Consider the following 57,671-nt stretch of genomic DNA (forward strand, 5'->3'; position numbering starts at 1 on the left):
TTGTTCTAGACTGTTTTTTTCGTTTAGCTCGTATTGTTTCTTCTATAATTGAACCGACTATGAGACCGACTGAGATGATGATTTTTCCTATTAATAAAATCATACGAAATCACCTTTTAATATCATATTTGAGTTCTGAAACAAGTATTTATATTTGTGCTAATAATCTATAAGATTGCATTCTATCCTCATGCGTTATTGTATTTGTACTGACCATGATTTCATCACATTGATATTCAGTTCGAATTGCTTGAAGTCTTGATTGAACGGTTTCAACATCACCAATAATCATATTGTCTTTCATGTCATTAAGCATTTCTTTTTCACGATCACTTAACGCATCAAATGTTTGTACTTTTTCTTTTTTATCTTCACCTTGTGCTTTAGGTATTAAACTTTCTATAGCAAGTGCTTCCGCTTCTTGATTAGTCTCTGCACATATGACAGATACCGTTACAATCACTTTAGGTGTTTCTTGATTTCTTTGTTCAAAATGTTCACGGTAACGATCCACAATTGCACGACCATTTTGATCACTCATAAAAGCACCAAACACATATGGTATGCCATTTTTAGCAGCAAGTAAAGCACTTTTCTCACTTGTTCCTAATAACCACGGTGTTGGTGGTACATCAGGTTGTGGTAACACATTTACTTTATGATATTCGTGATCTACAGGAAATTGCCCTTCCAAGAACATCAATAATTCTTCTAACAGTTCTGGTAAAGCCCACACTTGTTTCAAAAACTGCGTCGATAACGCATTAGTTGCTTCAGCTGAGCCACCAGGTGCTCTTCCTATACCTAAATCTACTCTATTCGGAAATAAAGTAGCCAAAGTATTAAACTGTTCTGCAACTTTATACGGTCTATAATGTGGTAACAAGATGGCACCTGCACCAATTTTTATACGGTTTGTATGCGCACCAATATAAGAAAGTAATACCTCTGGCGCTGAACTTGCAAGGTTGGACAAACCGTGATGTTCAGTTAGCCAATATCTTTCATAACCTAAAGCCTCTCCTAATTGTGCTAATGCCAACGAATCTTTAAAAGCATCACTCGCTGTTTGACCAGGTGCTATCGGTGATTGATCAAGTATACTCAATTTCATACCGTTCATCCCTTTTGGTCCTCTCGTATTTCTTTAAGCACAAGACGGTACACCGCAACTTGATTGTCCTCATATAAATTTGTTAAAGACGTTGAATAATTATAGATTTCACCTTTAAACTTCTTATCTTTATCCGGAACTTCAACATCAAAACGCCCTCTATATAACAAAACTGCAATATCGTGATACGCTTCACTCGTTACATTAAATTCAATTGTTACTTTATATAAACCATCTACAGTTTCGTCTTCAAAAAATGTTAATGGAATTTTCATTTCATCTAAATATATATTTTCAACCAATTACGTCACCTTCAAAGTTTATATTTATTATCTAAGTTCAGTATAATATGTCGAAAGATATAATACATGCATTCTGTTTATAGTAAGTGAGCATTATGATGAGCTCAAGTATAATTGATATGTAACTTGTAGCCTTATTTTTCTAATGCTTTTTGGTACTCATATAACGCAATAACCGTTTCAAATTTAAGCTTATTGATATCGTGTATACCTTGTCTAATTTGTTTAATAGTAGTCGCTGCAATTCCGATATCTTTATTGATTCTATATGCGCTAATATCCTTGTTGTCTATTAACTTTTGTACCGTTGATATAACTTCTTGAATTGGTTCCATTTTCATTACTCCTTATATAATTTACTTATTTTCTAACATTTATTATTTACACTAATATTACCTTATTACCCAATTAATTTAAACATCAGTTATGTGCAGAACCGCCTTTAAAAAAATAACCTCCTACCTATTAAGTAGGAGATTTATTTAAAATTTTAAATCTTTTTCGTCTAACGTTTCTTCAATAAAGTCTAACGTATCTCTTATTGCTTCTAAATCAATATCAAATAATATTATTTTTCTTTCATCTTGAACATCTCGTTTTTTCTTAAAATACCCTAATGATTCAAGATTTTTTAAAGATGATGCAATTTCAGATGAAGAAGTGTTGTACATAAGTTTCCTCAGACGTCGCACATAAATTTTTGTAGCATTCATTTCATTTATATAAAACAACGTTATAATGTCTATTTTCTTTAACTTCTTCTTATCATGTATTTGATTCAAAACATCTTTTCTATGTAATTCATATTGTATAATGCCTTTCATACTAACCTCTCCTAACCTTTAAAAGCACTCAACTAAATATATTATTGAAACTCAAATACAATAAACATATTTTTCAATTCATTAGCTGCTATGGAATATACTAATAAATGAATACTCTATAATTTAAATATATGAGCCTTTTCTACACTAAGAAAAGGCTCATTATTTTTGGATTCAATAAACATCTATCCTCAGTCCTACACTAAATAAGAAGAATAAACTTACTTCATCTTCTCTATATTTAGAAATGACCAAATCTTAAACAATATTTAGTTCTTTATCGTTCAAACTTATACAAACATCACTTTTAACTAACCTTTTAAATTACATATCTTCTTTTTATTTAGTTACTTTTCTTCTCTTGAATAAGAGGAAGCTAGCACCAAATATACCTATTAAACTACCAATTAAACCTTTATCAACATTAGCTTCACCCGTATTCGGAAGCATTTGACTTTTATGATCTTTGTCACTATGCGTGTTCATATTTATTTTTCCAGAAGACATATTATTTCCATTATCATTATTTTGGTTATTCATATTTTCAGATTTAAGAGGAACCATCGTTTTATCTTTATTTCCTGGATTGTTAGCTTTAATTGGTTCCATTGGCTTCATTGGTTCCATTGGTTGCTCTGGTTGTTCCGGTTGTTCCGGTTGTACTGGCTCTTCTGGCTTCACAGGTTTGTTACCATTACCGTCACCTTTTTGCCAATCATATTTTAAAAGTTTTTTACCAGACCATGTAGTACCTTCTGGTGCAGTTGAATTGTTTGAAAAATAAAATTCATCCATACTTTGTTGTTGTTTAATATTATCTGCAAGTAAAACTGGGACTGCTACTGTATAACCATAACCTTGCTCTACATCCATAGAAACAGTAACTTTCCCTTTAGAGCAAACGACTTTTATGTTGTATTTATCCGCATCTTTAATTGTATTTACGAGCGTATAGTTATTTTTAGCAACACCATAGTGTAAATTTAATCCATACTTTTCAATTGCTTCACAGTTATAATATGCATCTGGATAATTTTCAGAAATGAATTCTACAGTATGTCTGCCTGACTCTTTAAATTGAGGCGTTGAATACATATGTAAAATATCACTTACTCCTTCTTTATATTCTTGAACTGGCGTAAGAGATTCTGTATATCCAGTATATGTACTTACTTTAAGATTTAATGTATTATTTGTTGATACAAAATTATCATTAATCAATAATCCAACTTCTCGAGAAGTGTTGTTTTCCCAAATTGGTGAAGTTGCTTTTGTAACAATATTTAAGTTTGCATTTATGTCAGTATGTGTATCAAAGTAATTATCAGCAGTAAATATTAATTTGTTGTTCTCATAATTAACATTTCCTAATAATTCCCCTTCTTTATCATAAACATCTAACATCTTTGATCCACTATACTTATTCATATAATCTGGTAGCGTTATTTCAAACTTATCTCCAGGCTTTGCATTAGGATTAAATGTCATATTTAAAGCTAGATTAATATTTGTATTGTAATCAATAGTACTTCCATTCTCAGGAGATAACATCTTAACACTAATGTCTTGAATAATTGATTGATTGTCTGTTTCTGCTGAAGTTACAGTCATTCTATCTGTATTTTCATTACGTTCATTATTTGAATCTGTATTTGCAGTTTCATTTGGTTGAGTGATATTTGATTCCATGTTTTCTTCTGTTGTATTTGAAGTTTGATTGCTGTTTGGCTGTATTTCTTCTGTTGTTGCTTCATTTACACTTTCTGATTCTGTATTTTTATCATCATTTTGCAAGCTTTCTTTATTTTCCGCTTCGTTAGTGTTAGTGTCTGTGTTTTCCGTCATGTTGTTTGCGTTATTTATAGGATTTTCTTCACTCATTGTACTTTCTTCGGTCATAACATTTTCAGTAGCTTGATCATTCTCAGCTGCTTGCGCTTCTTGATTGACCCCTAAAAATATTAGTACCCCTAATAATACTGATCCTGTGCCAATAGAGTACTTTCTAATACTAAACCTTTGTTTATTAATTTTCCTTTCCACCTTAACTTCCCCATCCTTTTATCAAAACGTAAAATATGAAGTTTGCTTTGTAAATGATGTAAATATACACAATAAACTTCAGAAAAATTATACAATACATTTTGTAAAATTTTCAAGTACTTTTTATATAATTTTATAAGAATTCGATATTTTATTTAATATTTACGTTACAGTTGTTTTATTTATAAATAATTGTATGAATAAAAAATGTTAACAATGTAAAAACAAATATTTCCGTATATTAATTTAGTTTTATTCAAAGAATCTTGCTTATACACTATTTATTTTTATCGCATTAATTTAGCTTTATTAATATAGTTCTTATATTATTTTCCTACTATCCTTAACTACAAAATCAACAGTATAAGATTATTTTTTTAGTTTTTTAAAATAGTTATTTTAAGTGGAATTAAAGAACACTCACAACTAATTGGACACTCTAGAATTATCGTTATTTGTCATCCATTCATTAAACGCTTACAATATAATATGAATCTAAATGTGGACTTGAAATGTGGTGGGATTATTGTTAGAAAGACATGTGAAATTAATGAGGCTATTACTTTTAAATCGTGATAGTTATTTAAACGGGACTGAAATAGCTGACTATTTGAATGTTTCAAATAGAACTGTAAGAAGCGATATTAAATATATTAATAGTGAAATTAAAGATGTTATTATCAGTATTAAAGGGCGTGGTTATCAATTAAATCACGAGTTGTATCAAACTGAAGAGATAGAATCCATATTGAATCAATATACGGAAAAGAACGGCCAAACACTCATCAAGATGGCTTATCAATTATTAATGTATAAACAATCTGTTACGCTTGAACAATTATCTGAAGACTATGCTTTAACGAAGAATGAACTTATCGATCATTTAAACCAAATTCAAGCTTGGTGTGAATCTTATGACGTTGCGATTAAACTTGTTAAAAGAAAAGGTATTACGGTAAGTGGCAATGAAATGGATATTCGCAACGCTATTCTTCATTTAAACCAACTCTCTACAAACAATGTTAAGGTAGAGGACTTCATTTTGAATGAAATCCCAAAAGCACATAGCGAATTAATGATGCATATTATGGAACAACATTTAGAGCATAACCATATTCAAACTTCAAAAGTACATATTAAACAGTTGCTCGTACACCTAATCATTATTTTCAAAAGAATCCACGATACAACAGAACAATGGGATATTAATCAAGAGGCATTGGCCATTTCCCGGGCAATTATAGAAGATATTAATAGACAACTTAAATACACTTTAAGTGATGAAACAGCTAAGCTATTTTCATTTTTTATTAGCTATTATTTTGATAAATATGATCTTGGCTTTAAGCAAATATTTATTCAAAGTTATATTGAACGTTTAATTTATCAAATGAACTCGAAAGTCGGTATTGATTTTATGCAAGATGCTGTACTTCGTGAAAATGTTTATTCACATTTTAGCAGAACATATTTGCGTATCGTTAAGAACGTTTATATTAACAATCCACTTACAGAGGATATTAAACAGCAATACCCGTTTGTGTTCAATGCATTATATGAAACGGTTCATTTATTGGAAGAAGATGCACAACTCAATTTAAGTGAAGACGAGATAGCCTTTTTAGCATTGCATTTTCAATCATCAATAGATCGTAATGTACAAGATCAATTTAATGTTGTCATTACTTGTTATTATGGACTGGGCATTTCTAGCTTGTTAGAAGCAAAAATTCAAAAGTTAAACCATAAAATTAATATTACGGATACGATTAAACTTGAAGACGTTTCAACTTACCCATTTTCTAATACGGATATACTCGTTACAACACACGAAATTGATATGAAACAGATACCAAGTAACGTGCAAGTTGTTCAAGTATCGCCTTTATTTCCAGAAGAAGATGCACATAAATTCCAAACCATTTTAAATCAAAAGCAAAACCCTATTTTAAACAACGATGCATTATTGCCTATCGACTTTCTATCGGTACCAATCGAAACAGACATACATTCTACTGTTGATATATTCCAACATGCGGAACGTTTGCTTAATCAACAACATGCAATATCAAGTGGGTATATTGAAAGTGCATTAGAAAGGGAGAAGTTCTCATCAACTTATATTGGAAACGGCATTGCTATTCCACATGGCGACCCTACTAAAGTCTTTAAGTCACATGTATTAATGTTTAGACTCCAACAAGAAATAGCATGGAAACAGCATAAAGTTCATTTAGTATTCTTCTTATCTATTGCAGACAAAGATAAACAAGTAATGAAGAAAATCATACACAGTATTGCTGCATTAACAGAACAAGATGTTAAACATTTACTAAAATTAGAAGATGAACCATTCAAACAATATATCATTGATCGTTTTAAAGAATAATTGCCACTACTAACGGCAATTATTCTTTTTTATGTTTCAGTGAATGCGTTTACAATTGAATTAAGAAGGAGCTGACGTTATGAAAATTTTAGCAATTACATCTTGTCCAAACGGGATTGCACATACTTATATGGCTCAAGAAAAATTAGAACAAGCCGCAAAAGAAATGGGCATAGATATTAAAGTAGAAACACAAGGTGGTGTCGGTGCAGAAAATGTTCTGACATCAAAAGAAATTAGAGAAGCGGACGGTATTATTATCGCTGCTGACAGACAAGTTGATTTATCAAGATTTGACGGGAAAAGATTAATTAACGAAAGTGTTAGAGAAGGTATTCACAACCCTAAATTATTAATTCAACGCATCATCGATCAAGATGCGCATATCCATCATGAAAAAGGTGGCAATAAACAAACAGATGATGACGAAGATCAAAAAAGCGGTCTACAAATGGTCTACCAACATTTAATGAATGGTGTTTCATTCATGGTGCCATTTATCGTAGTCGGTGGTTTATTAATGGCTATTGCTTTAACTTTAGGTGGGCATACAACACCTGAAGGGCTTAAAATTCCTGATGATTCATTCTGGAAATCTATTGAAAATATCGGTAGTTTAGCATTTAGCTTTATGGTCCCAATTCTAGCTGGTTACATTGCAGTTAGTATTGCTGATAAACCAGGTTTAGTACCAGGTATGATTGGTGGCGCAATTGCTGCTGATGGTAGCTTTTACGGAAGTGAAGCTGGTGCAGGATTCTTAGGTGGTATTGTTGCTGGTTTCTTAGCAGGTTATATTGCTAAATGGATTAAAAACATTAAAATTCCTAAAGCAATGGCACCGATTATGCCAATTATCATTATTCCTATTATTTCTTCAATTATTGTAGGACTTATTTTCATATTTGTTATCGGCGCACCGATTGCCAGTATTTTTGAAGGCTTAACAACATGGTTAAAAGGTATGCAAGGTACAAATAGTATTATCTTAGCGCTTATTATCGGAGCTATGATTGCATTCGATATGGGTGGTCCAGTAAACAAAGTTGCTTTCTTATTCGGATCAGCTTTAATTGCTGAAGGAAACTATGCCGTTATGGGTATGGTTGCAGTAGCTGTATGTACACCACCTATTGGTTTAGGTCTTGCTACTTTTATCAATAGACGTAAATTTAATAAAGGTGAAATTGAAATGGGTAAAGCATCATTTACAATGGGCTTATTCGGTATTACTGAAGGTGCTATTCCATTCGCCGCACAAGACCCATTACGTATTATTCCCGCAAATATGATTGGTGCAATGGTTGCAGCAGCTATTGCAGCTATAGGTGGCGTTGGCGATAGAGTTGCACATGGTGGTCCGATTGTAGCTGTACTTGGTGGTATCGATAAAATACTATGGTTCTTTATTGCTGTCATCATCGGAAGTAGTGTTACAATGCTTGTCACACTTTTATTAAAGAAAAAAGAAGCAACAGTTGCAACACCTGAAATGGAATCATCTAATAGCGGTATCACAACATCATTTATGGGATTAGATGAAGATGATAACGATCAAAAAGAAACAACCACTTCAAATGATGAAACTCAGAAAGAATCAGAACAAGTCTTTCACGAAAAGGTTATTACGATAGAAGACGCTGAGATGTCTCGAGATGACGCAATCGATAAACTGATTCACAATTTAAAACATCACAACTTTATAGACGATGAAAAAGCGTTAAAAGAAGCTGTATTGAAACGCGAATCAGAATCAACAACAGCAATTGGAATGAATGTAGCCATCCCACACGCTAAATCAAACGTTGTCAAACAACCTGTCGTAGCTGTTCTAAATAACAAACATGGTGTTGTATGGGAAAGTTTAGATGAAACACAACCTAAGATCATCTTCTTAATTGCTGTACCAAATGATAGTAGTGACACACACTTGAAGTTATTACAAAGACTGTCACGTACGCTTATGGACGATGATACAAGAGAAAAATTAATCAACGCTGAAAGTACAGAAGCTATTTATAACATTTTGAAAGAAATTTAATTTAAAAAGCCTGGAACGAATATGTTCCGGGCTTTTCTATGTCTTATAAGTCTAACTGCATTGCTCTATTTCGTGATACTTTTCACCTATCTTACGTGCCGCTTCTCTTCCACCCATAATATTTCTAGCGAAAGGTCCCAATTCTAAATCAGCTAATCCACCTGATACGAATAAATTCGGCAGCCATTCTAAATGTTTGCTAATTTCAGGATACCCACATTTATTGAGTGGTGCTTTATATTCATGAATTAAACGATTTAATATTGGTTGTGTTAATAAAGTATTATCAAATCCTGTTGCCAATAATATATGGTCATAATCCATATGTTTCCCATCAACTGTTATGATTTGATGATTGTTAATATAATCTAATTCATTGAGATGTATCGTAAGTCTGCCCTTTTTCACATATTTCTTTAATCTAATGAATAACTCTTGTGGCATCGAACCTTTATGACGTTCTTTTAAGACAATATTCATCTTCTCTTCTGGATCTATTACTTTTGAAAAGCTTGCCATATTTTTAGGTCCTAACCACCCTGGATCAGCATCAAAATCATGAATTTCTAACGGCTTGTTCGTCCATAAATGCACATGCTTTTCATCATCATGATAAATTAATTTTAACGCTAAATGTGCTGCTGATATCCCACTTCCAACAACATGTGAACTTTCATCAAATTGAATATTTGCATCTTCAAAAATATGTTGTACATCTGGTGCATTCTCATACATTTTTGGAACCTTTGGCTTATGGTTACAACCAGATGCGATAATGACATTCTGTGTATATATCATCTTCCCTGATTCCAATACAACACACCAATTATCTCGATATTTCTTTATATCTACTGCAGTATCTTTAACATGACATTCATGTAATCGGTAATATTCAACTTGTTCTGCTGTATGGTCCATAAACATATCTCTTTTCGGTCTCTTATACTTACCATAAATGCCACCTGCATAATCCATTTTCTTAAAATATTGTTTTAAATGAAAAGGATTTGGGTGAACATGGTGTACGATTGGAGATCTTAAATAAGGCATACTAATATTTTGCGTTCGATGATCAAATTGATGACAGAACACATCGTGCGGGTCAATAATTGTTAAGTCTTTATTTTTTAATCCTTTAATTTTTAATTCTAATGCTATCGTTATCGCGTGGATACCACCACCTACTATCGTCCACTTCATCTTATCACCTTTATTCTTTTTTTAAATCGTAATCAGTACGTTTTATATCATAACCGATTTTACCTATCGTTTGCAACTGAACATTTATACAAACTTGACATCGATTATTAAAAACTATACATTGAAAGTAATTAAATAGATGCACTAGGGGTGTTTTTTAACTGAGATGAGTATGAACTCGAACCCTTTGAACCTGAACTAGATCGTACTAGCGTAGGAAAGTGTTTGTGAAAAGAATTTATAGGGATGACTATGCCCTTTTTATAAATATCTTTGTTTTTACACAACTTTCTTACGAGAAGGTTGTGTATTTTTTTATTTAAAATTCTATATGGGAGTGTTACATATGACAAAGACAATTTTAGTAACAGGTAGTAGTAGAGGATTAGGCGCAACAATCGCACGTACATTAGCATCTGAAGGACATCAAGTCATCATTAATTATCATAATAGTAAAGCGTTAGCAGAACAGTTAGTTGCTGAAATCGGTGCAGAACAAGCGATTGCTATTCAAGCGGATGTGACAAGTCGTTCTGAAGTTGACCAGTTAATTGACGAAGGTACGATACATTTTGGAAAAATTGATGTCGTTGTCAACAATGCTTTAGTTAACTTTAAATTTGACCCAGTAAAACAAAAAGCATTCGTCGATCTTGCATGGGAAGACTATCAACAACAAATCGATGGCACATTAAAAGCAGCATTTAATATCGTGCAAAGTGTTGCACCACAATTCATAGAAAGAAAACAAGGTGCTGTCATTAGTATTGGTACGAACTTATTCCAAAATCCTGTCGTACCTTATCATGAATATACAACTGCGAAAGCTGGTTTAATAGGTTTCACGCGTAATATCGCTGCTGAATTAGGTCAATACGGCATTACAGCCAATGTTGTTTCAGGTGGCTTACTCAAAACGACCGATGCCAGCTCTGTAACAACACCTGAAGTATTCGACTTAATTGCTCAATCAACACCTCTTAAAAAAGTTACTTCACCACAAGATGTCGCAAATATGGTGAGCTTCCTTGCTTCTGATAAAGCAAGTGGTATAACTGGCCAAAATTATACTGTAGATGGCGGCTTAACAATGAACTAGAATTCCAAAAGAGAGATAAGGAGAATAGAAATGCGTAATTTAAGAAGTGATCAACTCAATATTGGTGTCTTATTATATGGCTGTGGCCATCATCAAGCTGCATGGCTTATGGAAGACTCCTCTATCGAACAGATTGGTGATATCTCTTATTATCAATCATTAGCACAACTATCAGAAAGAGGTTTATTAGATGCCGTGTTCTTTGCAGATAATCAATCTTTCCCTGCAAAGTCAGATAGTGAATTACCTGCATTCTGGTTAGATCCGATTGTGAACTTAACTGCTATATCACAAGTTACACAACATATTGGTTTAGTTTCAACAATCTCAAGTTCATTTTCAAACCCTTATACTGCTGCAAGGCAAATTTTAACACTCGACCATGCAACGAATGGTCGTGTTGGTTGGAACTTAGTAACATCTATGACAGATATAGAAGCTCAAAATCATAGTATGAAAGCTTTACCTCAGCATGATGATAGATATCATAAAGCACAAGAATTTGCTGAATTGATGGACAAACTATTTACATCTTGGCATAAAGAAGACTTCGTTCATGACCGTCATAACAATAAAGTGATTAATCATGAGCATGTGCGTGCTTTTCATCATTCTGGCGATTATTTCCAAGTAAATGGACCGTTATCGACACCAAGTAGCCCACAAGGGAAACCTGTCGCTATGCAAGCTGGTGCATCCAAACAAGGTATTGCATTAGCTGTCAAACATGCAGATGCAGTTTATTCAGTATCATGGAATTTGAAACAAGCGAAAGCTTATAGAAATAAACTAAATACGGCCATCAGCGAAAGTGATACACCTGAGAAATATATTAAAGTCTTCCCAGGATTAGTCACTTATGTTGGAGAAACACGTGAAGAAGCCCTTCTTAAAAAAGAAAAATTAGATAAAGCTTTACCAATTGAAAATGCCATCAAACAATTAAGTACGTTTGTTAGACAAGATTGTTCGAAATGGGCATTGGATGAACCTGTCCCAGAACTTCCACCTGTTGAAGCATTCGATGGTCCAGTAGGCAGATATGAAACAATTTTAGAAATTATAGAAGATACCAAACCTACAGTGAGAGAATTATTAGGATATCTCAATGCAGGTGGTGGGCATCTCACATTAATAGGAACACCTGAAGAAATAGTAGATGAAATGGAACTTTGGTTTAAGTATGGTGTTGCAGATGGCTTTAATTTAATGCCACCTACTTTACCACATAGTCTTGAAGATTTTGTAACATACATCGTTCCAGAATTACAACGACGTGGACTCTATAGAGAAGCTTATTCAAGTCAGACATTTAAAGAACTTTTAAATGTCCATTAAAAAATCAAATAAGATAAATAAATGACAACAACAACTGAAATAGAACTAAACAACGTAGACATGAAGACTAATTCTGCAGCTAAAGCTGGATAATTATCATATTCTTGCGCAATAACTGAACTGTTCACAGATGTTGGCATCGCTGAAGCAATAAATAATGTTTGTGCGATAATGCCATCTAACCCCATGCATTTTATGATGACAAATGCGATGGCTGGTCCAACAACTAATCTTATAAAGATATAAATATAAGAAGATGACCATTTAAAATTAAGTTTAATATTGGCAATTTGAGCACCGAGAAGAATTAAAGCAATCGCAATCATAGCATCAGACAAATAACTGACAGTCGTCCACATGAACTCAGGAATTGGAATATGATTATAATTTAAAATAATAGCAAGAACGAGTGCATATATAATAGGCATCTTAAAATAATTGAGTAATGCTTTAAGTTTACCTAATTGAACAGATTGAATTGCGAAGACACCATATGTAAACGTGAAGACATTTTGCAGTGTTAATACAATAACTTGTGCAGACATTGCGAGTGGATCACTTTTAAATACAATATCATTTAACGGCGCACCGTAGTTACCAGAGTTAAAGAAAAGTACACTGTTTGTTAAAGTCGTCTCTTTACCCTTATCTAAATTTTGCATTTTGGCGATAGCAAAAGCGACGATATATAAAGCAATTATGTATATAACGAAGAATACGATGATTAACAATAATAAATTGACTGCTAACTCAGCTTTGTAAAACTTCGCAAAAATAAATCCAGGCACAAACACATTGATATTTAATTTTGCGAGCGTACGTAAATCAAGTTTCACACGCTTTTGAAGCACATAACCTAACGCTGTCATTAGAAAAATCGGTACAACAACCGTTAGTAAAATATTGAGCATTTCAGACAAAAAGACACCCCCACGATGTATAAGATAAGTTTTTGATAGTAATATCATAACATTCTTAGAAAATTGTTGGGGTGTCTTTTTAATATTGCAAATAATCGTGTGCTGTATATGAGAGAATGATACAGGATTTGAATCATGTTAGGGCTGGGATGTGCGAGAGAATTAGGTTTTTGTGGAACTCGTGTGTTAATTAGGGATTTAACTCACGTGTTTTGTAATCTTGTGGGTTTACTACCTCTTTAACTCACATCTTCGGCGATCTCGTGTGTTTATTCCGACTTTAACTCACATGTTTTGCAATCTTGTGAGTTTACTACCTCTTTAACTCACATCTTCGGCAATCTCGTGAGTTTACTATCTCTTTAACTCACATCTTCGGCAATCTCGTGAGTTTACTACCTCTTTAACTCACATCTCAGCCATTATTCTCATTCCACTCATTACTCAATTTATAAAATATACATTATTGCTTCATGAACCTCTTTTCTACACCTCTTCATTTATATAAAAAAGAAGAATCTTGGACAAAAATTCATTTGTCCAAGATTCATTCACACTAGTAAATATAATGGTTTCATTATATTTGTATATGCTCGTAATTGAATTATATCATGTCTTCCAATTACTACCAACTACTTACACTCACTACATTAAAATACATCAAATTTTATCATTATACATATTTGAATTTTTAGTAAATTCAGTTTATTTTATTGAAAACCATTTTCATTTGTATTATGATTTTATTTAATATGTTTTTTTTAGACTTTATTTTAACCAACAAAGGAGCGTCAATCATGAGTGAAAATAGCAATCTTGTAACTTCTACACAAAATATAATTGAACAAGCTTTATATAAATTAGGGTACGATGAAGGTCTTTTTGAATTGATTAAAGAACCTGCTAGATTTTTAAGAGTTCGTATTCCAGTTAAAATGGACGATGGATCTGTAAAAACTTTTACAGGATATCGCTCACAACATAATAGTTCAGTGGGACCTACTAAAGGTGGCGTCCGCTTCCACCCTGATGTAGATGAAAATGAAGTAAAAGCATTATCTATGTGGATGACTTTAAAATGTGGTCTCGTTAACTTACCTTATGGTGGTGGTAAAGGTGCCATTCAATGTGACCCTCATAGCATGAGTCAAAATGAATTAGAAAGATTGTCACGTGGATATGTTAGAGCAATTGCTCAAATCGTTGGACCTACTAAAGATATCCCTGCACCAGATGTATATACGGATGCTCAAATCATGTCTTGGATGATGGATGAATATAGTATTATGCATAAAGTTAACGCGCCAAATTTCATTACAGGTAAACCAATCTCTTTAGGTGGTTCACTTGGTCGTGAACAAGCAACAGCATTAGGTGCTGTAATTACGATTGAAGAAGCGGCTAAACGTAAACATATTAATATCGAAGGTTCAAAAGTTGTTATTCAAGGATTTGGTAATGCCGGTAGCTTTATCGCTAAAATCCTCCATGATAAAGGTGCAAAAATTGTATGTATCTCAGAAAGTCGTGGTGCTTTATATGATCCAGAAGGTTTAGATATTGATCATTTATTAGAGCTTCGCAAAGAACACGGTAGAATCACACCTCTATTTGATAACATTATTCCGAACGAAGATATATTTGGAATTGATTGTGACATTTTAGTACCAGCAGCTTTAGCAAACCAAATTACCGCACAAAATGCAGGAGACATTAAAGCGAGTATAGTAGCAGAAGCGGCTAACGGTCCTACAACACAAGAAGCAACTCGTATTCTGACAGAAAATGATGTACTTTTAATTCCCGATGTACTTGCCAGTGCTGGGGGTGTAACTGTTTCATATTTTGAATGGGTACAGAACAATCAAGGACTTTATTGGTCCGAAGAAGAAGTGAATCAGTTATTAAGAACTAAGATTGTCGAAGCTTTTGACAAAGTATATGACATTTCACAAAAGAGAAAACTAGACATGAGATTATCAGCTTACGTTGTAGGTGTTAGACGTACAGCAGAAGCAACACGATTCAGAGGATGGGCTTAATAAATAGAGTATTAATGAAAATAGTGAAAGTCTTGGCTTTACTCGGTACTTAAGCCACGACTTTAGCCATCTCTTGGCTTTATTCAATACTTAAGCCAAGACTTGAGCGATCTCTTGGCTTTACTCAGCACTTAAGACACGACTTCAGCCATATCTTGGCTTAACGACTCTATTAAGCCAAGAATCACCTATCTCACTTATATTTCACCCTCAATATGTATCAAAAAAGCAGGAACCTCACTTGTGGTTCCTGCTTTTTACTATATTAACTATTCAAAATAGTGATGTGCTTTAAGGAATTTTTCTGCGATTATAGCAGGCTCTTCTTTTTTACCGTCTGCTTGATAATTCAATTCTTGCATTTTTTCAGTGGATACTTTCCCAACTAATTTTTCTATAGATTTTTTAGCTTTTGGATTATGTTTCAAATATTCATTTGTTGCTAATGGGCTGGCGTCATATGGTGGGAAGAAGTGACGATCATCTTCTAGTGTCACTAAATCATAAGCAGCTATTCTACCGTCTGTTGTATAACCAAGTGCTGCATCGATGCTTTTATTCTTCAATGCATCATATACAAGTCCGATTTGCATTGTTCTAATATCTTTAAATTCAAATCCGTATGCTTTTGAAAAAGCTGGATAGCCGTCCCCTTTTCGTTTAATCCATGTAGGATCACTTGCTACTCTTAATTCATCTTTATGCTTTGCTAAATCTGAAACTTTTTTTAAATTGTACTTTTTAGCTGTTTCTTTAGTGACTGTGAATGCGAAGGTATTTTCAAATCCATATGAGTCAAAAAATGTTTGATCAAATTTCTTTTGAAAACCTGTTTTAACAGCTTTCTCAGCTTTTTTAGTATTTGTAATGGGTTCAGAGTTTAAAGCACCTACTAAATCAGTACCTGTATATCTTGTTGCGGATATTTGCGCATTATCATTTAATATCGCGTTATGTTCAATTACCGCAGAACCAAGATTATTTACAATTATCGGTTTTACTTGTCCTTTTGTATCATGCTCGATTTGTAAGCGAATCATATGCGCCATGATTTGAGACTCGCTTGTAGCAAGCGCCGTAATTTTCACTGTATCAGACGATGCGCCACCTAAGCCTGGTAAAGTACAACCGCTTAATAATAATGTACAAATTAAAATTAAAGTAAGTTTTTTAAATTTGATAACGATTCTCCTCCATTTTATGTATATTTGTATAGTATTATATTAGCATAAATTGATTGCCTTATTTTTCTACCATTTGGAAAAAGATTTTGAAGCGGATTGTATAACAATGTTTAGTTTATATTCAATTATACAACTGGTATAATGTGTATTAAGATAAAATATATCATTAAACATATAGACGCACGGAGGATAAATGAATGGACGACTCATTAAGAAGCAAAAGGAAGAATGAACATATTCAGCTGGCATTAGATACGTATTCACCAGTTAGTACTGATTTTGATAAAGTACAGCTTATACATCAATCCATTCCTTCTATTAATAAAAATCAAATTGATTTATCAGTAAAATTTCCGCATTTCACGTTTAAATACCCTATTTATATCAATGCGATGACGGGTGGAAGTGAAAGAGCAGCAACTATTAACAAAGAGTTAGCGCAAATAGCTAAAGCTTGTAACATACCTATGGCAGTAGGTTCTACACATTCAGCCCTAAAAGACCCTAACGCTGAATCAAGTTTCACAGTAGTACGTGACGAAAATCCTGAAGGTCTAATATTCAGTAATGTCGGAGCAGATATTGAATATGCAAAAGCTAAGAAATCTATAGAACTTCTAAATGCTGACGCCCTACAAATTCACGTCAATGCACCTCAAGAACTGATAATGCCTGAAGGTGATACTGAATTTGAAAATTGGCTAACAAACATTCAAGAAATTCAAGATAATATTGATATACCAGTGATCATCAAGGAAGTTGGTTTCGGTATGAGTGCTGAAACGATTCAAAAAGTTAAAGATATTGGTATTCAATATGTAGATGTTAGTGGTAGAGGCGGTACGAATTTTGCGGACATTGAAAATCAAAGAAGACCATTAAAAGATATGGCATTCTTAAATCAATGGGGACAAAGTACTGTTCAAAGCTTATTAGAAGCACAATTATTAAATGCAGATATTCACATATTAGCAAGTGGTGGCGTTAAAAACCCACTCGATGCCATTAAGTCTCTTGTACTAGGTGCAGAAGCTGTTGGCTTATCTGGATATGTTCTCAAATATTTAGATGCTTATGGCGTAGAAGATACAATTGAACATATGAAACAATTTATCGAACAAATGCATGTCATTGCTAATTTATTGAATGCATCAAACGTATCTGATTTAAAATCAGTCAGCTATGTATTGTCTCCAGAATTACAGACATATGTAGAACAACGCGCGAAATCAATTAAAGCTTAATCAGAAAAACAGCTTTTCCACTTCTCGAAAAGCTGTTTTTTATATGTTTATAATTTCTTTTACATCATTCATATTTTTCGCAATTTAATATTCATTTTCATTGTAAGTTAAAAGTGATAATATTAAACATATATATTAAACACATCTTTAAAGTACATGTGTACTTTTCTATATTGTACAACTTAAAGGAGAGATTATTATGGCTGATCAACATATACCATCTTTATATTATACGGAAGCTTCAAAAAGTGCTGTCCCACTACTTGCGCATGAACAACACTTGCAAACTGTAACAGCTGAACCTTGGCTCAAAATTTCTGATGAAGGTCTTCAATTAGAAGGTTTATGCTTTGATAGAAATCATAATCTATTCTTATGCGAAGTATTTGGCGGGACTATTTTCCGCGTTGATTTACCTGAGAAAAAAGTTAATACAGTATTTAAATCTGAGAAAACTAACCCGGCTTCTGTTAAAATACATAAAGACGGACGATTATATATGTCTTATTTAGGTGACTTCAAAAGTTCTGGTGGTATTTTTGCGACTGATGCAGACGGCAAAAATCCACAAAGTATCGTTTCAGATATCGATACAGAATATTGCGTTGATGATTTAGTATTTGATAGTAAAGGTGGATTCTACTTTACTGATTTTAGAGGATACTCTACAAATCCACTTGGTGGCGTATATTATGTTTCACCTGATCATCAAACAATTACACCGATTATTCAAAATATCGCAGTAGCAAATGGGATTGCATTAAGTACAGATGAACGTGTACTATGGGTAACTGAAACAAATGCGAATAGATTACATCGTATTTCACTAGAAGAAGACGGTGTGACAATTGAACCATTTGGTGCATCTATTCCATATCATTTTACAGGTCATGAAGGTCCTGATTCTTGTTGTATTGATAGTGACGATAACCTTTATGTTGCTATGTATGGTCAAGGTAGAGTACTTGTCTTTAACAAAAGTGGTTACCCTATCGGACAAATATTAATGCCAGGTCGTGACCAAGGGCATATGTTAAGATCGACACATCCTGCATTTATACCCGGTACAAATCAATTAATCATTTGTGCCAATGATATAGAACGTGGTGGCGATTCTTGGTTATTTACAGCAAAAGGCTTTGCAAAAGGTCATAATAGCTATCAATTTCATTAAAAATTGTAATAATTACACATTAATTAGTTAAAGTTTTTGAATATATAGTGACAGAGCTTTATAATAATAAAGTGTTTAACAAAAAATAAAATAAGAAATACTAAAGGTGATTGAAAATATGGCACAAATAGGATACGGGGAAGCAAATGGGAAAGTTATTTTAATAGGAGAACATGCTGTTACTTTTGGACAACCAGCAATAGCGATTCCATTTACAACAGGTAAAGTGAAAGTAACAATCCAGTCTCTTAACGCTGGTGATACTTCATATATTAATAGTGATGTATATGAAGGCACGTTACAAACAGCTCCTGAACACATTAAATCTGTTATTTCAAGATTTATCGATAAACATCATATCGAAGAGCCTATAAATGTTAAATTCGAAACAAATCTTCCCCCTTCAAGAGGATTAGGTTCCAGTGCTGCTATGGCTATCGCCTTTGTAAGAGCAAGTTATGATTATATAGGAGAGCCTCTTTCTGATGAATTATTAATAGAAGAAGCGAATTGGGCAGAACAAATCGCGCATGGCAAACCGAGTGGCATCGATACACAAACGATTGTCTCTAATAAACCAGTATGGTTCCAACAAGGAAAAGTAACAACTTTGAAACCACTATCCATAAACGGCTATATGGTCGTGATAGATACAGGTGTTCAAGGTTCTACTAAACAAGCAGTCGAAGATGTCCACCAATTATGTGATCATAACGAACAATATATGCAATATATAGAGCATATCGGTACGCTCGTATATGATGCTAATGAAGCAATCGAACATCATGATTTCACAAAATTAGCACACGTATTTGAACGTGCACAAGAAAATTTACGCAAGTTAACAGTTAGTCATGACAATATTGAAGCATTACTTGAAATAAGTAAATTACAAGGTGCAACTGCTGGTAAACTAACAGGCGGCGGCCGTGGTGGTAGCATGATTGTACTCGCTCAAAATCTCGACATTGCTGAAAAAATTGCAACAAGTGCTGAAAAATTCGGTGCTCATCATACTTGGATTGAAAATTTAGGAGGTTAACGAGATTGAATATGAGTGGTAAAGCCCGCGCGCACACAAATATTGCTTTAATTAAATATTGGGGAAAAGCTGATGAATCACTGATCATCCCCATGAATAATAGCTTATCCGTTACGCTTGATAAATTTTATACAGAAACAAAAGTGACATTTAGTCCTGAATACACGAAAGATATACTTGTTCTAAATGGTGAAGAAGTAAACGAAGAACAATCGAAGAAAATTTATCAGTTTATGAACCTTGTAAGAGAACGTAGTCATACTTCACACTATGCTTATATTGAAAGTGTCAATTATGTTCCTACAGCAGCAGGTCTTGCTTCATCAGCAAGCGCATTTGCAGCCCTTGCTGCAGCTTGTAACGAAGCACTTAACTTAAATATGTCTGATAAAGATTTATCAAGATTAGCTAGAAGAGGTTCAGGCTCAGCTTCTAGAAGTATTTTTGGTGGATTTGCTGAATGGGAAAAAGGTCATGACGATGAAACATCGTATGCACACGCAATCGATGCACAAGGTTGGGAAGAAGATTTATCAATGGTATTTGTTGTCATCAATAACCAATCTAAAAAAGTATCTAGTCGTTCAGGTATGTCCCATACGAGAGACACATCTCGCTTCTACCAATATTGGTTAGATCATGTTGATGAAGATATTGCATCAGTTAAAGAAGCTATACGTAATAAAGACTTCAAACATTTAGGTGAAGTCATCGAAGAAAATGGCTTACGCATGCACGCTACTAATTTAGGTGCACAGCCACCTTTCACATACTTAGTACCAGAAAGTTATGAAGTTATGGATATTGTACATCAATGTAGAAAAGCTGGATATCCGTGCTATTTTACAATGGATGCAGGTCCAAATGTTAAAATATTAGTCGAAAAGAAAAACCAGCAATTTATAATAGACGCTTTACTTAAATCTTTTAATAAAGAACAAGTTATTGCGAGTGATATTACAAACACAGGAATTGAAATTATTGAGTAAGGAAGAGATATAATGATTCAAGTCAAAGCGCCAGGAAAGCTGTATATTGCTGGAGAATATGCAGTAACAGAGCCTGGATATAAATCTGTCTTAATTGCAGTTGATCGATTTGTGACAGCAACAATTGAAGATACGAATTCATCATCAGGATTTATCCATTCTAAGACTTTACATCATGAGCCGATTACATTTACAAGAGAACAAGACAAAATCATCATTTCTGATAATGATGCTGCAGATCAGCTTAAATATATTACACAAGCTATAGAAGTCTTTGAACAATTTGCTAAAAGTTCCAATGTCACATTAAGACATTACAACTTAACAATTGATAGTAACCTTGATGATGCATCCGGTCATAAATATGGTTTAGGTTCTAGTGCAGCAGTATTAGTATCTGTTATCAAAGCTCTAAACGAATTCTATAACTTACAATTATCAAATTTATTTATTTATAAGTTAGCTGTTATCGCTAATATGAAATTACAAAGTTTAAGTTCTTGCGGTGATATCGCAGTAAGTGTTTATACAGGTTGGTTAGTCTATAGTACTTTTGATCACGTTTGGGTCAAACAACAAATAGAAGAAACATCTGTAATGGACGTCCTTTATAAAAACTGGCCAGGCTTACACATCGAACCACTTCAAGCACCAGAGCATATGGAAGTATTAATCGGTTGGACAGGCTCACCCGCTTCTTCACATCATTTAGTAAGTGAAGTCAAACGCTTAAAAGCAGACCCAACAATATATACACAATTTTTAGATCAATCACAGAAATATGTCGAACAACTTATTAAAGCATTTAAGACAAACAATATACAAGGTGTTCAAGATACAATTAGAAAGAATCGTACCGTTATACAATATTTAGATTCATTCGCTACAATTGATATCGAAACACCACATCTTAAAAAATTATGCGATATCGGAGAATCATACGGTGGCGCAAGTAAAACATCAGGAGCTGGCGGTGGCGACTGCGGTATCACAATTGTAGAAAATGATAGAAATAAACAAAAAATATACAATGAATGGTCAAGCAATGGCATTAAGCCACTGAACTTTAGTATTTATCACGGACAATAAAATGAGAAAAGCTAGGACTTTGAACAAGTCCTAGCTTTTTTTCGGAATGATATATGGGGAACCGTGGGGAATGTTGCTAGTCACGGCCGTCTTGCAATATTCGACGCCTCTATGTTGCTAGTTAGGGCTGTCTTGCAATATTCGGCGGCCCTATGTTGCTAGTCATGGTCGTCTTGCAATATTCGATGCCTCTATGTTGCTAGTCATGGACGTCTTGCAATATTCGGCGGCCCTATTTATCTAGTTTGATCAGTCTTGATAAATACAACGTCTCTATTTATCTTGTTTGATCAGTCTTGATAAATACAACGCCTCTATTTATCTTGTTTCGCCTGTCTTGATAAATACAACGCCCCTATTTATCTTGTTTCGCCTGTCTTGATAAATACAACGCCTCTATTTATCTTGTTTGGTCTGTCTTGATAAATACAACGCCTCTATTTATCTTGTTTGGCCTGTCTTGATAAATACAACGCCCCTATTTATCTAGTTTGGTCTGTCTTGATAAATACAACGCCTCTATTTATCTTGTTTGGCCTGTCTTGATAAATACAACGCTCATATTTATCTTGTTTGGTCTGTCTTGATAAATACAGCGCCTCTATTTATCTTGTTTGGTCAATCTTGATAAATACAACGCCCCTATTTATCTTGTTTGGTCTGTCTTGATAAATACAACGCCTCTATTTATCTTGTTTCGCCAGTCTTGATAAATACAACGCTCATATTTATCTTGTTTGGCCAGTCTTGATAAATACAACGCTCATATTTATCTTGTTTCACCTGTCTTGATAAATACAACGCTTTTATTTATCTTGTTTCACCTGTCTTGATAAATACAACTTCTCTGCCCCCATCTCACATACCTCTTTATTTATATTTATTCATCATTTCTTGGGAAATGTGGCAATAATCGTCTGGACATTTTGCTAAACGGTCTTGGTGTTCTTCTGCGCTTCGTACATAATTCTCTAATGCTTTAACCTCAACTGCAATTCGGTCTGCATCGCTTCTATTTGCTATAAATTGACGTGCAGTTTCTAAATGATGCTCTTCTTCACTATAGACTCCTGTTCGATATTTCAACCCAACGTCTTCACCTTGTTTGTTCACACTATATGGGTCTATAATTTCAAACAAGTATGCCATCAAATCTTCTACACTAACGATTGCAGGATCAAATACAGTCTTTACACATTCTGCATAACCATCGTAATCACCTTCAAGTGTACAGCTACTTCCATTCACTCTACCCGCTTCTGTCTCAACTACACCGGGTAACGTCTTTACAAAAGCTTGTACGCCCCATAAACAACCACCTGCTAAATATATCGTTTCCATTGCCAACTCCCACTACACTTTTATATTAAGTGTTTTTGATTATTACAATTTTATTATTAAATCGATTTTTAAGATAGACTATATACTTAAACCATTTCAAATAGCGCCATCTATGTGAGTATCTATCAAAGTAATTATACTCTTTAACCACTTTCCAACTTCCTGGCAAAATATCTTTTAACTCTGCGACATTATTATAACCAAACTTAAATAATGGTTTACTAGAAAGTTTAGAGACAGATGGATGATTATTAGTATGTTTAGTCATAAACTTTGAACAAAATTCAGAAGCAATTACTAAATGATGCTTATCAAATGACTGAGCAATCTCTTTATACAAAGCTTCAACTTCTACTTTCTCAAAATACATTAACACACCTTCAAATATTATTAAAATATCACTATCTTCTTTAAAATGTACATTACGTTTAACATCATCAATCCAAGTATAATCAAACATAGACTTATTAATCATTTTATAAAAATATGTTTCATTAAAAAATCGTCTTCTAAGATTTATACTTTCAGGTACATCAATATCAATCCATGGTATCTTGTTCAATTTCAAGCGACTGAGACGCGTATCTAGCCCGCATCCAATATTGATAATAAATGGATGATTAGAATCTTTAATAAAATTAATCACAATTTCATCTAAAATTTCTGTCCTAATACTAATACCAAGCTGCGTTAGCCAATCCACATATGTATCAAGCACAGGATTGTCTATTTCTTTTATTATTTTAACAGATAAAGGATCATTAATAATTGGCATATCACTTAAAGTCTCTTTTGCCTTAACAGCAATCGGTATTAGCATAGATTCTGGTATCCCTTTCAACTCCGACATATCTTATCCCCCACTAGAATTTTAAATTTATTATTACAAATTGTAAAAAAATGTCAATTTAAACTTTGTTTTCTTTTGAAAAAGGTTATTTAAATTATGATAAAATACAAACAATAATTTAACAGACATAAAAGAGTTATTTTAATTTAGAAATCAAATTGGAGGTCTACTATGAAATTAATTGCATATAACGACAATTATTATGATAAAGTGCAGTCATATCAAATGGATCATTCACAACTTCAGTTTACAAAAACACCGAAAGAAAATATTGAACTGGCAGCACAAAATAAAAATAGACATTGCATATTGGGATTATCAGAAGATGACAAACTGGCTGTATTCTTCGTCTTACATGAACATAGTGAGTTTATAAATTACTTTTCAACACCAGATGAATCCACAATTTTTGTAAGATCATTATCAACAGATAAACGCTATTTAAGACAAGGCTATGCAAAACAAAGCTTGCAACAACTCAATCATTACTTATTAGAACATATGCCACATATAAAACACATTGCACTCTTAGTAGATATTCCAAATCAAATTGCATATGAGCTCTATATTAAATTAGGCTTTGTAGATACCGGCGTAGAAATAAATAACGATGGTGACTTAACAAAATTAATGGAGAAGGATTTATTCTGCCCTAATTCTTAACTCATTCTTAACTATCATTAAATAACTTTTAACTGCCTATTTTTTTGAAATTTATATATTATAATCAACTTATCAAATGATTGGAGATGGTTATATATGAAATTCAAAAAATTAATTCCTGTTACTTTATCTGCTGTTATTCTAGGTTTTGGTGCGGTTAGTGTTACTGATTCTCATCATGCTGATGCTAAAACACATTCTCAAAATGGATTAACGCTTCATGATGATACGCGATTACCTTTCCACACTGATCAAGATTTAGCTGTTCTACTTAATAAAGATACTGACACATTAACTAAACAGCAACTTATTGATTATTTTAAATTATTAGGCTTTAAAAATGTAGGACAAGTTATTAAAACGGCAGAAAAACAAAATATCGATGTTTCAGCTTTTCATAAGTACAGAAATCATAAAGGCTGGAAATAATAATATCAGAAGTTGAATTAGGGAATGATTAAATTCCCTTTCAACTTCTTTTTGTTTTTGAATAACATTAATACTCAAAAACAATTAATTGTACATAACAACTAAACATTACCATACAATTTGCGAAATTTTACTTTTTTATTTAATCAAAGTTTGATAAAATCTTAATGCATAAATTAATTTAATGGAGGAATACAATATGGAAAATATAGAGAGACAAGAGTTATTACAAGATTTTAAAACTAAGCTTTTACGATTAAATACTAATTTTAAATTTCTATGTGGACATGTTGCTAATAACAATGGTTACTCATTAAATTACCTGAACTTATTGTATTTTATTAGTGAAAATGAAGGTATGACATTAGCTGGACTTGCTGAGTCTCAAGACATGGATAAAGGGAATTTAAGTCGTTTGTTAAATGGTCAAATTAAAGAAGGCTTCGTAGAAAAGAAAATGGACAAGGAAGACAATAGAAAGATTCATGTATTTATAACAGAAGTTGGTCGTGAAAAAATTAAAGAATTAAACAACATATGTATTAACAATTTAGATCACTTACTAAAAATAATACCTGATGATGAATTTACAAGTTTCATTTCAACTTTAGATAAATTAGACAACCATTTCGGTAATTACGCGAAAGAAATTAAAGAAGGCGAATTACAAATTTAACTTTCTCAAAAAATAACAGTCAACATAACTCCATTTCCACCTCGAACTCACATTAAACGATAGATAAAAACGATTTCATATTATTTTACAAAATCAAACAATTGAAAAATGCAACTTTTTTGATACAATATAATGAGGATAAAAATGTGCATTCATATCAAAATTGTTCCATTTCAACTAGATACATTCAAATTGACATATCATATAAATAAAAAAAGAGAATTAGAGGAGATAAGAAAATGGATTATAGAGTACTATTGTTTTATAAATATACAACAATTACTGACCCCGAAACTTTTGCAGCAGAGCATTTAGAATTTTGTAAAGACCTTGAACTTAAAGGACGTATTTTAGTAGCAACTGAAGGTATTAACGGTACACTTTCAGGTACGAAAGCTGACACAGATAAATACATGGAACAAATGAAAGCAGACGAAAGATTTGAAGGCATTACATTCAAAATCGACGAAGCAGAAGGACATACTTTCAAAAAAATGCACGTGCGTCCAAGACCAGAAATCGTAGCATTAGACTTAGAAGAAGATGTAGATCCTAGAGAATTAACTGGTAACTACTTATCACCAAAAGAATTTAGAGAAGCTTTATTAGAAGAAGATACAATCGTCATTGATGCAAGAAATGATTACGAATATGATTTAGGACACTTCCGCGGTGCAATTCGTCCAGATATTACAAGATTCAGAGATTTACCAGACTGGATTAAAGAGAATAAAGAACAATTTATGGATAAGAAAATTGTCACTTATTGCACAGGTGGTATCCGTTGCGAAAAATTCTCAGGCTTCTTATTAAAAGAAGGTTTCGAAGATGTTAGCCAATTAGAAGGCGGAATCGCAACTTACGGTAAAGATCCAGAAACTAAAGGTGAATTCTGGGACGGTAAAATGTACGTATTCGATGAAAGAATTAGCGTAGACGTAAACCAAGTTGAAAAAACAGTAGTCGGTAAAGAATGGTTCGACGGCACACCATGTGAAAGATACATTAACTGTAGTAACCCAGAATGTAACCGTCAATTCTTAGTTACAGAAGAGAACGAACACAAATATCTTGGTGCATGCTCACACGAATGTGCATCACACGAAAGAAACCGTTACGTAAAAGCACACAACATTAGCGAAGAAGAAAAAGCAAACCGCTTAGAAAACTTTAAAGCATTAGTATAAAATAAAAAACGCTCATTCGAGCGTTTTTTTATTCTATATTCATATATACAATATGTGTACGTAGATATTCTTCTAAACCATGCTTACCATCCGCGCCACCAATACCTGAATGCTTAACTCCTGCATGAAACCCTTGCATTGCTTCAAAGTTTTCTCTATTTATATATGTCTCGCCAAATTCTAATTTATCTATAGCTTTAAAAATTTTCTTCATATCCTTTGAATAAATAGAAGATGTTAAGCCATATTTACTGTCATTTGCTAAATTTATAACTTCATCAAATGTTTCAAAACTTACTATTGGTAATACCGGTCCAAAAACTTCTTCTTGGATAATTTCCATATCATTATTACAATTAGAGATAACTGTGGCTGGATAGAAATAACCTTTTCCATCTGGTATTTCCCCTCCACATTCTAACTTACCACCATTTTTTATTGCTTGAGTTACATGCATATGAACATTTTCTTGTGCTTTTTTATTTATTAATGGTCCCATATCATAGTTTTCATTCAATGTATTTCCGAAGCTAATAATTTTCATTTTTCGAACTAATTTTTCTAAAAATTGATCTTTTATAGAATTCTGCACGTAAACTCTCTCGGCACAATTACATACTTGCCCTGTGTTAATTATGCGCGAGTCAATAATATACTGAACAGCTTTATCTAAATCTGCATCTTCTAATACAATCGCTGGTGCTTTACCGCCTAATTCTAAATTAACTTTTGTAACATTTTTACTTGCTGCTTCCATAACTTTTTTACCTGCATTCTCACTTCCAGTTATAGAAACAAGTTCAATATTTTCATTTCTTGCAAGTTCATCTCCTACCACTTCTCCAGATCCATTTACTAAATTAAATACACCTTTCGGTAAATTAACACTATCTAAAATTTCAGTAAAGACAAGTGCATTGATAGGTGTTTCTTCTGAAGGTATAATAACAATAGTATTACCTGTCACCAAAGCTGGAGCCATCTTTCTAGCAATTAAAAAGAATGGGAAGTTCCATGGTAATATCCCTGATGTTACACCTAATGGTTTTTTATACAATAAAATATGTTCATTTTTTCTATCACTTTGGATAATTTCTCCTTCATAGCGTCTTGCCCATTCAGCCATATATTCTAAATAATCAGCTGTAAAGTATACTTCAGTACTAGCTAAATCTCTAGTTTTACCCCCTTCTTTAATAATAATTTCAGTAAGTTCCTCTGCTCTATTTCTTATACCTTGAGCAATTTGTTTCAAATATTGAGCTCTTTCAATCGCAGGGGTTTCACACCATGATTTTTGAGCTTCCTTTGCAAACTTGATTGCTTGTTGTGTATATACTTTAGATCCATTATAAGTTTGAGCAATAACTTCTTCAGTTGCAGGATTTAATACATTAACTATATCTAAATCTTTTCTTTCAATAAATTCGCCATTTATATAATCTTTAATTTGATACATATCTTTTAACCCCTCACTTCTTTATATTGTTGTCTTTCATTTAGTTCAGTTACATGCTTAGAAGGACTTTCTCCATATCTTTCTAATTCTATTTGTCTTAAAGTTTTACCTTGTGTTTTAGGTGTTAAAACAATCCCGATTACTGCGTGAATAACTAAGAAACTAATCATAATAATTCCTGTAACTTTAAATCCTAAAGATGCTAGTATAGTTGGTAGTACAAAGGAATAGATTGAAATACCTGTACGTACTATAAAATACATCAATCCTTGGGCTCCAGCTCTATATCTAGTTGGGAATAACTCACTTGTCCATAGTGCGTAAAATGCTTGAGCACCAATTCCTGCTGCAGAACCCCATAATACTACAAATAATATTAATGAAATCCAATTCATAGGAGCAAATGTCAAAATAATCCATGCAATTATTCCCATTGCTGCACCAACACCAAATAGTAATCTCTGATTAATTTTATCTCCAAGCTTCATAAATCCAAAGTATGTAGTTACTACTGTTAAGAACCATAAAATTGCTTGTAAAATATTGGCCTGTGCACTAGATAATCCTCCTACACTTTCGTAAATAAATGGCATAAAATAGCCCATTGCACCAGATGTTAAATTCCAGAAAAGATAAATACCGATTAGTAATAACATTGCTTTTAAATTTACTGGATTCGTAAATAATTCTTTTAATACTGAAGATTTTTTGATATTTTGTAAATTTTCTTCTTTTTCTTTCTTTTTCTCTGCTTCCCATATTTCTGATTCATCCATACCTTGTCTAATCCACCAAGTTATACCTGCAATAACTAATAAATGTAAAAATATTAAGCGAGATCCTAATAACCCCATTGGTGCTACTAAAACTGCCAATAAAAATGTAATAGTTGGTCCAATAGACCAAGCAAGTTGTGCTGTTCCAACTCTCTTAGCACGTTCTTTTTCAGGTGCTTCTTCAGCAATATATGTCCATGCAACAGGCACACCTATACCAACTGCTATACCAACTACTATCGTACCAATTAAAAGCATTGAGAAATTAAAAGATAAAATAATAACTAGCATACCTAACATATATAATAGAAGGTCATACTTAAAAATAAATTTCCTTCCCAATTTATCTGTAATTGGACCACCAATAAGCGCACCAATTGCTGCACCTAAAGCATTTGCACTTAAAGCACTCAATAATCCAATTTGCACATTATCTATATTTAAATAAGCTTGCCAAAGTGACAAACTACTAGCAGCAGCAATAATAGAACCCGCTTCAATATAGTTCGCCATTGCTATTGCTATTGTTGCAACCCAGCCATTCGTTTTTTTTGGTTTTAAGTTCATTTTCCCATCCCCTTATTTTTTTATTGCTGGAAAAATACTTCTTTTAATGATTTTGTTATAGGACTATTGTCTTGATTCACATACATGATATCAGCCATATAGTCCCACCATTTCCTACATATTTCTTGGTTTGCAATTTCGTCATATAATACCTGATTACTTATGTCTAAAATTGCAAATAATTCTCCATTTTCTTCATTCAAATAAATATGATAATTACTAACCCCATAATTTCTTAGCATTTTTTTCATTTCTGGCCATATATTATCATGTCTTTCTTTATATTCTTTGTAGTAACCTTCTTTAACATACATAAGCGTTGCAATTTGTTTCACTTTACTCACCTACTTCTAAATAACCAGACTTGGGTACTACCTTAAATCCTTTTGCCAATTTGTATAGATTATCGTCTGAAATATCTTGTTTAATACCACCCTGCGACTGTACATACGTATATACTTCTGCTGATTTTTCAATTGTTTCAATCAATCCAAAAGTATCGTCAAGCGTATTTCCTGCACCAAATATTCCATGAAATGGCCATATAACACTATGATATTCTTTCATTTTTTCAGCTGTTAATTGACCGATTTCTTCAGTTCCAGGGACAACCCAAGGTATAATACCTATACCATCGGGAAATACAACTAGACATTCAGTACACATTTTCCATAATGTTTTTGTAAATGCTTTTTCTTCAAGTTCGTGAGAAAAAGTCATGGCAATAGTATGCGTTGCATGACAATGCATAATTACTCTATGATTTTCATCAACTTTTAATCTTTGGATGTGATTCATCAGATGAGTTGGTAGTTCACTTGTTGCAACTGCTCCATTTACAAATCCCCATATTATTTCATAACTTTTACCATCTTGAGATATTTGAATTAATCCGATTGCATCTTGTGGATTTTTTATAATATTTTTAAAATATTTTCCTGTCCCTGTTACTAATAAATATTTATTGGCAAGTTCTTCAACATTAAATGGTAATGAAATCTGTCTAGTATCAGTTGGTTTTTGACTAAAATAGGGTTCTATTTTTTCATTATCAATAATCCACGAGACATTTCCTCCATTACGTTCATCCCAGCCCTTTTGATACATCAAATGGGTTATTTCACAAAATTCTTTTACTTCTGGAGAATCTATGAATTTTTTCAATTAAATCCCTCTTTCTTTAAGAATAGTCTTTTCATAATCTTTAATAGGCTCATACCAATCCAAACCAGGTTCTGTGTTATTTCTAATACAAAATTCATTCCAAATAGGTCCAAATAAACATATTTTCATTTCTTCTTGGATTGCTAATCTTTTTGTATAGTCTCCATTATCTTCTGCTTCTTTTAATTGATTTATAGGATCTAACATTGCTTTTAATAAGGCTTTTTGCATATTTCTGGTGCCGATAACCCAAGCAGCTACTCTATTTATAGATGCATCAAAAAAGTCCAATCCAATTGTTGTGTTTTTGATTAAATCGTTATATACCAGTTCTTTAGCAATTTCATTTAATTCATCATCTAATGTCACTACATGATCGCTATCCCATCTCACTGGTCTTGATACATGTAAACTAAGTCCATTTGTAAATAATGATAATGCTGATAATTTGTTTGATACTACCTCTGTTGGATGATAATGACCAGCGTCTAATAAAATCCTCTTGTTTCTGGATAATCCATATCCCATATAAAACTCATGAGAACCTACAACATAACTTTCTGAACCAATACCAAATAATTTACTTTCTAATGTATCAATATTAAATTTCTCATCAATTTCCTCTTTAAATATCTCATCTAAGCTTTCCATCAGACGTTTCCTAGGAGCTAATCGATCAACCGGAGTATCTTTGAATCCATCTGGAATCCAAACATTTGTGACAGATGGTTGTCCCAATTCTTTTCCAAAATATTCTCCAATCTTCCTAGAACGTTTACAGTGCTCTATCCAGAAATCTCTTATTTCTTTATTTTTATGAGATAAAGTAAAACCATCATCTGATTTTTCATGACTAAAACAAGTTGGATTAAAATCTAATCCTAGATTATTTTTCTTTGCCCATTTAACCCAATTTTCGAAATGACGTGGTTCTATTTGATTTAAATCTATTTTTTCGTTCGTTTCAGCATAAATAGCATGTAAATTTATTTTGTGATTACCTGGAATATGCTTTAATGCTTCTTCCAAATCATTTCGCAGTTCTTCACCGTTACTTGCTTTACCTGGGTAATCACCAGTAACAGATATACCCCCTGTTAAATCTTGATTAAATAAAAATCCCTCTACATCATCACCTTGCCAACAATGTATAGATATTTTAATATTCCCAAGTTTTTCAAGTGCCTTTTCTACATTTATACCTAATAATTCATATTGTTTTTTAGCTATTTCATATACTTCTTTATGTTCTGTATGCATATTGTGTGACCTCCTTGAATTTATCTATATCTTTTTGTATTTCTTCAGTATATTTCGATTTATTAAACCGCGTAATCAGGTTGGATTTAACAATTATTTTTCTAGCTTCTTCAATATTTTTAAATTGATTTGTTGCAATCATAGTTGCTACCAAATTACCAAATATAGTTGCTTCATCGGGACCAACTATTACATCACAATTTGTATAACGTGCGGTTAATTCGTTTAAATAGCCATTATTTGAACCTCCACCTACTATATTTATGACTTCTATATTTGAATTAGTAATTTCATTTAAAGCTTCAATGGAAATAGCGTATATTATTGCTAAATTTAAATATACGGTTTGAGATATTTCTCCAATCGTTTTAGGTACAGGTTGATTCGTTTCCATACAATAGTTTTGAATCTCTTGTACCATACTTTGCGGGTTTATAAAACGGTCATCATTGAAGTCAATAAACACTTTGAAATCAGCATTCTTTTTTGCTTCTTCAACCATTTCAGGGAAAGTATAGTTTTCTTTCCAATCCTTTCTAACACTTTGTATAATCCACATTCCGATTATATTTTTTAAAAATCTGTATGTATCACCATAACCTCTTTCATTGGAGTAACCATGTTCTAAAGATTGGTTATTGATGATTGGATTATTTAATTCTTTTCCTATTAAAGACCAAGTTCCACTAGAAATAAAAGCCCAGCTTTTATTACATTCACCTACTGATCCTAATACAGCTGAAGCAGTATCATGAGAAACAGTTGTGTATACATAGGTATTTGGCAAGTCATAATTTTTAATTAAGTTTGCTTTTAATTCTCCTAAATAAGTCCCCGGTTCTACAACATCTGGAAAAGCATCAATTTGAATATTTATCAAATCTGTTAATTCCTTATCTAATGATTTCCCATAAACTTTCAATAATTGTGTTGTACTTAAATTAGTTATTTCACTTTTTGCAACACCTGTTAACAAATAATTCAAGTAGTCTGGTATAAGTAGAATAGTTGATGTTTGTTCCTTTAATTCAGTAGATTCTTCATAGAGCTGATATAAAGTATTAAATTTAAGAAATTGTATACCAGTTTTTTCATAAATAACCTCCTTAGAGATGGCATTGAAAATTTTAGGCATAGTTTCGTTTGTTCTGGAATCTCTATAAGATATCGCTTCCTGAATACGTACACCTTCTTTATTCAATAGAACATAGTCAACTCCCCAAGTATCTATACTTAAATAACATGAATCCACGCCTAACTTTTTAGCTTTATTCAAAGATATAAGAACTTCTTCAAATAAATAGTCAACATCCCACACATTCTTTTGGTTTTTTTTCACAAAACCATTTGCAAATCTATTAATTTCTTTTGTATGAATTTTTTTATTTTCAATATATGAAAGGACTGCTCTACCACTAGATGCACCAATATCTATAGCGATGTAATTTTTCATCATTTCACCTCTTTGGTAAACATTATAAATCTTAACTTCACATAAATCAACAAATACCTCACATTTTATGTTGAATGTTGTGTTATATAAAGGTACTTATGTGTATTTTTTGACTTTTATGATATAATTAATAGCAAAATAAGGTTAGGAGCAATCAATATGAAACCTTTTGAACGTAGAAAAAAATTACTTAATGAACTATATGTTAATAACATCGTTCAAGTTAGTAATTTAGCTGAAGAATTTAAAGTATCAGAAGAAACAATTAGAAGAGATTTAGAAAAATTAGAAAAAGAAGGTATTGTAGAAAGAAATTATGGAGGTGCAAAACTTCTGAAATCAGAAGATCTTCCATACTCAGTTAGAGATACTCGTAATAAAGAAAGTAAAATAATTATCGCAAAAAAAATTAACCAATTTATTAAAAATGATACTAGCATTTTTGCTGATTCTAGTTCAACAGTTATTGAAACTCTAAAAAGATTCGCTATTGCTGATAAAAAAGTACATATTATTACCAATGCAGTAAATGCATTGTATGAATTGAATCAATCTTCACTAGAAATAAATTCAACAGGCGGAAAACTCCTTAAATATTCTTCCGCACTCGTTGGACCTCAAACTATAGAGTCTATCAATAAATTTAATCCAGATTACGCAATAATTAGCTGCAAAGCATTAAGTAAAGAAGGCATGATAACTGATTCTAATGAATATGAAGCACACATAAAGGAAATAATGATTAATAGAGCGGTTAAAGTAATACTTGCACTAGATTCATCTAAGTTCAACAAAACAGGTCTTATTACATTTGGACAATTATCAGATATTGACTATATTGTGACTGATCAAGATTTTGGAGAAGATTGGAAAAGCATTTTAGATAAAAACTCAGTTGAAATATTATAAAAAAGACACTCATACGAGCGTCTTTTTTTACTATTGATAATGCATTGTTTTATTGTTATTTTTATTTCCATTTCTCAGGTGTAAATGCATCTGGTTTAATCATTGCTTTAATTCTCATCAGTATATAGTATGAAATCATTGTTACTACTAAAGATTGAATTGCTGGTAAACCCATTTCATGTACATATTGTGTATAGTAACCGACTAGCATACCTATAATCATTGCGATGGTCGCAAGTATGTTCCAACCTTTTACACTTTCCCATTCTTGATTCCTTACAATAAAGAAATCAAGGAACATGATACCTGCTATAGCTGGATATACAATTGCTGTGAAATTCAAGAAATCTGTGAAATAGTCCAGTATACCTGCAAGTGCAACTGCTATTGCAATAAGTGTTCCAATAAGCGTTAATATTTGTCTACCTCTATGAGAATTTACATTCAATAAGTTTGAAAATGCTAATCCCATACTGTAATTGTTCACCAATTGACTTGTCCATGTAGCAAACCAAAGAATTAAAAATCCCCATACTGGGAATCCTAGACCCATCATAACTTGTACTATATCTGGTTCACCAACTCCAACTGACATAACAGCACCTACAATAAAAAGCGGTGCTCCTACAGCTACAATCCCCAATGGAATTAGAATATTATCTTTCCAAGTGGGTTTAGCATATCTTGTATAGTCTGCTCCAATTACCCATTGAGAAACATTAACTCCAATAATTAAACTTATCGCTGCGAAAATTGTCATTTTTGGTTCAGGTTGCCAATTTAGCAACTTATCTAAACCAGTATTATTTAACGCATAATATATTCCGCCTATTACCAATAGCAAACCTGCTGGTACTGCAATATAATCTGTCCATTTCATAGATTGATAACCTATTATTGAAGGTGCTGCAAAAAGCAAACCTGCTACAATCGTAATAATTGCCCAAATTATCCAATCTTTTTGATAGTCTATTCCTAACATAGCTGATATTGCATTACCCGCCACGGCAGTTTGTAATGCCCACCAACCTAATGAAACAATAAATATTGTACCACCTGCAATTAACCTTGCTTGCACATCTCCAAAACTATTTTTCGCTATAACAGATGATGGTCTACCAGTTTTTGCACCGATATAACCATTAATTGTATTTCCTATCCATTGAAATACTACCATTGCCAATAATGTGATCCACACAATATGAATCAATTTGAATGATCCTGCCAAAGATGCACCAACCATCAGGACCGGAATCGTAAATTCTAGTCCCCCAAATATTACTGCAGGTGTAGTCCAATGTTGTCTTTGTGATTCAGGTACACTTTCAAGTGGATTATCTGATTTTGAAAAGCTATTATTTTCACTCATAGGCATCTCCCTTTATGGATTATAATGATAATGTTCCTTAGCTTGTTCTAGAGTTATATATTCATTTTTAATATCATTTTCAATTAAGTTTTTAGGTCTGTTTTCAGGTTTACCAAAACCGCCTCCCGTAGCAGTTCTTAATATAACTTTGTCACCTTTATTAAGTGGATATTGATTATACTTACCAAATGGACCGTCTATTTCTCCATTCGCTTTTTCAATTAAAAATTCATTATTAGAACCTTCTTTACCACCGTCTACTCCCCAAGTGTTTTGTTTGTGATGTCCAAAACTACCTGTAAAGAATTGCCCATCAGTTAGGGCCTTATATGTTCTTATTACACCTGGTCCACCTCTAAATTCACCTGCTCCAGTTCCATCTGTACGCATACTATATTCTTCAACTTGAACACCATAAGTATTTTCAGCAATTTCGATTGGGACATTAAATGTTTCACCATCTGAAATACAAAATTGTCCAGTATCTCCATCAAAGCTATTTGAGGCTCCCCATCCCCCTACTGATGGTTCAACTATCAAGAAATTACCATCTTTATCCGGATGTTTACCTCCCATAATAACGACACAAACTGAGAGAATATGACCTGCTGTTAGTCTATCAGGAATTACTGGTGCCAGAACTTTCCATATAGTTTCTGTTCCATATAACATTGATTCCCAATACATCGATACTGGTGCAGGTCTTTGAGCAGAAATTATAGATCCTTCATCCGTAATTATCTTCAACGGTCTAAAAGCACCATCATTAACTTCTTGAGAAGGATTTGTTATAGCTAAGAAAATAGTTCTAACCGCTGATACCAACCCTGTATAAGAACTATTAATTGGTCCTTGTACCTGTTTAGAAGATCCTCTAAAATCACAAATAAATTCATTTTCAGTAATTGTTAATTTCAATTTTATTGGTATTGGATTTTCTGAAATTCCATCGTCATCTATCCATTCTTCTATTTCGTATGTACCTTGAGGTAACTTTGATATTTCATTTATAGTTAATTTTTCACCTTGGTCAAGAAAACGTTCCATACTTTCAAGGATAGATTCAGTAGTGTACTTGTTACATAAACCTTGAATACGCTTTTCACCAGTCTTTAATGAAGCAATTTGAGCTCTCATATCACCAATCGATAATTCAGGGAATCTCACATTAGATTCGATAAGTTTTACTAGCGCTTTGTTTTCAATTCCTTTATCAAATAATTTTATACATGGAAATTGTAATCCTTCTTGATATACATCTGTAGAATTTGTTGACATCGATCCAGTATCCTTGCCACCAACCTCAGTCCAGTGTGCTTTATTAGCAACAAATGCTACAAGTTCACCATTTTGAAATATAGGCAATACTAGTCCAACATCACACAAATGAGAACCTCCACCTTCATATGGGTCATTAATTAAGAAGACATCTCCTTCATTGATATCATCACCATATACTTTCAATGTCTCTTTTACCATGAAAGAAAGCATACCTATAAATCCAGTCACACCATTTCCTAAAGTAACAAGTTCACCTTTTTTATTTGTTAAACCACAAGCATAATCTAATACTTCATATATTATTGGACTCATTGAAGTTCTTGCTAAAGCTATGAACATTTCTTCTCCTGTAGATATTAACGAATCTTTTATCACTTCATATGTGAATGGATCTGTTTTATAACTCATAATTATCTCCTCCAATATGAATAATTAAATTTCCATATGCATCCTTAGTTGCAATATCTTTTGCATTCAAAGGAATAGTAGTTGATTTCTCTTCAATGATTGCTGGTCCATCGATTTTTTCATTTACTTTAATAAACGCTCTATCGTATACCTTAACCTTTTTCCAACCTTCAGCTTCAAAATAAACATCACGTTCTTCTTTAATCGGATTACCTTCTGAAACTGATATTTTTTTCATTGTTGGTTTATCTATTTTTCCAATCACACTAACTTTCAAATTAACAATTTCCGTTCCATTTTCTTCCAATGAATACGTGTAAAGTTGTTCGTGTTTTTTATGGAAAGCTTGAATAATTTCTGTTAAATTATTTTCATCTATTTCGTCAAAAGGGACAGTAATTTCAACAGGATGGTCTTGACCTTCATATCTTAAATCTATAGATTTAGTTACAATCATTTTACTATTATCAATATTTTCATTTTTTAAGGTAGTCTTAGCTTCATGAATTAATTCATCATATTTATGATTTATCTCTGAATAATTTATCTCTTTTGTATTGGTTAAGTATGTTTGCGCATAATCATGTCTTAGATCAGACATAAGCATTCCCCAAGAAGCAAAAACGCTAGAAGTAGCAGGAACAATCACTTTTTTAACTCCTAATTCACGCGCTAAATCTTGTGAATGCATTGGTCCGCCTCCTCCAATAGCAACCATTGTAAAATCACGAGGATCATAACCTTTACGAACAGAAATTAATTTCAACGCGTTCAACATATTAGAATTAGCAATTTTCACTATTCCCATAGCTGCATCATCTAAATTAACCTCTAAGTGTTTAGATATATATTTATTAAATTGTTCCTGTAATTCATTAATTTTAATATTTGTATCAAAATTAGAAATATTTAATCTTCCTAATAGTAAATTAGCATCTGTCGTAGTAGGTTCTGTTCCACCTTTACCATAAGCAATTGGACCAGGTTCAGCTCCAGCAGATTTTGGACCAACTTTAATTGAACCGCCATCATCAAACCAAGCAATCGATCCTCCACCATTTCCAATTTCAACGATATCTACTACTGGTACTTTCATAGGATAGCCAGCATAATTATTTGTTTTCTCTAAATGATAATCTGTACTTACTTTTACATGATTATTTTCAATTAAAGAACATTTAGCTGTTGTCCCACCAATATCCAGTACGATCAAGTTATCTTCACCTATCATTTCACCTAGAACAGCTGCTCCAAAAATACCTGAAACAGGTCCAGATTCAACCATATTTATTGGAGCTATTTTGGCATGCTCAAACGTACTTGTACCGCCATTTGATTGCATAACATAATTTTGACTACTAGAGCTATTTTCAATAATATTATTTTCTAGATTTGTTAAATACGCATTAGCTATAGGTTTCACATATGCATTCAGAACAGCTGTTGAAGTACGTTCATACTCTCTCCATTCATTATTCAATTCTGTAGAATACGTAGTTAAAAAATCCGGATAATTCTCATTAATATAAGCAGCTATTTTTTTCTCATGGTCGTTATTCAAATAACTATGTAAAAGTGAAATAGCTACAGCTTTTACATTTTCTTCTATAAAATAATTCATTATTTCATCTATCTCATCAAAATTCACACCATTAATAACTTCACCTTTATAATTAAGTCGCTCTGAAACCTCACGACGTAAATGTCTCTCAACAATTGGCGCCGGTTTCTTATACCTAACATTAAATAAGTCAGGACGATTTCCGCGTGCTATCTCAAGTACATCTCTAAATCCTTTAGTTGTAATCAAACCTGTTTTTACGCCATTTTTCTCGGTTAATGCATTAATTACAATAGTTGTCCCGTGAATAAACATATCAATGTCTTTCAAGCTAATATTTGCCTGATTCAGTACATTGAAAATGCCCTCTTCAAAATTTTTAGGTGTTGTATCTGATTTGCCAACTACTATATTCCCATCACTGTCTAACGCTACTAAATCTGTAAATGTACCTCCAATATCTGTAGCAACTCTCATAATCATGCCCCTTTCATTCTTAGAATATTTTAGGTGTAACTACACTTAATATTACTGTCGGAGTTTGAGATTCATTAATATAATAATGATTCAAATTGGAAGGAAAATGCATTATTTCACCTTGGTTAACAACATATTTTAAATCATCCACATAAAAGGTTAATTCACCTTCAATTATGTAATACATTTCTTCACCTTCATGTCGAGAAACTTCACTATGATCATTCGGATAAATTTTGATCATAAAATTCTCTAGTTTTCGATTTTCAAAATCACTAGAAATACGAATAAAGTCTTGGTGTGACCGATTTATCTTAAACGAATCTTGTTTACTAGGGATAATATGAAAATCCCTTTCCGTTCTAGGTTTAAAAAATGAAGTAATATCAACATTCAAAGCCTCAGCTATCTTACTTAATGAAGTAATTGCAATTGAAGATTCTCCCCTTTCAACCTGTGATAAAAAACTTGTAGACAAGCCAGTAACACTACTTAATTGCTTCAAGGTTTGATTGTTTTTTAATCTAAAATGTTTAATCATACTCCCGATTTCTTCCATAAAAATAACCTTCCTTTTACAGTATTAGTGTAATTTATAACAATATAACACAATCGATACTTAATATAAAGAATTTTCAGAATAATGTAGATAAAAAAAGGCTATCCAAAATTAAAATTTTGTCTAGCCTTTCTATTCCAGTCCGTATTGTTCTCTTATTATTTCCCTTTTACAAAAACTACTTTTCGTTTACTCCGCTTCATTTTACCGTTTTGATCTACAAATTGATAATTCGTGAGTACAGTATTTGTCGTTTTGACCAGTTTAATATTATTAATGGTTGAAACTTTCTCTGTAATGGCAAAGAAGTTAAACATATATTTATACTTGCCTGAATCGTTTTTAAATTTCATATATCTTTTTTTATTTTTATTTACTTTATATACCGCAACGACTCTGCCATCACAAGGATGTATGCCGATAATATAATTGACTTTTTTAGCTACTTTTTCACTGATTTCTAATCGTGTAACGATTTCTTTTTTTATAGTTTTTGAAGTTGTTGAATACGTTAATGATGCTGGTATGTTATTTTCTTTACTATCTATGCGCAACTTTACAATGAGTATGTTATAGTGCCCTAGTTCATTAATATCAATATATTGAATATCTGTATGATGTTGGATTGTATTGAAATCTCCATATATTTTTGCATTAATTTCATCGTTGTCCACTTGAAATCCATTTGTATAATTATACATTTGATTATAGGATACAACCCCTCCATAATTGACTGGACTAAATACTGTATATTGATTGAGCATTGTCTTTACAGTGATTTGTGCTTCTCTTTCTGTTATATCCGTCATAAATACGACTGGTGTGATATACGATGAATTTTCTATATATGCCTTTGATTGTTTGTGACTATTGATGATAGGAATCTTATCAATATCCTGTGCAGTCAAATTTCCTTGGTGATATCCTATGTATAAAAGCGCATTTTGTTCATTATCCAGTAGTCCATATACGTAATACTGACTAAATGCTTTAATATTCTCCATTTGCAGTAGTATTTCATTGTCTTTATCACTTTGAATGTTAAGTTTCTCAGGTACTTTAAAATTTTCATATAATGTTTCTGAAAAATCATCTTCATACTTCTGATAATATAATGAATCAAATCTCTCTAATAACTTTATCCCGGAATTTCGTACATATACAACTGACTTTCTCGTATGCTCATATAATTCACTTGCAAGTAAATTTTGTACATAAAGTGACCTTAAAATTTTCTGTGTATATTTATCTATATCTTTTACTTCGATAAAAATTTTTCCTTCATTAATTTCTTGTTCAAATGTTACTTTATGTTTAAAGTGCTTATAATCTCCTTTAGGAATTTTGACTAATATTTTACTTCTATGATGTGGTATAGATCTAACTGATTTTAGTACAAAATAATGATGATAACTAAAATAAGTCCAAGCCGCACTTTTTAAATATTGTTTGATGCTATTCATCATACTTTCCACATCTCTATAGCGATCATAATAAACGCTATAAAGTGACTTAAGTGTCCCTTTTCTTTTATGATCACTAATACGAAATGTAATCCATTGATGTGATTCTGTATTGAGCAATGTTACATAATACGAATGCTTATTACTTGAGAATGTTAAAGATAATAATATCTCATCCGGTTTCAGCAAATTTTTAATTTCTGTTTCAAGAATTTTTGAAAATTCTTTGCTATGTGTATTAACAAAATCTTTACCGTATAACATATAAACCATCCCTCGTTTTAAACAATTATATATTAAGATTTTATTATTTCTTTATTTATATATCATAGCAAAATTTTTATATTAAATGTATGAATATTTATACTTTATTCCATAAACAAACTCAGAAATCCATAAATTAGATTTCTGAGTTTGTTCAATCTTAGATCATTCTATTAAAACGAAATAACGCCTATTATCCCAGCAACAAATATCATAAATACTGAGGAACCTATTGCCCATTTCATAACAACTTTTTGGTTTGTACCATAATCTATGCCTAACATACCTACTAATAAATAACCGGCAGCGTATAGTGGACTTAATACGTGTAATGGTTGTCCGAGTATTGAAGCTCTTGCCATTTCAGCTTTTGCGACACCGAATTGTTGGGCAGATTCTGCTAAGATTGGCAAAATACCATAATAAAATGGATCATTAGCCATAAAGTATGTGAATGGCATACTTAATATTGCGGTAATAAGTGCGAAATGATTACCCATTGATTCAGGAATAACATTTACTAATGCTTTTGCCATCTCATCTACCATTTCTGTACCATTCATAACCCCTGTGAAAATTCCAGAAGCAAACACTAAACCTACAACTGCTAATACATTCCCTGCATGACGTTTAATTAATTCAGATTGCACTTCAAGGCTTGGATAATTGATTAGTAATGCAGTCGCAAAACCAATCATGAATAATACTGGAATTGGTAAGAAACCTGTAATCAATGCGATTAGTAATAATATAGTTAAAAGTGCATTAACAATAACAATTTTTGGTCTTAATAATGCTTTTTCATCTTCATCTGTACCATTAGAATTATGCATTTCATCAAGTGTTAAACTTAAATGATTTTTAATACCGACTCTTCTTCTTTCTTTAACACCTAATACGTAAGCTGCAAATACAGCGAATAATATACCAGCTATCATTACTGGAATAATCGGTGTAAATACTTCTTCAGTCGTTAACTGTAGAGAAGAAATCGCTCTTGCAGTTGGACCACCCCATGGCGTCATATTCATAACACCAATAGATAGCAATGCTAACGTTGATAATATGTATAAATTCATGCCCATTTTCTTATATAAAGGCAGCATAGCCGTAACGGTAATAATAAACGTTGTCGTGCCATCTCCATCTAACGCAACTAGTGATGCTAAAGCAACTGTTCCAATTGTAATCTTAACTGGATCACCTTTAACAGCTTTCATAATTGCTTCAATAACAGGATTAAATAATCCTGCGTCAATCATAACCCCAAAGTATAAAATTGCGAATACGAGCATAATACCCGTTGGTGCTACTGTTAATAGTCCATCCACCATATATTCGCCTAATTTAGAATAGAATCCCCCAATCAGTCCGAAAACTGTTGGCACTATAATTAATGCTGCTAAAGCTGACATCTTTTTGCTCATAATGAGAATCATAAAAATGATAACCATTATAAATCCAAGTATTGCCAAATTCATGTTGTAGTACCCCCTCTATTGTATTTTATAATTGTAAGCGTTTTTATAAATATTCGCAATAGACTATTTTAAAAATTTTCAGAATATTAATAACCTTATTCTAATATACAAAAAAACCGTCCAATTTTTGGACGGCTTCTTTGCTAGATTTTACGATCTATTCAAAAGTTTATATAATTTATAAAATACTGGTCGGATAGGCTTAATAAAATCACCAATTAATTCTTCTACATGCCCATTAAATCCACTTTTGAATTTAATAACACCCGCATCTTCTGCGTTTTCTGTAAAATCACCCGTAATACCATAAAAGTTATAACGGTCTATATGGTGTTCTTTAGCAAATTTAATCATTTCCCATTGAAGTTTGTATGCTCCCATAAATCTATTAAATTTAGGATTAGATCCGCTAGATAAATAGTACACTTCATGGTCATTATAAATATAGAGTGCTGCTGCTAAATTAAGTATGTCACCTTCTATACCTCTTAAAATTTCGCTTTCTTTTATTTTTCCTTCAATACTATTTAGCTTTTTCTCATTTTCTTGCTTTCTCGTCTTATTCTTTTTAGAATTTGGACTTTCTTTTAAAGCTTCTTCGATACTTGTTCTTTCTATATTTAATTTTTCTTTCTCAAAAATCAAATTACTAATATAATCATTCAAGTCTATATAAGCAAGCTTTATACATGATTTACCTTTGTACATTTCTAGCATTTTTTTGAAATACGCTTCATCTCTAAAAGAAAAGCCGTGTTTTTCTTCTGCCATTTGAAATAAACTGTAAAATAAACTCACTTCTGAAACTGGTAACTCTCGTACTTTCACACCCATCTCTTCAGTCTTCTTAATATTTCGTCTTGTCTTATATTCCATATCATTTAAGACGTCATCTAGAGATTTATTTTTAAGATCTAATACCGAAATCCACCTAATTTGTCGTTTATCTGAATAACCTATGCTATATCCTTCATGCTTGTAACCGAGTTTATCCAAATTATGAATCAAAGCCCGATTATTATTCGACTTCAAAATTTCTCCACTATGATTTCTAATATTCTCAATAACATATGGATCTACAAGTACAAATAAACAATTTCTTTTTCTTAAATATTTAGTTAAATTCTCAAAGAAAAAATTAACAAGCTCTATATTGTTGTAATCCATTACCGGACCTCTATGACTATAGAAATATTTAAAGAACTTTAAAGACTGTGCTTCTGTTAATAAACATGCAGCAATGATATTTTGCTGACTGTCTTTTACCCCAACTAAATGACAGTCGGCATTTGTAAGATTTCGATAATTATATTGTTCAGCCGATTGCGTATAATGCGAAAAATGCCCCTTCACAAATAAATCAAATTCCTCAACTTCCAAATTTACAAATTCCACAACAAATTCCCCCATAATTGTATATCTACTTACAATAATACACCAATTATGGAATTAAATGTAACTTATAATAAGATTATTCCACTTTAATATGTTTGATAAAAAAATCTAAACACTATTGTATTTTATATAAAAAACCGCCCAAATATTATTTGGGCGGTAATGTGATTAATTATTTAAAGCTAATTTAATATGTGCTAAATGATGTTCTTCATGCCATGATAATTTCGCAATTTTAAAAGCTACTGTTGTTTCACCATTATCTTCATGAATGAATGCGCGTTTCAGCTGTTCTTCAGACAAACTTCGTCCTACTGCAACAATCCGTTCGTTTATACCTTCTAACATTCTAAGAGAACATTCGATAGGTAATTCATTATCTGGTAATTCAATCCATTTTTCTTGATCAAATCCAACTATTGTCGGCTTTCTATCATCGGTTAAAGCAATCTTCAAACGTTGATACATATTCAATTGAGAATCGGCTATATGGTGGACAAGCTGTCTAACTGTCCAACTACCTTCTCTATACTTTTTCTTTAATGCTTCATCGTTTAATCCATCAACAACTTTTCTTAATCGATTTGCGTAGTTACCAATCTCATCTAACCACTGATTAATATCATTCATTGTTACTTTTTCAGGTAATTCTAATTCTCCAATCGGAAATCTTACATCCACAATAATCACCCTTTTCATTAGATTAAATTCACCTTTATTATAGGTTATATTTACTATGAATGAAAATTAAACAGGTTGAGTGGTTAAGTAATTGATTAATTTTCAAAAAAACAGGAACACCCCTTGGCGTTCCTGTTATAAGATTCATATTTATTTTGTAATTTTCACTTTACCTACTGAGTTGTCTTTACTTTTTGCTGATACTTCAAATTTCAAGCCATTATTCGGTAATAATACACCCGCATCTTTTTGTCCTTGGTTTGAGTAATCTTGACTATCATCGAATACAGGATTTTTCTTCGTTTTATTATCATGTAATTTATAGCCGTCTTCGTTTTTCAATTTTAATTTAGGTTGGTGATCTAAACTAAATGCTGCGTCTCTAATTTGGAATTGTGTTGTTGCTGGATCATCAGCTACTCCTTTTTTCTTCCAATTCAATGCATTTTGGTCAGCATCTACAACGCTTATGAAACCTTGTCCTTGGTGTGAACTTACGTTGTTATCTGAGAAACTCTTATCAACGTACCAAACTGTTAAACCTTTGTTGTAAGACATTGTTCCGCCACCGCGTTTAATGTGTTGTAATCCTTTATCTGGTCCTGTAAAGTTTCTCCATTGTAATAAATAGTAGTTCTCATCATATCTATTGCCATCACTTTGTTCAAAGCCTTGTAAATCAAATTTCGCTTTATTTTCTGCATTATCACTGAAGATTTTTTGTCCATCTTCTGAAGTTACTCTAACTTTATCGACAAACCAACCTGGGTTTGTTTCAAATTTATCTGTTACATATAAGAATCTTAATTTTACTTTTTTGCCATCGTATTTTGATAAATCAAATTTAGCATTTACATATCCTTCAGACTGACCATCAATACCATTTCCTTGGTTCTGACCACTCTCTGATGGATCATCATTGTTCGTAATATTACCTGCTACGTTTTCCCAATTTTGACCATCGTCTGTAGATACTTGAACGTAACCATAGTCAAATCCTTGTTCTATATCATACCAAGTCTTAAATTTCAGCTTACTTGATTTAGCAGAACTTAAATCTAATGCTGTTTCCATTGAATATTGTGAATCATCATCTGCGCCACTCCAATATGCTTTCTTACCTTGAAATGGTTTTTGAATTAAAGTAGATTTGTCAGGGAGCTTAACTTTAATTGCATCATTGTTTGTTCCTTTAGTAGATGCTTCATCTATAAGTTCTGACGTTTCACCTTTAAATTCAGATGCGTTGATTTCATTACCTGTTTGCCAATTACCACCATGTAATTGTTGAAGCATTTCTTTCATGTATGGATCAAATCCAGTCGGTTCAGTACCTGGAACAGTACCTGCCCAACTACCTGATGACATAATAGACCAGAATGAAACAGGTTCACCTTTACCTGAATACTCAGTATCATATTCATCTGGTAATCCTAAATCATGTCCGAATTCATGAGAGAACACACCTGCTGCTCCATCTTCAGGTTGAACTGTGTAATCAATTGCTGCTAATTTCCCATCAAATTGATCAAGCCCAGAATCAGTGCCTGGAATTGTATAAGGTTCACCTTTATCATCAATATCAAGTGACCATCTATGTGACCAAATAGCATCTGTTCCTAATTTACCGCCACCTGATTCTTCACCAGGTCCTGCATGTACAATCATAATGTGATCGATAATACCATCTTTCTCATCATAAACGCCGTCACCATCAATATCATCACGATCCCATTGATCATAATCGCTTAAATTAATATCTGGATCTTTCGCTGCTTGTTCTAGCGCTTCTTTAATCAATTCTTTCGGTTTACCATCACTGCCACTTTCGTCTGGCACATTTCCACCATAATAACTTGCAGGATGTTTAGCTTTATACCAACCGTGCACTTTTCCATCTATATCATAACTACCACCAGATTGGTTTTTGTAATACTGTTTCATACTCATTAAATTCTCGCCATTTGGACCTTTATAACCATTTTCTCCAAATACCATATCTTGAAAATGCGAAACTGTATAATCATCATAGTACATATCCGTTTCATCTTTTTTAATTGAATTGTGTGGATAGTCTGGAAATTCCATCGCTAGTACTAACACTTTATCTTGTCGTACTTTACCTTTATATTTTTCTTCTTCAACATTATCAACACGTTTACCGTTGTTTTTCTTTTTATACATTTCTTTTTGATTCTTATTCATCTGTCCTTGACGCTTACCATTATTCCCCTTGTTGTACTTCTTATCAAAAAGTCCTTTATTCGGTATGTATTTTTGGTGATATTGTTCACCTTTGCCATCCATATACTCTCTGATTTTTTCATTTTTCTGTTCAGGTGTTTCGGTTGATTCAATGACGCCTTCTTTTTCTAATGTTTCGAGTAACCTGTCTTCATTTGGTGCGACACTATTTGCAGATGCTTGAGTAGCAAATGCAGGTAGTGCAATCAGAGCACTTAATGAAGCAACTGATAACTTTTTCATAAATAAATTCACTTTTAAAAATCCCCCTTATTTATCTAATCTATATACATTATATACATATTCCCATAAAATAGTAGTAAGAATTCAAAAAAATCTAATTTTTCTTTTTAATATATCTAAATAATTTACCTCCGTATAATTTTACTTTATGAAAAATTATACGGAGGTATATTGTTAGTTATTCTATAATAAAATGATGTTCTTTCAAGTCCCTTACAGCATTGTCTAAAATCTTTTCAGTGTGTGCAGAAATTGTATGTAAATGAAGGTTATCTGTTAAATGTGCTAACATTTGTCCTTCAAACTTTTCCATTTCGCTTATAAATTTAGATAAATCTTCGTACGTTTCAATCATTAGATCCGCTTTAATACTGCCATACACTGGATGATCAATCGCAACATCATCAATCATTGCCCCGTTATCCAATATTAACTTTAACTCTTCTTCCATTCGGTCATTATCATGTTGGCAAACAATGACACGTTTATATCTTTTACCGCATTGTACATTATTAACAACATAACCACGACTTGTTGAATCAATATTATAATTTTGTGATTTCAATATAGAAATATCTTTCACAATAATCTGTCTCGAAATATCGAATTGTTGACTCAGTTGTTTACCGCTAATCGGTTCATCTGAAGATTCGAGTAATTGTAAAATTTGTTCTCTTCTTTTAAAAGGGTTATTCATTTCACTGATCTCCTCTTATAGCTGTTTTTAAATGGTGCAAACAAGTATCTATGTCATTTCTAGTCGTAAATTTTCCAATAGATAAACGTATATATTGGTCATACGTTTTCTCAGGTATTGAATCTATTTTAACTTGTAAACCACTACTTAACAATGCGCCATGACCACATGCAGTGCCTGTTGAAACACATATATTTCTATTCGACAAATATTGCATAATATATTGTCCTTCATATATCGGTGTTAATACTGCAATAATATGTGGTGCTTGCGCTTTGTAAACAATAGGTGTAAATGATAAGTCATTTAATTGTTCAATGAAGTATTGTTGTAAAGTATGCATCTCGTCAATACTTGGTGACATTGATAATGCTTTTGTCATCGCGATAATACTTGTTGAATCTATTGTACCATTTTGTGTATACATTTCATGAAAATAATGTTGATTTAAAGGCTTTACATACTCATGATTCATCATTAACACACCTGATCCTTTTGTACCGTGAAACTTATGTCCTGAAAAAGCGTATGAACTGAATAATTTTACATTAATATCATTTAATTTATGAACTGCTTGTACGCCATCAACATGCATTGGAACATTGTAATCCAGCGCTATTTGACCTATTTCTTCAACAGGTAGTATATATCCAGTCTCAGAATTAACATGTTGTGCAATGATGAGCATAACATCATCTGTCATTATGGCAGCCGTCTGTTCTAAATCTATTTCTCCATTGTTGTCTAAAGGCAACATAATGATATCAAATTCATCTTGATAAGCTTCTAAAGCGGCATGTATAGAGGGGTGTTCATAAGGTGAAACGAGTACTTTACCGCCCTCCTTCTCTTTCAAAAAACTATGTATCGCAATTTCATTTGCATGAGAACCGCTTCTTGTATAAATCACTTCTTTATCTGTTGAAAAGTAATCCTTTATAAATTGTTTACACTCCTCCAACAACTGTCTAGTATGTACACCACCTATATGTAAACTTTCACTATTGTAATATGCTTCGCGTTGTATATCTTGATAGACATCCATCACTTGGCTATCAATCATTGTAGTTGATGCATTATCTAAATAAATCAATTATAATCCCCCTCTTGTTATTTACGCTCTCTTGTGTCAATATATTGTATATAAAATGATAACATATATGTAAAGTAAGGTGTAAACTTTGAGAAAAGTAATTGTAGTCGGTTCTGGCATCGCTGCATTAGCAGCTATACAGTCATTTAATGAGCAAACTGAAATTTATTGCATTACGAAAGATAAACTAAATCAACATAACAGTTCACTAGCTCAAGGTGGGATTTGTTGTTCTCAATACGAACATGACAATGGCCATGCGCATATTGTAGATACGTATAAAGCTGGCAATGAAATTGGAGATATTGATGTTATACAATCCATCATCCAACATAGTCATCGTTACATTGAGCAACTCATTCTAAATGGATTGAATTTTGATACGATTACCAATCAACATGTTTTAGATTTTGCGATGGAAGGTGCGCACACTCGACCACGCATATTACATATTGGTGGTGATCAAACGGGTAAATATTTAACGCACCATTTGATGAATCAATTATCATCCAAGAATATAAAGATTTATGAAGAAACTGAAGTAATCGACTTGTTGAAAGATACAGAACATGCTGTTTGTGGTGTACGTGCACTTGATAAACATGGACAACAACTTGATATCATAGCCCATGATGTCATTTTGGCTACAGGTGGTTACAGCAATTTATTCCCTACTCATTCCAGTGCGTCCAGTTCAATAAGTTCAGGGCATGTTATCTCACATCATCACGGCATTCCTTTAAGACATATGGAAATGATTCAATTTCATCCAACTTTACTTGGTACACCCGGTCAAACATTCGGTCTAGTTTCTGAAGCAGTACGAGGTAATGGTGGTATTTTAGTCAATAGTCTCGGGGAGCATTTTATGGAAGACAAACACCCTTTAGGAAGTCTCGCTCCGAGAGATGTGACAAGTAGAGCCATCTTTCAGCAACAACAACTTGGTCATCAATGCTTTATCAATATTGAACAAGTTGAAGCATTTTCTAATAGATTTCCAACGATTTATCAAAGCGTCATTGAACATTTTCCAGATGAATATGCTCATCATCTCATTCCTATTACACCAGGTGCACACTATACAATGGGTGGCGTAAAAACTGATATTTATGGTCGAACGAACTTGAACCACTTTTACGTTATAGGAGAAGCGAGTAACACAAATTTTCATGGTGCAAATCGTCTAGCAAGTAATTCCTTACTTGAAGCACTTGTTATGGGACATCTTTGCGGGGAAACTATTCATCAATCTGAAATAAGAGATATTCATATTAGTGAATCTGAGCAACTGCATATTCCTAAAATAAGTGATGAAGACATACAAGGTCTTCGTCAACAAACTTTTAAAGTGTTAGGTATAGAGCGTAATGGTCCAGACATCACAGCTTACTTAAATAACATACAAGATTGTCTTAGCAATGCGGTGACTTTAGCTGAATGGACTCAATCAGATTGGCAGAAATATATAGAAGTAAAGACTTTAGAAATGATCTGTTTATCAGCTTTAAGTCGTTCGGAATCACGTGGTGTCCACTATAGATTAGATTATCCGAATACTGAACCAACACTACAACATACTGATATCGAAATACTAATGGAGGATTCAATTCATGCTAAACAAGTTATACGTCCAAGAAAAACTCAAACAATTTTACCTTGAAGATAACCATTATGGTGATTTGTCTTCAAGCTTATTCGACGCCACTCAACAAGGTACATTAACACTTTTAAGTAAATCAGAAGGCATATTTTGTGGTGAAATGATCATTCAAGAAAGTTTTAAACTGCTTGATGATGCTATAACCACCACTTTGTTCGTTCAAGACGGTACATTCATAGAGAAGGGTCAGAAGCTCGCTGTTATTGAAGGTAGCATTTCGATCCTCTTGACGATGGAACGCATCACTTTAAATTTAATTCAAAGAATGTCCGGTATCGCTACAGCTACACATGAAATCGTCCAAAAAGTTCAGCATACAAATGTCAAAATTGTAGATACGAGAAAGACAACGCCAGGATTAGGTATGTTTGAGAAACATTCAGTATTTATTGGTGGTGGCTATAATCACCGTCGGACGCTTAATGACGGATTAATGTTAAAGGACAACCATATCAGTTTCAGTCTATCGATTCGTGAACTTGTTTCTAAAGCTAAGCAACATATCGGACCTATGGATAAAATCGAAATAGAAATTGAAGATGAACATACTTTAGATGAAGCCATTTTATCCAATGTGAATATCATCATGTTTGATAATTGCAAACCAGATTGGATCAAAGCACATATCACAAAAGTGCCTGAACATATACAAACTGAAGCATCCGGTAACATCAACATTAAAAATGTTGTCGATTACGCTGAAACGGGTGTCGATTATATTTCTATAGGTTCGTTATTTTATGAGCAACATGCATTAGATATCTCTGCAAAGGTGGTTATATAAATGATTAATCTTACAATTGAGAATGCCCAATCTATTCCTGAAAAGTACATAAAAATGTCTCATCAAGAACTTGAAGACAAAATTAAATCCATTAAAGCTTCATTAGGTGAACGTTTATTTATGCCAACGCATCACTATCAAAAAAATGAAGTTGCTCAATTTGCTGATATTATGGGTGACTCGCTTGAACTTGCACGTATTTGTAAAGAGAATACAAAGGCTCAATATTTCGTCTTTAATGGTGTGCATTTTATGGCTGAAACTGCTGACATCTTGACTGACGATAATCAAGATATTTACTTACCTGATTTATCTGCAGGTTGCTCTATGGCAGATATGGCGAATATTGAACAAGCGCTTCATGGCTATGATATATTAACGAATCGTTTAGGTGATAATATTCTACCGCTTACTTATGTGAACTCGACTGCTGCAATCAAAAAATTCGTCGGAGAAAATGGTGGCTCATGTGTGACAAGTGGTAATGCTGACAGTGTGATTCAATGGGCTTTAGATCAAGATAAACGTATATTATTTTTGCCTGATCAACATTTAGGTCGTAATACCGCTTATAAATTAGGCATTAAACTTGAAGAAATGGCTGTCTGGGATCCTATACAAAAGAAACTGGACTTCGACGGTCGTGATGAAGATATTAGAATCATCTTATGGAAGGGACATTGCTCTGTTCATGAAAAGTTCTACCCCATTCATATAGATCAAGCGCGACAAAAAGATCCAGACGTGAATGTTATTGTACATCCAGAGTGTCAATTTGATATTGTCCAAATGGCAGACTATGCAGGTTCAACTAAATATATTATCGACAAAATAAAAAATGCGCCAAAAGGTTCTCACTGGGTGATTGGTACTGAGATGAACCTCGTGCAACGTTTAAAAGAAACATATACAGATATTACAATTGAATCACTTAATCCACTTATGTGTTCATGCTTAACAATGAATAGAATTGACTTACCTCATCTCGCATGGTGCTTAGATAAAATCATTGCCGGAGATCAATCAAACATTATTAAAGTAGATAAAGAAACATCGCATTTTGCGAAACAATCATTAGAACGTATGTTAAGTATCGTTTAATAAAAAAATAACCTTTCACCTATAATACATTCGAGGTGAAAGGTTATTTAATATTAAAATGGATTTCGATTTAACCACTGACCGCCATCCATTGTGATACAATCGCCATTGATATAAGCCGCTTCATCTGAGAATAAAAATCTTGCTAATCCTGCAATTTCTTCAGGTTGGCCCATTCTACCTACAGGAACACTATCTAACGTTTGTTGTCTGGCATCTTCAGATAACGTTAACTTCTTAGCACCACCTGTATTATCAATCGGTCCAGGTGCAATGGCATTAACTGTAATACCGTATTTACTTCCCCATTCAACTGCTAATGTTCTCGTCATAGCAAGCACACCTGCTTTGGCACTTGCTGAATGTATAACTCCTGCACCAGCTGTCCATGAATATGTTGCTACAATATTCAATATACGACCTTTATGACCACTCTTAATCCATTCTTTACCTACTGCTTGCGAACAATAAAAAGTCCCATTTAATACAATATCAATAACTGAATTCCAACCGTTATAAGATAAATCTTCAGCTGCACAAATGAAATTTCCTGCTGCATTATTGACTAATCCGTCTATTTTACCAAATGTTTTAATCGTTTCATCTACTGTATACTGAACACGTTCTGGATCACGTACGTCCATATCAATACATAATACTTGTCCTTCTTCTTGTTCTATATCCTTTTTCGCTTCTTCAAGTCTTTCAAGTGAGCGTCCAGTTATGACAACTTTTGCACCATCTGCAGCAAATCTCGTTGCCATCGCTTTACCCATACCACTGCTACCACCCGTTACAATGATCACTTTATCCTTCATATATATTCTCCTCATATTTACTATATTAAAATACTTGCGTTTAGTAATCGCTTACATACAGTGTACAATAAGTTGCAATAAAGGACAATTAAACAGAAGTTACACATTACATAAAGCTTTAAAAAATATTTATTAGTATAATAAAAAGACCTTTGAACGTTACGCTCAAAGGTCTTTCAATATATTAATATCCTGATCCGACTTCTTCTCCATCTTCATCATACTCAGTCACTTTGCCGTCATCATCTATAATATACGAACCTGCTAAATTGCCATCTTTATCTTCAAATGAGAAGCCCCATTTACCTTCATCTGTCTTCTCAGGCTCTTTAAACGTATATTTATCTGTATCTAACGTTTCACCTTCATACGATTCTACTTTATCAATAACATTCTCTCGTGTTACTTTTTCAGAATTACTATCCTCATCTGAAACATCATCATCCATAGAAGATGATCCATCAAACATTTTCACAGTTCTTTCTATTTGTTCGTCAGACGCATCATAAAGCTTAACAACTTTCGGATTGCTTAAAATCTTTTCAGACTCTTTTTGAGAGTAATCATCATCTTCTGTCCATCTTTCATCATGAAAATGTGAAGGCACATTATAAATAGAAATCGTACCATCTCCATTATTCTTATATACAACATGTCCAGCAGCAGTAGGATAACCTGCCAAACGATACACACCTTTAGGATATTTCACCGTATTTGCTTTGTTATACGGATTTAAATACTCACCCTCAAGATTATTAAATTCAAGCTCTGCATTCATTTCACTTTCATCCATATTTCGATAACTCGGTAAAGCCGTTAACCATACCTTCGCGTAGTATTCATCACTATTTACATTCTCGTTAGAATTGTTATCCTCATCTGAATCATCATAACTAGAAGGTAATGGATCTACATACTCAATCTTACTTGCTACATTAGAAACTTTGCGATTATCTTTATATTTCTTATATAAATCAGCAATGTTCAAACGATCTACTGTTCCATTATCTATGACATCATTAAAATCTTGAACAGCACTTTGTGTTTTAATATATACAACTTCATCCTTATTTACACCGACTATTGTCGCATAGCTACCTTTAGTAGCATTCAAACTATAGAACTTCATACCATTTGGTTTGTTTTTCATCTTATTTAGTTCCGGACTTTCAGCAAGTTCTAACGTATCAATATTACGTTCTTTCTTCTCACCAGCTCCAAAAGTTTGCGTATATTTTCCAGATAATAATTCATCACCTGTTACAATATCATCTTCAACACTAGGATCTAACATAGCCATCGCAATACTCTGTTGTTCAGTGATATTCGATTCATCTTTAATTCCACTTTCATTACTATTATCCTCATTGTTTGATGAATCATTAGACTGATTATCTTGTGATTCACCCTTTTGAGCATTTTCAGATGACTTGTCATCATTTGAATCTCCACCAATACTAATCGTACAACCACTCAATATCACAACCGACATAAGTACAAGACCAGAGAACAGCTGCTTCTTCAAAAGAATCACTCCCTTGTTAATTTATAATATATTCGCTAAATAATTTTAAATAAGTTATATACATGTTCTTTACTATTGTAACAAATACAATGTAAATTGAAATGTATTCAGAGATATTTCACTGATACTTTTAATATAATCGTTATATTTTAAATCTCAAAAACCACTAAAGTAAATGATTTTTCAATCAGAACTTTAGTGGTTTTTATAATCTACATGTTTAATTTCTTTCTTGTAGAGATTCTGTAAAAACTTTAGACTCGCTATTATCTGCTTTTGTTTTTCTATCCTTTTGCCAAATAGATTCTAGTTCTTCTAATGTCTTACCTTTAGTTTCAGGAATGAATTTCCAAACAAATATACCAGATAATATACTCATTGCTGCATAAAATCCATATGTCATTGTGCCACTAATATCCATTAAGAATGGATATGTAGAAGTAATCGTAAAGTTCGCTAACCATTGCACTGCTACCGCTATTGCCATTGCTCCACTTCTAATTCTATTAGGGAATATTTCAGATAATAACACCCAAATAATTGGACCCCAACTCATCATAAATGAAGCTGTATAAATAACCATAAATAGCAATGTGATAATACCAAATATACCACTGGCTGTTAAGACACTCATGCCAATCATACCAATTGCCATTCCTATTGAACCTATAATAAGTAACGGTTTACGACCAAATTTATCGACATATTTTATTGCTACTAAAGTAAATATTACATTAACTAATCCCATAACAACTGTTTGCATCATTGATGCATCACTACCAACACCTAAATTTTCAAATATTCTAGGTGCATAGTATAGTGCTACATTAATTCCAATAAACTGTTGGAAAATAGAGAGTAAAATCCCTGTAAAAATAACAGTTTTACCGAAACTAAATAATGGTGCTTTCAATTCATTATTTTTACTTTTTGTAGCTAATATATCATTCAGTACATTTTTAGCATGCTGTTTGGATGTATATATTTTGCTTAAAACTGAAAATGCTTCTTTATCTTTATTAGCTAAAATTAAATACCTTGGTGTTTCTGGTACTAAAAATAATAAAATGAAAAATACTATAGCTGGAATTGCTTCGGTAATAAACATATATCTCCAACCAATAATATCAATCCAATTTTGTGTTCTACCAAATGTAATACCGTAATTTACAAAATATACAACTAACATACCGAATATAATTGCAAACTGATTCCAAGATACTAGCCTACCTCGAATTGATGAAGGTGATATTTCACTAATATACATTGGTGATATTGCTGATGCTAATCCAACACCTATTCCACCTATAATACGATATAAATTAAACATAACAAGTAATCCAAGAGAAGCCTCACCACGATTAAAGAATAGAAACTCCGGATAACCAGATAAAATTGCAGAAACTATAAATAAAATTGCAGCTATTTGTAAAGATTTCTTTCTTCCAAAGTTTTTCGAAACATTAGAAGAAAGTAATCCTCCTATAATACAGCCGATTAAGGCACTAGAAACTGTTATACCATGAATGAAACTCCCATAATCTGCTGTAATGTATTTTTGTAATGATTGTTCTGCACCAGAAATTACTGCTGTGTCATAACCAAATAATAATCCACCAAGCGTTGCTATTAAAGCAATCTTAAAGATAAACTTCTTATTATCATAACTACTCATTACCCCATCTCCCTGATATGTTATTTAAATTGAGTTAAATCTTTTGTTATTGGCTGAGTGGCAGTGTATACATTTTTATAAATGTTAAATAACGTTTGATAAGAATTTATATGTTCAGTAA

The 57,671-nt window shown here is 32.6% G+C and carries 48 protein-coding genes, 2 pseudogenes and 1 riboswitch (1 of these 51 only partly in view); of the genes and pseudogenes, 19 read left to right on the top strand and 31 right to left on the bottom strand.

Annotation, left to right across the window (positions count from 1 at the left end; genetic code table 11):
* Positions 1 to 148 precede the first annotated feature (148 nt).
* From LQ679_RS06255 to LQ679_RS06275, 5 genes are all read right to left on the bottom strand, one after another.
* Positions 149 to 1,114: an LLM class flavin-dependent oxidoreductase gene (locus LQ679_RS06255; RefSeq protein ID WP_239762313.1), complete on the bottom strand. Its 966-nt coding sequence runs from the start codon at positions 1,112 to 1,114 to the stop codon at positions 149 to 151.
* Positions 1,115 to 1,119: 5 nt separating this feature from the next.
* Positions 1,120 to 1,416, bottom strand: coding sequence for a DUF3219 family protein (locus LQ679_RS06260; RefSeq protein WP_159316029.1), 297 nt, complete (start codon positions 1,414 to 1,416; stop codon positions 1,120 to 1,122).
* A gap of 134 nt (positions 1,417 to 1,550) precedes the next feature.
* Positions 1,551 to 1,751: a hypothetical protein gene (locus LQ679_RS06265; protein WP_126477634.1), complete on the bottom strand. Its 201-nt coding sequence runs from the start codon at positions 1,749 to 1,751 to the stop codon at positions 1,551 to 1,553.
* A gap of 147 nt (positions 1,752 to 1,898) precedes the next feature.
* Complete coding sequence (locus LQ679_RS06270) at positions 1,899 to 2,240, bottom strand: transcriptional regulator, SarA/Rot family (RefSeq protein ID WP_037589219.1); 342 nt, start codon at positions 2,238 to 2,240, stop codon at positions 1,899 to 1,901.
* 339 nt (positions 2,241 to 2,579) lie between these two features.
* Entirely contained in the window at positions 2,580 to 4,283 is a 1,704-nt protein-coding gene (locus tag LQ679_RS06275) for a YSIRK-type signal peptide-containing protein (protein WP_239762280.1), read from the bottom strand.
* Positions 4,284 to 4,800: 517 nt separating this feature from the next.
* Here LQ679_RS06275 and LQ679_RS06280 point away from each other — a divergent pair.
* The 3 genes and pseudogenes from LQ679_RS06280 to LQ679_RS14935 form a co-directional block, all read left to right on the top strand.
* Positions 4,801 to 6,672 carry a BglG family transcription antiterminator gene (locus tag LQ679_RS06280; protein ID WP_239762314.1) on the top strand — a complete coding sequence of 624 codons (1,872 nt, stop codon included), beginning with the start codon at positions 4,801 to 4,803 and terminating at the stop codon, positions 6,670 to 6,672.
* A gap of 79 nt (positions 6,673 to 6,751) precedes the next feature.
* Positions 6,752 to 8,207 (top strand): annotated as a pseudogene (locus tag LQ679_RS06285) (PTS fructose transporter subunit IIC); the annotation flags it as partial.
* Positions 8,208 to 8,278: 71 nt separating this feature from the next.
* Positions 8,279 to 8,713: pseudogene (locus LQ679_RS14935) on the top strand (PTS sugar transporter subunit IIA); the annotation flags it as partial.
* A gap of 51 nt (positions 8,714 to 8,764) precedes the next feature.
* On the opposite strand, the gene LQ679_RS06290 reads toward LQ679_RS14935, so the two are convergent.
* Entirely contained in the window at positions 8,765 to 9,913 is a 1,149-nt protein-coding gene (locus LQ679_RS06290; RefSeq protein ID WP_126477637.1) for an NAD(P)-binding domain-containing protein, read from the bottom strand.
* Between the two features lie 136 nt (positions 9,914 to 10,049).
* Positions 10,050 to 10,150: riboswitch (TPP riboswitch) on the top strand.
* A gap of 109 nt (positions 10,151 to 10,259) precedes the next feature.
* Between LQ679_RS06290 and LQ679_RS06295 the strand changes: the two genes are divergently transcribed.
* Entirely contained in the window at positions 10,260 to 11,012 is a 753-nt protein-coding gene (locus LQ679_RS06295; protein ID WP_126477638.1) for a 3-oxoacyl-ACP reductase, read from the top strand.
* Positions 11,013 to 11,042: 30 nt separating this feature from the next.
* A complete protein-coding gene (locus tag LQ679_RS06300) occupies positions 11,043 to 12,350 on the top strand; it encodes an NtaA/DmoA family FMN-dependent monooxygenase (RefSeq protein WP_239762281.1) in 1,308 nt (435 codons plus the stop codon).
* On the opposite strand, the gene LQ679_RS06305 is transcribed toward LQ679_RS06300, so the two are convergent.
* Complete coding sequence (locus tag LQ679_RS06305) at positions 12,347 to 13,270, bottom strand: AEC family transporter (protein ID WP_159316039.1); 924 nt, start codon at positions 13,268 to 13,270, stop codon at positions 12,347 to 12,349. The two genes, LQ679_RS06300 and LQ679_RS06305, sit on opposite strands and share 4 nt — an antisense overlap.
* A 797-nt stretch (positions 13,271 to 14,067) precedes the next feature.
* Here LQ679_RS06305 and LQ679_RS06310 point away from each other — a divergent pair.
* Complete coding sequence (locus tag LQ679_RS06310; protein WP_239762282.1) at positions 14,068 to 15,312, top strand: Glu/Leu/Phe/Val family dehydrogenase; 1,245 nt, start codon at positions 14,068 to 14,070, stop codon at positions 15,310 to 15,312.
* Between the two features lie 269 nt (positions 15,313 to 15,581).
* Here the strand turns inward: LQ679_RS06310 and LQ679_RS06315 are convergent, their stop codons facing one another.
* Complete coding sequence (locus LQ679_RS06315; protein ID WP_107572955.1) at positions 15,582 to 16,493, bottom strand: osmoprotectant ABC transporter substrate-binding protein; 912 nt, start codon at positions 16,491 to 16,493, stop codon at positions 15,582 to 15,584.
* A gap of 200 nt (positions 16,494 to 16,693) precedes the next feature.
* On the opposite strand from LQ679_RS06315, the gene fni reads away from it, so the two are divergent.
* The 5 genes from fni to LQ679_RS06340 all read left to right on the top strand — a co-directional run bounded on the left by fni (position 16,694) and on the right by LQ679_RS06340 (position 22,034).
* The gene (gene fni / locus LQ679_RS06320) at positions 16,694 to 17,740 is read left to right on the top strand and encodes a type 2 isopentenyl-diphosphate Delta-isomerase (protein WP_025907581.1); all 1,047 of its coding nucleotides are present in this window, start codon (positions 16,694 to 16,696) and stop codon (positions 17,738 to 17,740) included.
* Positions 17,741 to 17,939: 199 nt separating this feature from the next.
* Entirely contained in the window at positions 17,940 to 18,914 is a 975-nt protein-coding gene (locus LQ679_RS06325) for an SMP-30/gluconolactonase/LRE family protein (RefSeq protein ID WP_037589209.1), read from the top strand.
* A gap of 118 nt (positions 18,915 to 19,032) precedes the next feature.
* Positions 19,033 to 19,956: a mevalonate kinase gene (gene mvk / locus LQ679_RS06330; protein ID WP_037589207.1), complete on the top strand. Its 924-nt coding sequence runs from the start codon at positions 19,033 to 19,035 to the stop codon at positions 19,954 to 19,956.
* 5 nt (positions 19,957 to 19,961) lie between these two features.
* Positions 19,962 to 20,945, top strand: a complete 984-nt coding sequence (gene mvaD / locus LQ679_RS06335; RefSeq protein ID WP_126477642.1) for a diphosphomevalonate decarboxylase — start codon at positions 19,962 to 19,964, stop codon at positions 20,943 to 20,945.
* A 12-nt stretch (positions 20,946 to 20,957) separates the two neighbouring features.
* Entirely contained in the window at positions 20,958 to 22,034 is a 1,077-nt protein-coding gene (locus tag LQ679_RS06340; RefSeq protein WP_037589206.1) for a phosphomevalonate kinase, read from the top strand.
* 870 nt (positions 22,035 to 22,904) lie between these two features.
* Here LQ679_RS06340 and LQ679_RS06345 read toward each other — a convergent pair.
* The gene (locus LQ679_RS06345) at positions 22,905 to 23,375 is read right to left on the bottom strand and encodes a peptide-methionine (S)-S-oxide reductase (protein WP_204188218.1); all 471 of its coding nucleotides are present in this window, start codon (positions 23,373 to 23,375) and stop codon (positions 22,905 to 22,907) included.
* Between the two features lie 25 nt (positions 23,376 to 23,400).
* On the bottom strand, positions 23,401 to 24,225 hold the full coding sequence (locus LQ679_RS06350) for a class I SAM-dependent methyltransferase (RefSeq protein WP_204253225.1): 825 nt from the start codon (positions 24,223 to 24,225) through the stop codon (positions 23,401 to 23,403).
* Positions 24,226 to 24,396: 171 nt separating this feature from the next.
* Between LQ679_RS06350 and LQ679_RS06355 the strand changes: the two genes are divergently transcribed.
* From LQ679_RS06355 to trhO, 4 genes are all read left to right on the top strand, one after another.
* Positions 24,397 to 24,888, top strand: coding sequence for a GNAT family N-acetyltransferase (locus tag LQ679_RS06355; RefSeq protein ID WP_204188220.1), 492 nt, complete (start codon positions 24,397 to 24,399; stop codon positions 24,886 to 24,888).
* Positions 24,889 to 24,984: 96 nt separating this feature from the next.
* A complete protein-coding gene (gene spn, locus LQ679_RS06360) occupies positions 24,985 to 25,317 on the top strand; it encodes an SPIN family peroxidase inhibitor (RefSeq protein WP_126476562.1) in 333 nt (110 codons plus the stop codon).
* A 199-nt stretch (positions 25,318 to 25,516) separates the two neighbouring features.
* Complete coding sequence (locus LQ679_RS06365; protein WP_204188221.1) at positions 25,517 to 25,993, top strand: MarR family winged helix-turn-helix transcriptional regulator; 477 nt, start codon at positions 25,517 to 25,519, stop codon at positions 25,991 to 25,993.
* 239 nt (positions 25,994 to 26,232) lie between these two features.
* Positions 26,233 to 27,180, top strand: a complete 948-nt coding sequence (gene trhO, locus LQ679_RS06370) for an oxygen-dependent tRNA uridine(34) hydroxylase TrhO (protein ID WP_037589192.1) — start codon at positions 26,233 to 26,235, stop codon at positions 27,178 to 27,180.
* A 28-nt stretch (positions 27,181 to 27,208) separates the two neighbouring features.
* On the opposite strand, the gene aldA is transcribed toward trhO, so the two are convergent.
* The 6 genes from aldA to LQ679_RS06400 are packed head-to-tail and all read right to left on the bottom strand — an operon-like array spanning position 27,209 to position 33,859.
* A complete protein-coding gene (aldA, locus tag LQ679_RS06375; RefSeq protein WP_239762283.1) occupies positions 27,209 to 28,639 on the bottom strand; it encodes an aldehyde dehydrogenase in 1,431 nt (476 codons plus the stop codon).
* A gap of 5 nt (positions 28,640 to 28,644) precedes the next feature.
* Entirely contained in the window at positions 28,645 to 29,982 is a 1,338-nt protein-coding gene (locus LQ679_RS06380; protein WP_119493361.1) for an MFS transporter, read from the bottom strand.
* A 20-nt stretch (positions 29,983 to 30,002) separates the two neighbouring features.
* Positions 30,003 to 30,317 carry an L-rhamnose mutarotase gene (rhaM, locus tag LQ679_RS06385; RefSeq protein ID WP_204188224.1) on the bottom strand — a complete coding sequence of 105 codons (315 nt, stop codon included), beginning with the start codon at positions 30,315 to 30,317 and terminating at the stop codon, positions 30,003 to 30,005.
* A gap of 1 nt (position 30,318) precedes the next feature.
* Complete coding sequence (gene rhaD, locus LQ679_RS06390; RefSeq protein WP_204188225.1) at positions 30,319 to 31,146, bottom strand: rhamnulose-1-phosphate aldolase; 828 nt, start codon at positions 31,144 to 31,146, stop codon at positions 30,319 to 30,321.
* Positions 31,147 to 32,406, bottom strand: coding sequence for an L-rhamnose isomerase (gene rhaA, locus LQ679_RS06395; RefSeq protein ID WP_204188226.1), 1,260 nt, complete (start codon positions 32,404 to 32,406; stop codon positions 31,147 to 31,149).
* Positions 32,390 to 33,859, bottom strand: coding sequence for a rhamnulokinase (locus LQ679_RS06400; protein WP_239762284.1), 1,470 nt, complete (start codon positions 33,857 to 33,859; stop codon positions 32,390 to 32,392). The genes rhaA and LQ679_RS06400 overlap by 17 nt, the downstream gene beginning before the upstream one ends.
* A 159-nt stretch (positions 33,860 to 34,018) precedes the next feature.
* Between LQ679_RS06400 and LQ679_RS06405 the strand changes: the two genes are divergently transcribed.
* Positions 34,019 to 34,768 (top strand): DeoR/GlpR family DNA-binding transcription regulator, encoded by a 750-nt coding sequence (locus tag LQ679_RS06405; RefSeq protein ID WP_204188228.1) that lies wholly within the window; start codon positions 34,019 to 34,021, stop codon positions 34,766 to 34,768.
* Between the two features lie 61 nt (positions 34,769 to 34,829).
* On the opposite strand, the gene LQ679_RS06410 is transcribed toward LQ679_RS06405, so the two are convergent.
* From LQ679_RS06410 to LQ679_RS06460, 11 genes are all read right to left on the bottom strand, one after another.
* Positions 34,830 to 36,137 (bottom strand): purine-cytosine permease family protein, encoded by a 1,308-nt coding sequence (locus LQ679_RS06410; protein ID WP_239762285.1) that lies wholly within the window; start codon positions 36,135 to 36,137, stop codon positions 34,830 to 34,832.
* A 12-nt stretch (positions 36,138 to 36,149) separates the two neighbouring features.
* Complete coding sequence (locus LQ679_RS06415; protein ID WP_204188230.1) at positions 36,150 to 37,826, bottom strand: hydantoinase B/oxoprolinase family protein; 1,677 nt, start codon at positions 37,824 to 37,826, stop codon at positions 36,150 to 36,152.
* Positions 37,816 to 39,864, bottom strand: a complete 2,049-nt coding sequence (locus LQ679_RS06420) for a hydantoinase/oxoprolinase family protein (RefSeq protein WP_204188231.1) — start codon at positions 39,862 to 39,864, stop codon at positions 37,816 to 37,818. Before LQ679_RS06420 ends, LQ679_RS06415 begins: the two co-directional genes overlap by 11 nt.
* A 19-nt stretch (positions 39,865 to 39,883) precedes the next feature.
* Entirely contained in the window at positions 39,884 to 40,423 is a 540-nt protein-coding gene (locus LQ679_RS06425) for a helix-turn-helix domain-containing protein (protein WP_204188232.1), read from the bottom strand.
* A 158-nt stretch (positions 40,424 to 40,581) separates the two neighbouring features.
* Positions 40,582 to 42,150 carry a hypothetical protein gene (locus tag LQ679_RS06430; RefSeq protein ID WP_204188233.1) on the bottom strand — a complete coding sequence of 523 codons (1,569 nt, stop codon included), beginning with the start codon at positions 42,148 to 42,150 and terminating at the stop codon, positions 40,582 to 40,584.
* Positions 42,151 to 42,323: 173 nt separating this feature from the next.
* Positions 42,324 to 43,631, bottom strand: a complete 1,308-nt coding sequence (locus LQ679_RS06435; RefSeq protein WP_037589187.1) for a CitMHS family transporter — start codon at positions 43,629 to 43,631, stop codon at positions 42,324 to 42,326.
* A gap of 150 nt (positions 43,632 to 43,781) precedes the next feature.
* Positions 43,782 to 45,026, bottom strand: a complete 1,245-nt coding sequence (locus LQ679_RS06440) for an aminoacyltransferase (protein ID WP_126476564.1) — start codon at positions 45,024 to 45,026, stop codon at positions 43,782 to 43,784.
* Between the two features lie 168 nt (positions 45,027 to 45,194).
* A complete protein-coding gene (locus LQ679_RS06445) occupies positions 45,195 to 45,707 on the bottom strand; it encodes a YfiT family bacillithiol transferase (RefSeq protein ID WP_058612126.1) in 513 nt (170 codons plus the stop codon).
* A 150-nt stretch (positions 45,708 to 45,857) separates the two neighbouring features.
* Entirely contained in the window at positions 45,858 to 48,194 is a 2,337-nt protein-coding gene (locus LQ679_RS06450) for an immune inhibitor A domain-containing protein (protein ID WP_126476590.1), read from the bottom strand.
* 178 nt (positions 48,195 to 48,372) lie between these two features.
* Positions 48,373 to 48,891 (bottom strand): transcription repressor NadR, encoded by a 519-nt coding sequence (locus LQ679_RS06455; protein WP_126476565.1) that lies wholly within the window; start codon positions 48,889 to 48,891, stop codon positions 48,373 to 48,375.
* Position 48,892: 1 nt separating this feature from the next.
* Positions 48,893 to 49,984 carry a cysteine desulfurase family protein gene (locus LQ679_RS06460; protein WP_239762286.1) on the bottom strand — a complete coding sequence of 364 codons (1,092 nt, stop codon included), beginning with the start codon at positions 49,982 to 49,984 and terminating at the stop codon, positions 48,893 to 48,895.
* An 88-nt stretch (positions 49,985 to 50,072) separates the two neighbouring features.
* Here LQ679_RS06460 and LQ679_RS06465 point away from each other — a divergent pair, with 88 nt between their 5' ends.
* Genes LQ679_RS06465 through nadA form a run of 3 tightly spaced genes read left to right on the top strand, consistent with a single transcriptional unit; the run spans position 50,073 to position 53,532 of the window.
* Positions 50,073 to 51,647, top strand: a complete 1,575-nt coding sequence (locus tag LQ679_RS06465; protein ID WP_239762287.1) for an L-aspartate oxidase — start codon at positions 50,073 to 50,075, stop codon at positions 51,645 to 51,647.
* Complete coding sequence (gene nadC, locus LQ679_RS06470; RefSeq protein ID WP_025907548.1) at positions 51,598 to 52,431, top strand: carboxylating nicotinate-nucleotide diphosphorylase; 834 nt, start codon at positions 51,598 to 51,600, stop codon at positions 52,429 to 52,431. Before LQ679_RS06465 ends, nadC begins: the two co-directional genes overlap by 50 nt.
* Entirely contained in the window at positions 52,432 to 53,532 is a 1,101-nt protein-coding gene (gene nadA / locus LQ679_RS06475; RefSeq protein WP_204187717.1) for a quinolinate synthase NadA, read from the top strand.
* 53 nt (positions 53,533 to 53,585) lie between these two features.
* Here nadA and fadH read toward each other — a convergent pair whose 3' ends face one another.
* The 4 genes from fadH to xylB all read right to left on the bottom strand — a co-directional run.
* Positions 53,586 to 54,350 (bottom strand): 2,4-dienoyl-CoA reductase, encoded by a 765-nt coding sequence (fadH, locus tag LQ679_RS06480; RefSeq protein ID WP_048540465.1) that lies wholly within the window; start codon positions 54,348 to 54,350, stop codon positions 53,586 to 53,588.
* A gap of 184 nt (positions 54,351 to 54,534) precedes the next feature.
* Positions 54,535 to 55,875 carry a hypothetical protein gene (locus LQ679_RS14895; protein WP_345772994.1) on the bottom strand — a complete coding sequence of 447 codons (1,341 nt, stop codon included), beginning with the start codon at positions 55,873 to 55,875 and terminating at the stop codon, positions 54,535 to 54,537.
* Between the two features lie 220 nt (positions 55,876 to 56,095).
* Complete coding sequence (gene xylE, locus LQ679_RS06490) at positions 56,096 to 57,550, bottom strand: D-xylose transporter XylE (protein WP_025907542.1); 1,455 nt, start codon at positions 57,548 to 57,550, stop codon at positions 56,096 to 56,098.
* A 20-nt stretch (positions 57,551 to 57,570) separates the two neighbouring features.
* Positions 57,571 to 57,671: the end of a xylulokinase gene (xylB, locus tag LQ679_RS06495; RefSeq protein ID WP_204183622.1), read on the bottom strand. It continues 1,390 nt past the right edge of the window; the window shows 101 of its 1,491 coding nt (coding positions 1,391-1,491); its start codon lies off the right edge, out of view; its stop codon occupies positions 57,571 to 57,573.

It is taken from the genome of Mammaliicoccus sp. I-M35 (genome assembly GCF_022386455.1).
GTDB classification, from domain to species: Bacteria; Bacillota; Bacilli; order Staphylococcales; family Staphylococcaceae; genus Mammaliicoccus; species Mammaliicoccus sciuri_A.

Coding starts and splice junctions, on each gene's coding strand:
- LQ679_RS06295 (WP_126477638.1), top strand. CDS start 10,260: ATGACAAAGACAATTTTAGTAACAGGTAGTAGTAGAGGATTAGGCGCA.
- LQ679_RS06265 (WP_126477634.1), bottom strand. CDS start 1,751: ATGGAACCAATTCAAGAAGTTATATCAACGGTACAAAAGTTAATAGAC.
- LQ679_RS06420 (WP_204188231.1), bottom strand. CDS start 39,864: ATGAGAGTTGCTACAGATATTGGAGGTACATTTACAGATTTAGTAGCG.
- aldA (WP_239762283.1), bottom strand. CDS start 28,639: ATGTATCAAATTAAAGATTATATAAATGGCGAATTTATTGAAAGAAAA.
- trhO (WP_037589192.1), top strand. CDS start 26,233: ATGGATTATAGAGTACTATTGTTTTATAAATATACAACAATTACTGAC.
- LQ679_RS06450 (WP_126476590.1), bottom strand. CDS start 48,194: ATGAAAAAGTTATCAGTTGCTTCATTAAGTGCTCTGATTGCACTACCT.
- nadC (WP_025907548.1), top strand. CDS start 51,598: ATGCTAAACAAGTTATACGTCCAAGAAAAACTCAAACAATTTTACCTT.
- LQ679_RS06345 (WP_204188218.1), bottom strand. CDS start 23,375: ATGGAAACGATATATTTAGCAGGTGGTTGTTTATGGGGCGTACAAGCT.
- LQ679_RS06405 (WP_204188228.1), top strand. CDS start 34,019: ATGAAACCTTTTGAACGTAGAAAAAAATTACTTAATGAACTATATGTT.
- LQ679_RS06255 (WP_239762313.1), bottom strand. CDS start 1,114: ATGAAATTGAGTATACTTGATCAATCACCGATAGCACCTGGTCAAACA.
- LQ679_RS06435 (WP_037589187.1), bottom strand. CDS start 43,631: ATGAATTTGGCAATACTTGGATTTATAATGGTTATCATTTTTATGATT.
- LQ679_RS06365 (WP_204188221.1), top strand. CDS start 25,517: ATGGAAAATATAGAGAGACAAGAGTTATTACAAGATTTTAAAACTAAG.
- LQ679_RS06430 (WP_204188233.1), bottom strand. CDS start 42,150: ATGTTATACGGTAAAGATTTTGTTAATACACATAGCAAAGAATTTTCA.
- LQ679_RS06380 (WP_119493361.1), bottom strand. CDS start 29,982: ATGAACTTAAAACCAAAAAAAACGAATGGCTGGGTTGCAACAATAGCA.
- LQ679_RS06290 (WP_126477637.1), bottom strand. CDS start 9,913: ATGAAGTGGACGATAGTAGGTGGTGGTATCCACGCGATAACGATAGCA.
- LQ679_RS06425 (WP_204188232.1), bottom strand. CDS start 40,423: ATGGAAGAAATCGGGAGTATGATTAAACATTTTAGATTAAAAAACAAT.
- fni (WP_025907581.1), top strand. CDS start 16,694: ATGGACGACTCATTAAGAAGCAAAAGGAAGAATGAACATATTCAGCTG.
- nadA (WP_204187717.1), top strand. CDS start 52,432: ATGATTAATCTTACAATTGAGAATGCCCAATCTATTCCTGAAAAGTAC.
- LQ679_RS06410 (WP_239762285.1), bottom strand. CDS start 36,137: ATGAGTGAAAATAATAGCTTTTCAAAATCAGATAATCCACTTGAAAGT.
- fadH (WP_048540465.1), bottom strand. CDS start 54,350: ATGAAGGATAAAGTGATCATTGTAACGGGTGGTAGCAGTGGTATGGGT.
- LQ679_RS06340 (WP_037589206.1), top strand. CDS start 20,958: ATGATTCAAGTCAAAGCGCCAGGAAAGCTGTATATTGCTGGAGAATAT.
- LQ679_RS06350 (WP_204253225.1), bottom strand. CDS start 24,225: ATGTCGGAGTTGAAAGGGATACCAGAATCTATGCTAATACCGATTGCT.
- LQ679_RS06270 (WP_037589219.1), bottom strand. CDS start 2,240: ATGAAAGGCATTATACAATATGAATTACATAGAAAAGATGTTTTGAAT.
- xylE (WP_025907542.1), bottom strand. CDS start 57,550: ATGAGTAGTTATGATAATAAGAAGTTTATCTTTAAGATTGCTTTAATA.
- LQ679_RS06300 (WP_239762281.1), top strand. CDS start 11,043: ATGCGTAATTTAAGAAGTGATCAACTCAATATTGGTGTCTTATTATAT.
- rhaA (WP_204188226.1), bottom strand. CDS start 32,406: ATGCATACAGAACATAAAGAAGTATATGAAATAGCTAAAAAACAATAT.
- mvk (WP_037589207.1), top strand. CDS start 19,033: ATGGCACAAATAGGATACGGGGAAGCAAATGGGAAAGTTATTTTAATA.
- LQ679_RS06400 (WP_239762284.1), bottom strand. CDS start 33,859: ATGAAAAATTACATCGCTATAGATATTGGTGCATCTAGTGGTAGAGCA.
- LQ679_RS06415 (WP_204188230.1), bottom strand. CDS start 37,826: ATGAGTTATAAAACAGATCCATTCACATATGAAGTGATAAAAGATTCG.
- LQ679_RS06310 (WP_239762282.1), top strand. CDS start 14,068: ATGAGTGAAAATAGCAATCTTGTAACTTCTACACAAAATATAATTGAA.
- spn (WP_126476562.1), top strand. CDS start 24,985: ATGAAATTCAAAAAATTAATTCCTGTTACTTTATCTGCTGTTATTCTA.
- LQ679_RS06325 (WP_037589209.1), top strand. CDS start 17,940: ATGGCTGATCAACATATACCATCTTTATATTATACGGAAGCTTCAAAA.
- LQ679_RS06455 (WP_126476565.1), bottom strand. CDS start 48,891: ATGAATAACCCTTTTAAAAGAAGAGAACAAATTTTACAATTACTCGAA.
- LQ679_RS06355 (WP_204188220.1), top strand. CDS start 24,397: ATGAAATTAATTGCATATAACGACAATTATTATGATAAAGTGCAGTCA.